Raw genomic sequence first — 56,487 nt, 5'->3', positions numbered from 1 at the left:
GCATGCCGTCTCGCGGTGCTGGTCGACACCGTCGAGGACGCAATGCAGTGGCGGGCCCGCGGGGCTTCCATGCTGCTTTTCAACCACACCACGATCCTGCACAACGGCATGAGGAGCATTGTGGAAGGATTCCGTAAGCTGCAGGGCTGACCGTGAGCCCAAAGAGTGGATGGGGCCGATGTATTGGCGCACAGTTCATCCGCTTCGGATGTAGAGGGGGCCGTCAAGTTCGTCTGCTCCATGGGCAGTCTCCTGGTCACCGGCGAAATCGGTTCCGCCGCCGTGCCTTCACCGGTCCGGCCGGGTCCGCGTCCTGCGGCCGTCTGTTGGCGCAGTGGTCTTCGGGGAGTCCCGCAAGGACGGCGCGGTCTGTTCGGCCCACGGTGCCGATGGCGCTCTCCCGGAGAAGACCGGGGCCGCGGACGACGTGGTGGCGGGCGGCTTCCAGGGCGATGGTGAAGTCGGCGCGATCCGGGTCGGTTTCGGCGACGGACTCCACCGCGTCCACCATGGCGGTCCGCAGTACTTGGTGGAGCGTGAGCTGTGCCCATACTTCCTGTTCAAGACCGGCGGGGTCTGCTGAGCGCAGTACTTGCCCGTCGGCGGAGATTGAGGCGGATGAGCAGTTGGGGGCTGGTGTCGGCCACGGCCTGGAGGAAGTCGTTCGCGTCGAATCCCCGGTCGGCCGGCAGCAGTGTCCGTGGCGCCAGGAGGTGGAGAAGCTGCCGTGCGTAGAAACCCTCCCCGTGTGTAACGGGGCCGAACACGGCCCCCAACAGGCCGCGGGTGCCCGTCTCGCACAGAGCCGTCAGGCGGATCATCGGGCAGCCGGCCCATTTCGGCTTGGTGCGGGACCTGCCGGGCCAGTTGAGGTTCCGCCGGGTCAGGCGCCTTGACCGAGGAACACCCGTCGAAGGCGACTGTCCGCCACTGGCGATAGCACACCCCGGGCGTCCGGGGGTGGCCCAACGGGCCGGCAACGATCTCGAACAGCGTCTTGAGAGGAGTCGGCCCCACCCGTCGGCGAAGATCCCGCAGGGCCTTCTCACGGGGGCGTGCATGACCGCCGTCCGGCAGCCCGGCGGTCAGCTTGCCCCAGACCCGTGCATACGCGAGCGACGGAAACAGGGACAGGGCGAGCAGGAAGCAGACCCCGACACGCGAGGGCAGCAGACGCAGCCGCCGCTGGACGGTCCGGCTCTCGGCCAGGACCTCGTCCACAGCTCGATGGGAAGGTAGCGGCCCAGCTCTCCCAGATGCCCCGGCGCGAAAACGCCCCTCGGGACTTGAGGAGCAGGGGAGCGTAGAACGATGGCAGACTGCTCTCGCAACGGGACCCCGCACAGCAGAGAGATCTTGGTCGACTACCTGCCATACCCGAGGTCCCGTCTCCATGCCTCCACAACACGCCGCCCTCGCAGGCGATTTGGCGGATTGCCTCACACGCCAACTACGCGGCATTGCCCCTATCCTGCTGAGCTTCGTGAGCGCGTGGTGCACATGGTCGCGGAGATCCGCCCCGACTACCCGACCGAGTGGGCCGCGCTGAAGGCGGTCGCCGGGAAACCCGGGATCGGCGCCGCGGAGGCGGTACGGACATGGGTCCGCAAGTCCCGGGCCGACGCCGGCCAGCGGCCCGGTATCACCTCCGAGGGGGCCGCGGAGATCAAGCGTGGCCAAGAGCCGCATTCCCAGCCCCGGGCAGTCCGAGACGCCGAGCCGAGGGCGCAGATCAGCCGGGTCCACAGGGAGGACTTCAGCGTCTGCGGGGTCCGGAAAGTCTGGCGGCAGCTGCGCGGCATACCGGTGGCCCGCTGCACCGTCGCCCGGCTGATGCGTGACCTCGGCCTGCAGGGCGCCCGGCGAGGAAAGAAAATCCGCGCCACCATCCGGGACGACGGCCATGAGCGGGCCGCCGACCTGATCCTCGACGCCCTCGATATGGCGCTGTGGCGCCGGGACCGTGCCGGAACTCCCGCTGGACCGGGGCTGGTTCATCATCCGGATGCGGGCAGTACACGTCATTCGCGTTCACCGCGCACCTGATCGAGGCCGGCATCGACGCCTCGACCGACACCGTTGGCGACGCCCTGGACAACGCGCTCATGGAGTCCCGGATCGGCCTGTACAAACCCGAGTTGATCAAACCCCGCAGGCCCTGGCACGGCCTCGGTGACGTCGAGCTCGCCACTGCCGAATGGGTCGACTGGTTCAACAACCGGCGCATCCACACCACAATCGGCGACATCCCGCCTCACCAGCACGAGACCAACTACTACGCTCAACACCAGCCCCAACCGGCGGCTGGAGTCAACGCATAGGGCCTCCACCGATCCCGGAGCGGTGCAGTCAGCGCGGCCTGGCCGGGGTTTGCATGCTATATCACACATGATGCGTGGGCGGTCCGTGTGCCGCGGTCGACTACTATTGGTGAACCGGTCCGCCAATCGGCTCTTGGAGTCCTCATGACCACACCGCTACCGCGTCCGCAGGCTATTGCCCCTCGGCGTGACGGGCCGGGGGTGGAGCTGACACGCAGGCTGCTCGAGTACCTGTTGTCGGGGGAAGTGACGCCCGGGCAGCGGATCCCGTCGGAGCGGCAGCTGGCGGAGACCTTGGCGACGGGCCGGTCTACCGTGCGTGAGGCGATCAAATCCTTGAGTCTGCTGGGGCTGTTGGAGCAGCGGGTGGGAGATGGCACGTATCTGAGTCGTTCGACCTCGGACTTGCTGCCCCAGGTGATCGAGTGGGGAATGCTGCTGGGCGAGAAGCGACTGGAAGACCTTCTGGAGGCGCGCTACTACCTGGAGATTCAGCTGGCGGGATGGGCTGCGGAGCGCCGCACCGAGCAGCAGTTGGAACGGCTGCGGGAGCTGGCCGGGCGCATGCGGGACGCGGGCGATGATTTCGATGCGTACGTGGCGGCCGACATCGCGTTCCATCTGCAGGTGGCCGAGGCGAGCGGGAACGGCATCCTGACCAGTGTGTTGACCAATATTCAGTCTTTGCTGCAGGCGTGGGCGTCCCGGGTCATCCACGCGGCGGGGGAGACAAAGACATCGCTGGCGATGCACGAGCCGGTCCTGAAGGCCGTGGAGGAGCGCGACGCCGATGCGGCGCGGGAGGCGATGCGCGCGCATATGGACCGCGCGGCGCGGCGGCTGCAGTCAAGCATGCCCGAGCGCGCCGGAGACGAGGTCCGTGTCTGACACCGCTCCGTGTTCCATGCCCGGCGGATCCGCCACTGGAGCGATCCGACTCGATGGCTTCTGTCGGCATGAGACGGCGCCGGCGCCGGCAGCAGAGCGCTGCCGGCGCCGATGCGATCGTGCTTGGGTGAACCTGCGTATGCGGCATCCGGCCGCGTAAGCATCGGTGCGTGGCACTTGCTCTTCGCCTGGCTTGGCACGGTATTACCTGACCTCGGGCAACGCCGCGAGCCGCCACTGCACCGGATCGGTCCGATCCTCAGAGGGAAAGCTCTGTTTCCTCTGGGAGTTCTTCGACGTCGACGCCGCGGACCTGGGCGAGTTCGTGCTTGAGTGCGGCCAGATCGCCGCCGCCCGCCATGTGGTTGGTGAGTTCCTCAAGGGATACCTGGCTGCGGTCGGCGCTCAGTTCGATCTCGCCGAGTCGTAGTACCGCGAAGTGGTCGCCGACCATATAGGCGTGGTGGGGGTTATGGGTGATGAAGATGACGCCCAGTCCCTTGTCGCGGGCGGCCGCGATGTACTTGAGCACGACGCCGGACTGCTTGACGCCCAGGGCCGCAGTCGGCTCATCGAGGATCAGCACTCGGGCGCCGAAGTAGACCGCGCGGGCGATCGCTACGGACTGCCGCTGGCCGCCGGAGAGGGTGCCGATGGGCTGCTCGAGGTCGTCGAGCTCGATGCCCATGGCGCGTAGTTCCTCATCAACGATCTTCTTCATTCTCTCGATGTCGAGACGGCGCAGCGGCCATAGGCCGCGGGTGAGCTCGGAGCCGAGGAAGAAGTTGCGCCACACCGGCATCAGAGGGACGACGGCCAGGTCCTGGTAGACGGTGGCGATGCCCATGTCGAGGGCCTCGCGCGGGGTGGAGAACCGCACCGGTACGCCATCGACGCGGTACTCGCCGTCGGTATGCAGGTGAAGCCCGGATATGATCTTGATGAGGGTGGACTTGCCGGCGCCGTTGTCGCCGAGGACGCAGGTGACCTGGCCCGGCCTGACTGCGAGGTCGACGTCTCCCAGGGCGCGGACGTTGCCGTACTGTTTGCCGACGCCGTGCAGTTCGACGATGGGCTTCGTGCCGGTCGAGGCGGTTCCGTTGACGGTCATGGTGGCGGTCACCTCCGGGATGCCTGGCGTCGGACCCAGGTATTGAGCAGCATGGCGCCGAGCAGCATGACGCCGAGGAAGAACTTGAACCAGTCGGGGTTCCAGTTGGCGTAGACGATGCCCTGGTTGACCATGCCGAAGATGAAGGCGCCGAACGCCGGGCCGATCACCGAGCCATAGCCGCCGGTGAGCAGGCAGCCGCCGATCACCGCGGCGACGATGTAGAGCAGCTCGTTGCCGATGCCCTCGCCGGACTGCACGGTGTTGAACTCGAACAGCTGGTGCATGCCGACGAACCAGGCACCCAGTCCCACCAGCATGAACAGCAGGATCTTGGTGCGGGCCACCGGCACGCCGACCGCACGTGCGCTCTCATTCTGCCCGCCGACGGCGAAGATCCAGTTGCCGAACTTGGTGCGTATCAGCACCCAGGTGGCGATGGCGACGAAGAAGAGCCACCACAGCACCGTGATCTTCACGGCGACGCCGGCGATGGTGATGTCGGAGGCGAAGAGCGCCCGGGCGGAACTGAAGCCCTGCATGTCGGAGATGTCGTTCGTGGCCACGTTGCCGGTGAAGATCTTGGTGACCGCAAGGTTCAGGCCCTGGAGCATCAAGAAGCTGCCCAAAGTGACGAGGAAGCTCGGCAGCTTGGTTTTGACCAGCACGTATCCATTGAAGAATCCCACGGCGAGCGAGACGACCAGTGCGGCGAGGACGCCCATCCAGACGTTCATCGACAGCTGGTAGGCGACCATGCTCGCCGTGAGCGACGAGGTGATCACCGCGACACCGGCCGACAGATCGAACTCGCCGCCGATCATCAGCAAGCACACGGGCACTGCCATCAGTCCAAGCGTGGAGGCTTGGTACAGCACGGTGGACAGAGAGTCGGCCGCCCGGAAGGTGGGGGCCACCGTCCAGAAGAACGCATAGACGGCGACCGCGCCGATCATGGCGCCGACCTCCGGGCGGGCCAGGAACCTGCGCATCAGGGACCGCTGTGCGATCCGGTTCTCCACGCGGATCGCAGACCGGGCCGACGGGGAAGGGGTAGTGGTGTGGGCACCCATCATCGATCACCTGGTGCCGTTCTGTGCGTACTGATACACCTTGGCGATGTTCGACTTGTCGACGAACGCCGGCCCGGTCAACGTGGGCTGGCCACCGCCGATGGTGTCGCCGTTGACCTTGTACAGCCACAGGGCGTCAACGGCCAAGTAGCCTTGGAGGTAGGGCTGGTGGTCCAGGGAGAACGCGATCGATCCGTTCTTGATCTCAGACACGATGTCCTTGTTCAGATCGAAGGTGTTGACCTTCGCCTTGCTGTTGGCGTCCTTGACCGACGACAGCGCGGCCGACCCGATCGTGGCCTGGAGCGTCGTGACCTGATCGATGCTCGGGTCCTGCCGCAGCTTCGCGGTCAGCGTCGACTGCACCGATGACATGTCCTGGCCATTGACGTACAGGATGTCCGTCTTCCCCTTGAACGTCGACTTCACGCCCGCACACCGGGCCTCCAGCGCCACGGTTCCCTGGGCATGGATGAGACACAGGTCGTGCTTGGCGCCCATGCTGTTGAGCCGGTTACCCACCATCTCGCCGGCGAATTTTTCATCCGACCCGAAGTAGCCGATCGCGCCCACCTTCGTCCAGTAGTCCATGCCCTGGTTGAAGGCGGTCACCGGGATGCCCGCGGCCTTGGCCTTGGCGAGGACACCCCGCATGGCGTCGGGCGTGGCCAACGTGACCGCGATCCCGTCGACCTTCTGGTCGATGGCGTTGCGGACCAGGTTGGACTGGTTGGACGCCGTGGGGTCGGAGGAATACACGAGTTTGACGTTGTCCTTGGCGGCTGCGGCCTCGGCCCCCTTGCGCACGACGTCCCAGTAGGGGTCGCCGGCTACCCCGTGCGTGACCATCGCGATCGTCATCCGCGGGGTGTTGGCGCGGCCTGCCGCGATACCGGGCGCGGCCTTCTCGGCGTTCTTTCCGCCGGTGCTGCTGGCGCATCCGGTGACGAGCAGTATGCCTGCTGTGCAGGCGGCGACAAGAGCGGTCGCTTGGGCCTTACGGGCTCTGGGGGATCGGTCCATTGATTCTGCGCCTCACTGCGTAGAAGGAAAAAGGACTGGTGAAACGGGATCTCCGGTCGGAGACCGACCAGGTGATGCGTTCTCTCGGTCGTTCCTGCTGACCGTCAGCAGACCCGGGGCGCTCAGAGGGCCCGGCACTGGGGTGGGCTCACAGTAGGCCGCAGTGGGCGACCGGTCAACCGTTTGGACCACCGGTCGACCATTTGTTTTCGGGTGGGTTCGAGTCCTGTATGAACGCGTCGCGCCGGGACGCTTCCCGCCGCGCTGCGGCATGCCGCCGAGTGGGTCCTGACCGCCCTCATCGCCACCGGTAACGTCTCCTGCGCCACCGAGGCGGCACTTGCTGGGGGGCTGTCGAAGCGCACGCCGAGCAGAGCGCCGATTCGTCCACCGCATCGGCCTCAACCGAACCAGGCTGGTGGGGTTCGAGCCGACCGCCGCCGGATTACACACTGCTCCGGCGACCGCCGACTCCGTGCGGCGATGCGCCGGAGCGGCCTCAAGGCTCTGGGGCTCGACGTCGACGCCCCGCCGGACAGTGCGCGGGCCGGGGCCGCCCGTGCCGACATGGCCATCGCCGCGGAACGCCGCGTGCGCCACGGCTGTACCGTGCTGGTCGCCTGCCGTGCGGTTCGCGCCGCCGGACACGATGGAGAGGAGAGCCTTGCGGCAGCGCGTCGGATCTCCAATGGGGTCGGCGCGGTCGCATCCCGGCTGTCAGCCGCCCTTCCGTCGGCATGCGCTGCCGAGGGATGGCATCACCTCGCATGATGCCGGAGCCGTGGACTCGCTGACGCCAGTCCTGACCACTCCTGGCGGAGCCGCATAAGGTCTGTGCCAGAGTAAAGTGCGCGACCTATGATTGGTACACCGGTCCACCACTCTCGACTCCTGGGGGATTCCACATGGCCATACCACTACCGCGGCCTCAGCAAGCCCCCCGACGGGACGGACCGAGCGTGGAGCTCACCCGCAGGTTGCTCGACTACCTGCTCTCGGGAGAGCTGACGCCCGGCCAGCGCATCCCGTCGGAACGGCAGCTCGCGGAGGCTCTGTCGACGGGCAGGTCGACAGTGCGTGAGGCGATCAAGTCGCTCAGTCTCCTGGGGCTGTTGGAACAGCGCGTTGGTGACGGAACCTATCTGAGTCGCTCGACCTCCGATCTCCTGCCCCAGGTGATCGAGTGGGGAATCCTGCTCGGGGAGAAACGACTGGAGGATCTCCTGGAAGCCCGCCATCACCTCGAGGTGCTGTTGGCGGGATGGGCCGCGGAGCGCCGCAGCGAGGAGCAGCTGCAGCGCCTGCGGGAGCTGGCAGAACGGATGCGGGAAGCCGGCGATGATCTCGACGCCTACGTGGCGGCCGACATCGCGTTCCACCTCCAAGTCGCAGAGGCGAGCGGGAACACCGTCCTGACTAGCGTGCTGACCAATGTCCAGTCTCTGCTTCAAGCATGGGCATCCAGGGTCATCCGCACCGCCGGCGAGACGCACACGTCGCTGGCGATGCACGAACCAATCCTCGAGGCCGTGGAGAACCGGGACGCGGAGGCAGCTCGCGAGGCGATGCGTGCGCACATGGAACGAGCGACGCGGCGCCTGCGGGCCAGCATGCCCGAGAACGGCGGTACCGGGAGGAGCGACTGACGGCTCTCTGCCGGTGTGTGCTGTTTGCCGCCTGACGGCCGGGGCGCAGGTTGAGGATGCGCTGACCATGCCCTGAAGGGTGGGACTTGCGTGCAAGAGATCGATCAACGAGTACGTCGATGAACTACCGTCAGGGCAGGGGTTGTTCGGTCCAGATGGTTTTGCCGTCGGGGTGGTAACGGGTTCCCCAGCGGGAGGTGAGTTGGGCGATCAGGAACAGGCCGCGGCCCCCCTCGTCGGTGGCGCGGGCGCGGCGAAGGTGCGGCGCACTGAGACTGCCGTCGGACACCTCGCAGATCAGGGCGTCGGTGTGGATGAGCCGCAGTGCGATGGGGGCGCGCGCGTATCGGATGGCGTTGGTGACCAGCTCACTTACGACGAGTTCGGTGGTGAAGGCCAGAGATTCCAGGTCCCAGTGGGACAGCTGGTCCGCAGCGAGGGTACGGGCGTGGGCGACGAGCGAAGGGTCGGTGGGCAGATCCCACGAGGCGACCTGCTGCGCTCCCAGGGCGCGAGTGCGAGCCAGGAGCAGTGTGGCGTCCTCGGAGTGAGGCTCGGGCAGCAAGGAGCCCACCGTGGCATCACACAGCTCCTCCAGCGGTCGGCCGGGGTCGGCCAGAGCGCGGGCCAGCCCGGCGAGACCGATGGCGGCATTGGGACCAGAGGCATTGATGAGGCCGTTGGTGTAGAGGGCCAGCAGAGTGCCCTCTGCGAGTTGGAGTTCGGCGACTTCGAAAGGCTGCCCGCCCGTGCCGAGGGGCGGGCCTGCGGGAATGTCGAGGTATACCGCCGTGCCGTCGGGGCTCACCAGGGTGGGTGGGGGATGACCGGCGCGGGCGAAGGCGCAGATACGCGAGATGGGGTCGTAGACGGTGTACAGGCAGGTGGCGCCCTCGCAGCCGGGATCCTCCTCGACAAGGCGGATGACCAGATCGTCGAGTTGAGTGAGGACTTCGGCAGGGGTGAGGTCGAGGTCGGCCAGCGTATGGACGGCGGTGCGCAGCCGTCCCATGACGGCCGCGGCATGCAGGCCATGGCCCGTGACGTCGCCGACGACCAGAGCCATGCGCGCGCCGGACAGGGGCAGGACATCGAACCAGTCCCCGCCCGCTCCGGCATGGGCCACGGCGGGCAGATAGCGGTACGCGGTCTCGGCTGCCGGGTGCCGCGGCAGATCATGTGGCAGCAGACTGTGCTGCAGGGCCAGGACCGTGGTGTGCTCACGCGTGTAGCGGCGGGCATTGTCGATACACACTGCTGCAAGGGAGGCGAACTCTTCGGCCAGGGCCAGGTCCTCCTCGTCGAAGGGCTCGAGTTGCCGATAGCGACTGAAGCTGGCCATGCCCATCGTGATCCCGCGCGCCCGCAGCGGAACCGCCATGATCGAGTGGATCCCGAATGCCCGGATCTTCTCGGCACGTCGCGCATCCCGGATGAGCGGCTCTTCGGCTTCCACAGCCGGTACGAGGACCGGCTGTTCGATGGCCAAGGAACGCACCTGGGGCGTGCCCGGAAGATACGTCACTGTCTCGCCGACCGCGAACGCAGCCTCCGGCGTCTCGTCGGGAGTCGACAGGATCGAGCAGGCGCCGGACCTGTGGGCCAGAACCTTTTCATAGGTCGGCCCCGGGGCTGGTTCCTCGCCGCGGACGGTCGCATCCAGCAGGTCGACGACGACGATGTCCGCCAGTGCGGGAACGGCCGCCTCAGCCAGCTCCTGCGCGGTCCGCCCGACGTCCAGCGTGGTACCGATGCGTGCGCTGGCCTCGTTCAGCAGTGCCAGCCGCCGCTGTGCCCGGTCACCTTCCGTGACGTCGAAGAATGTCTGGCACACGCCGAGCACCCGGCCGGCACGGTCGGTCAGCCGGAACGACGCGGCCGACCACACATGCTCGCGGCGGGGGTCGAACGGAGGGCGGCCACGTACCTGGACGTGAAGATCTGGCTCGCCGCTTTCCCGCACCCGGCGCAGGACCTGCTCGATCTCTGCGGCGTTTGCATACGACTGATCCTCCCCGATGCGACGGCCGACGAGTTGCTCCGCGGGCCCGGTGAGATCACGCATTGCTGCGTTGTTCATCCAGCAATATCGCAGGTCGGCGTCCATGACGGTGATCCCCAGCGGGGACTGGGTGATCAGGCCGTCCAAGATCGCCCTGTCGATTTCCTCTTGCCATACCTGATGTGCTTCGCAAGCCGTGACCGACCAGCCGGCGCCACCCTCCCCGGTCAGGGCCGGATGAACCCGCAGTGCCACCTGCAGCGCGTGGCCATCGCGGTGCCGCAGCCTCAGAACGCCATTCCAGCTGTCCTTGGCCGGGTGCCGTTCTCGGGCGGTCGCGGCTGCTTTACGATCTTCCGCCGAGACCAGCAGGTCCGCCGCAGGCATTCCGCAGACTTCTGAGGCCGCATAGCCCAAAAGAGCCTGCGCCTCCGAGCTCCACAGGCAGACCCTACCTTCCGCGTCCACCACCACGATGGCCGTGCGCGACCCCGCGGACAGGAATCCCGATCTGCTACCGAGTTCCGCACCGCTGATCTTGGGGATCTGTATAGGCCCCTTTCCAGCGCCCGCCGACTCCATCCCTCCATCGTAGTAATCAGCAGGGAGGCAGGCTTCCGGCGAGCACGGGAATTCCCCGAGTACGGAGTGTCCGCCCGCGGCACGCGCCTGGCCACGACGCGCACACACCTGCACCCCATCATGTGCCGAACGTCGGCGTCCGACACGCTGCTGCCCCCCGGGAAGCGCCGACTGCGCTCCTGCGTAGCGTGTGACGCCGAGCGCCGCCTCCTCCTCTTGGCCCGCGTCCGCGGCGTCGCCGAGCCGAGGCGCAGGTGCTCGATGCGGTGGGCGGCCTGGTCCAGGAGTTTCGGCGGCCCAGGTCACTGCATCGGCAGGGGGTGAACCGTCTGCGCCGGTCGACGAATGTGACGACGGCGGACCGGTTGCCGGCGCCCACGACGAGGTCGCCCTCCCAGCCACCTTGCCGGGCCGCGGATTACCAGTCGACGGGTGCGGTCGGCACCGGCGCGGTCCACGCGGTCTGGCACCGCGCGGCCATTTCCCATACCGGTCGCTGCGAAGCGCCCCGGGCCGGTAGAGAGCTCGGTTGCCCAACGAGTTGACACGACACCCGGACGGGACCGAGCCCGTGTCCGGGTGTCGTGGTTGGTCGGTTACTGCCAGATACGGACGTAGTCGACATACATGTCGGAGGTGGCGTCCAGGGGGGCGTTGTGGATGTCGCCTTCGGCGAAGGTGATGATCTCGTTGGAGGCGATCGCGAATTCCTGCACCTGGCTGACGAGTTTCGGGTCGGTGATGGAGCGGACCAGGGTCGTGTCGTAGTAGAAGTTGATGTGTGCGGAGGTCCACTCGGTGGTGAAGGTGTGGAACCGTCCGGCGTCGTGCAGTCCGGGCGCGTTGACCGGCATGCCCGAACTCTGATGGGCGGCTGCGTAGCCGTCCCAGTGCACGGTGATCGCGTATGTGTCGGAGACGCTGTAGCTTTCGATGATGTCGATCTCTTCGCCGTCGCGCGCGGTGCCGTCCGCCACCCCGCCGGGCAGCGTGCTGTTGGTGGCCTGGAGCCAGAGCGCTCCGAGGTGCCCGATGGTGGGCGGCAGGGCAGCGCTGTACTCGATGGTCCCGAAGGTGAAGTCGAACTTGCCCTGGGTGTCGACGCGGCTTCCGGCATAGGACTCGGTCGCGAGCCGGCTGATGCCCAGGGCGAGCCGACCGTTCGCCACGTGCACGTTGGCCGGTTTGTACCAGTAGTCCACGCCGTGGTTGCCGTCGCTGCGCTGCCAGTCGCGCGCGTTCCACCGGTCAGGGTTGAGCGTGCCGCCGAGGAACTCGTCGCTGAAAACCAGCGTCTGGTGAGAGGTGGAGACGGCGGGGCGGGCGCCCGCAGGTGTCGCCGGGTCCACCAGCGTGCTGCTGACCTCCTGGGCCCGGGCGGACTTGGCTGCCGCGGGCGTGGCGGCCGCAAGCGTGAGGGCGGCGGCCGACCCGGTGGCAGCACGGAGCAGGGAGCGACGCGACGGTCGTTGAGAGGACATCGGCTTTCCTTTCGGATACATGGGCAGGAAGGGCGTGCTTGTGCGTGGTCTCGGGCCAGGTGTCGATCCAGCCACCTCGTTCAGGGTTGGGGGTAAGGCTGATGTCGTCGCACCAGCCGGTGCCGGTGCGGACGTAGCAGTAGACGGTGGCAGAGGTGTTGGTGGCGCCGGTGGTGATCGTGGCGCTGCCGCCACGCCAGTCAGATGTGACGAAGGCGGGAGCGCGGGTCTCGGCACCGCCGTAGTTCATGATGCCGACGACGAGCTGAGTGTCGTTGGCGTTGACGCGTCCCCAGCCGGAGATCACATAAGTGGTGCTGGGTTTGACGGTGACGGTCTGTAGCCTGTGTCGGGGCGGCAAACGGTGGGGGCGGCGTTACCGAAGTAGTCCTGCTTCCCTGAATCGGTGGTGACCTGGCCCGCGCCGAGAGCCGGGGAGCCGGCCTGCAACTGGTAGCCGGTAGGGGTGGTTGAGCCCGGTGAGGTCAGCAGCGGGTTCGCGGTGACCTTTCCCGGGTCGGTGGGCTCATTGGCGGGATGGTTGCCGTAGAGGACATTGCCGCGCCAGACGTAGTTGCCGGGGACGTAGTTGGTTCCGCCGTAGCCGCCACTGCCCTGGTTGTCGATGACGTTGTTGCTCCAGAAGGCATGGGTGGTGCCCTGGACGTCCTCGACGATCAGGGTGGTGGACCCGGAAGGGAGGTAGAGGGTGTTGTTGTAGATGTGCGCATCGTCTTCGCCCGAGCCGAAGAGCAGTCGGGAGCCGTCGTTGACGGAGCGGTTGTAGCGCACGACAGTGCCGGAGGTGCTGCTGCCGGTGTTGCAGGTGCCGTACAACAGCAGGAAGCCGCCCTGGTTGTCGTGGCTGTGGTTGTACTGGATGACGGTGCCGCGATTGCCGAGGTCGGAGTCGAAGGCCATGCCGTCGTTGAGTGCAGGCCGGTGGACCCGATAGACCTCGTTGTGCCGGATGACTGTGTCGTCGGGGTTGACGGTCCACACGCCGGCGTTGTTGTCGGCAGAGCGCATCCATATGTCGTACACGGTGTTGTGCTCGACCAGGGCGCCGCTCGCGGCCCTGCCGGTTCCAAAGTCGTGCAGCTCTACTTGGATTCCGTCGTAGACGCCGGTACTGGCGCCGGTGTTGGTGATTTCGAGGTCGTTGATCTCCCATTGCTCTACGTTGTACAGGTGTACCGCGGTGCTGACCCCACCGCCCGCGATGACAGGGCGGGCGGTGTCGGTCCCGTACGCGGCAACGGTGATCGGTGCGCCGGCGGTGCCCGAGCTGAACTGGCCCGTGCAGGTGGCGCCGCGCTTGAAGTGGATATGGTCCCCCGAGCCGAAGGTCAGGGCGTCGACCGCGGCGAGCGAGTTGTACGGGGAGGCGCTTCTCCCGTCGCCGCCCGCAGCCGCTGAGCGGTCGACGTAGGTGACGGTCGCTGCGGCGTGTGCGGCTGTGGGGAGAAAGAACAAGCTCGCGGCAATCAGCAGAATTGAAGCGCTCATGACAGAGACGCTTGCGGAAAGCTGTCTCACTCGGACTCCTCATTCTTGTCGTTCGATGCGGTCCTCTACTGCGGTCGCTCCTCTTCGAGGGTGAAGGCGAAGACCGCGCGCTCGGGGCATGCGGTGGAAGTGAGGCGGAGCCGGTGGACGAGGTCGGGTGCGCCGAGGTGGTTCGTGGCCTGGAGGTGTTCGACGTGCGGGTGCCAGCGGCTTGCGTCGAAGCGCAGCACCGCGCGTGCCTTGGCACCGCGCCAGATCACGTGGCCGGTGCCGACCTCGGGAGCCAGTCTGCTGATGAAGAGTTCGTCGACGTCGGCCGGGGTGTCGAAGGTGTCGGTGATCTCAAGGGTGCCGTCGGGTTTCCAGGCGAACGCTCGGCATACTCCTGTTCCCGTGTCGTATGCGGCGGTCAGGTCGAGTTCGAGGTAACTGCCGTCGTCCCGGCGGTGCGCGCGCAGGACGCGGGCGGCACTGTCTCGTCCCGGCCGCTGGGGACGTCCATGGACGAGCGGCACGGAGTGCCCCTGGGCCGACGGGTGAAGTTGTTCATAGCGGCCCGGGCCGAAGTACTCCTCGGTGTACTCGCCGGCGCCGAGGTCCGCGAGCAGCTCCTCACCATGTGCTTCGAGGATGAAGTGCCCGAGGTCGTTGTGGTTGTGGGACTCGTCGTTGTGCCCGCCTTTGGCGGCGAAAGCCACCGGCATGCCGTTGACGGTGGCCCGCTCCACGAGCCACTGCGCCCGCTCGAGCCATGCCCCCTGCGCGTGCACGTCCGGCCCCTCGAACAGGCTCCCATCGGTCCAGGAGAGTGTGCGTGACAGGTGCGCCCAGCGGTAGCAGTGATCGAAGTCGAAGGGAGACACCTGGTCGAGGACGGGGACATCGACGCCGAGCCGTGCCTTGATACGGCTGAACAGGCCGGTCGGCAGGATCTGCACCGCGCTGGAGTCGGAGAACGCCGGATAGCGGTTCACGCTGAGTTGCACCGCGGCCGGAAACGCCGCGGTGGCGCGCGCGGCAGCGAGTAGATCCTCCCCGGTGCGCTCGCGCAGAGCCTCCGCGAAGTAGGCGAAGTAGCCGAAGCCGTACGACCAGTAGCCCACCCCTTCGACGACGGCTCCACCGTCCTCCTCGACCACTGTCAGGTAGTGATGCATGGCACGGCGGCAGCGTTCGACCGCGGCATCGAGCTGCTGCCCTGTCCACAGGGACATGGCGGCCATACCCGCCGCGCCTGCACACACCGCGACCCAGTTGTTGCGGGCGGTCTCCCAGGGCCATGGCCGCGGGTCGCCGACATAGGGTTCGAGAACGCGCCGCTCGACCTCCGCCCGGACGCGCTCTGCGACATCCGGGGGCAGAACGCCGACGAGTTCCGTCACGATCTCGGACAGTGCCTGCGCGGTCTCGCAGGCGAACAGATCGACGCAGCGTGCCATGTCCCGCCCGGACGCATCGATCAGGAATGCATGGGCCGGCACTGCCCAGGTGTACTCGTCGCAGATCGACCAGAGCAGGTCGGCGAGTGCTGCCACTTCGGCCTTGGCACCGTCGATCATGGCCGTGACGGCAAGTGCGTTGAGGGCCCGTCGGCGGCGGAAGTAGAGCCGTTCATACTCCAACCGGTCGCCGGTGTCCGCGAACAGGCGGAAGAGCGACCAGGTGGGTTGTGGAGGAACACCGCCGGTCACCGCGTCGGCGGCAACCTGGCGGATCTCCTTCAGAAGCGGCGCGAGCTGCGGCGCGTTCGAGATCTTCATGGCTCGGTCCTGTCAGGGTCAGGCGATGCGCGTGAGGTGCTCGGCGTGCACTGGTGTCAACAGGGGCTCCCCGCGTACCAGGCGTTCGAGTTCGTCCAGTGCGTGGACGCCGATCCTGCGCAGTTCCCCGCCGTGGGAGCCGGCGATGTGCGGGGTGAGTACGAGGTTCGGCAGGTCGTACAGCTCCGAGTCGACGGGCGGCAGTTCGGGGTCGGTCACGTCCACGACGGCGAACAGCCGGCCGGACCGCAGCTCGTCCACCAGTGCGCCCTGGTCGACAAGCGCCCCCCCGCGCGGTGTTGACCAGGGTGGCACCGTCCGGCATGAGAGCGAGCCGGCGCCGGTCGATCATGTGCCGGGTCTCAGGGGCCGCCGGGGCGTGCAGGGTCACCACATCGCTGGTCGCCACCAAGTCGTCCAGCCCGGTCCTGCGTACCTTCGCGGCTGCCGCCTCGGCCTCGGTCAGGTACGGATCGTGGACCTGGACCGAGACGTCCAGTGCGCGCAGCAGGTCGACGATGCGGCGGCCGGTGCGTGAGTAGCCGACGACTCCGACGGTCTTGCGGTAGTTGCCCATCTGCGGGTGCAGGGTCGACCAGTCCATCCAGTCGGCTGCCGTGCGGGCGCGGCGGTAGTGGTGCTCGATGAACGGGACACGTTTGTTGGCCATGATGATCGCGGCCAGCGTGTACTCGGCGACCGGCACGGCGTTGGGCTCGGCGGCCGAGGAGACGGTGAGCCCGCGTTTCCACGCGGCATCGGTGATGTGGTGTTTGACCGAGCCCGCGGCGTGCACGACCGCACGCAGGCGCGGCGCGAGATCGAGCATGGCGGCTTCCAGCGGCGGGCAGTCCCAGCTGGTGATGAGGATGTCGGCCTGGGCCAGGGCGGATTGCGCGGCCGGGACGGTGAAGTCGGTCACGGTGAAGTCGGTGTCGATGTCCACCAGGTGCCGCAGCCGGCGCATGGCGGGGGCGTCGAAGAGGAGTCGGGGAAGTCCGGGGCGCATGGCGAAAAGGGCGCTGGGGCGAAAGTCCATGGCTTCTTTCGTGGTCCGGGGATGTGTGCTCACTTCAGGCCCGACGTTGCGGATCCGGCGCGGTAGTGGCGCTGGACCAGCAGGAACAGCGCCATGACCGGCAGGACGTAGAGGGTGGCGCCGGCGGCCATGAGGTTGTTGATGGGAGCGCCATGCGGGTCGGTGTAGTCGGTGGCCAGGGCCACGGCAAGGGTGGTGCGGTCATGGCTGAGCAGCAGCATGGGCGTGAGGAAGTCGTTCCAGGCCCAGGTGAAGGACAGGATGAGTCCGGTTGCGAGCATGGGCTTGGCTTGCGGGAGGAAGATCAGGAAGAAGATCCGGAAGTAGCCGACGCCGTCGAGCAGCGCGGCCTCCTCGATCTCGATCGGCAGGCCGGCGAAGAACTGCCGGAACATGAAGATCAGGAAAGCCGAGCCCGACAACCCCCACAGCACCCAGGGCACATAGGAGTTGAGCAGGTGCACCTTGGTGAAAATGATGTACGTGGGGATGAGGGTGGTGATGTGCGGCAGCATCATGGTGGCCATCACCACGGCGAACATGACCTTCTTGCCCGGACCGCGAAGCCTGGCGAACCCGAAGCCCACGTATGCCGAGGTGAGCGTCATCAGTACGGACTGGATGGCCGCGATGGTCAGGGAGTTCTGGAGATAGCCGAAGTACGGCAGGAAGTGCACCGAGCGGCTGAAGTTGCCGAGTGCCATGGGGTGCGGCACCCACTGGATGGGGAACGAGCCCAGTGACCTGTCGGTCTTCAGCGCTGTGACCAGCAGCCACAGGAAGGGACTGGTGAGCACAGCGGCGATGAGGATCATCAGTGCGTACAGGCCCGAACGGCGGGTAGTGGCGCCCATGCCGGGGGAGTGCCGACGGGAACGGCGGGTAGTGGCGTCCATGCCCAGGGAGTGCCGACGGGAGGCCGGTTGCGGCGCGCTGCGCCTGACCCTGGTTGTCGACGAGCTCATCACCGGCCGCCTTCCTGCCCCTGGGCGTCGGGGTCGACGTTGTAGAACACGAAGCGCTTGGACAGCCACAGCAGCATCGCCGTGACCGCAAGCACGATCACGAACAACAGCCACAGCAGAGCCGAGCCGTACCCCCAGCGTCCGTAGGAGAAGTACTGGGCGTAGATGTGCACCATGATCAGGTTGTTGTCGGGGCTGACCTGGGTGGCTGAGACGGTGCCGCCGGCCGCGGGCGCCAGCAGCATCGGCTGGACCACGGTCTGCAGGGCGTTGATGACGCCGGTGACGGCCTGGAAGAGCAGCACCGGTGACATGAGGGGCAGGGTCACACTGAGGAAGCTGCGGATGGGGCCGGCACCGTCGACCTTCGCCGCCTCGTACAGTTCCTTGGGGACGTCCTGCAGTCCCGCCAGACTGACCAGCATGCCGGACCCGATCGGCCACAGCATCAGCATGAGCAGCACATAGGTGACCGCCGGGTCCAGAAGCCAGTTGACCGGATCGATGTGGAGCAGGTGCAGCAAGCCGTTGGCCGGCCCCGCATCGTGGTCGAAGACCAGCTTCCAGGTGAGCGCGGCGGCGACCGGGGGTACCACCGCCGGCAGGTAGAACAGCGTGCGGAAGAAGCCCCGGCCGCGCACCGGCTGGTTGACCAGGATGGCCAACAGCAGGCTGCCGATCACCGTGAGCGGCACGACCGTGGCGGTGAACAGCCCGGTGCGGTAGAGACTGTGCAGGGCATCCGAGTCGTGCAGAGCCTGCGTGTAGTTGCGCAGACCGACGTAGGAGGTGTGCGGGGACTGCCCGTCGGAGTTGGTGAAGCTCAGCCGCAGGGCGTACAGCATCGGTGCCAGAGTGAGGGCAAGGAATCCCACCGCCCAGGGCGCGACGAATGCATAGAAGGTTCTGCTGCGGTAGCGGCTCCACCCGCGGCGCGGGGACGCGGTCGGCAGGTCGGGGCGCATGCGGGCCCTCGTCGCGGTCAGCACGGACATCTCGCGTCTTTCTCTCGGGACGTGCACCAGTAGCTGCGGCTCACCGGCCGCTGAGCCCCTTGCCCTGCTTGAGCAAGTCGTTGAGCTTGGCGTTGAGGGCATCGGCCACCGCGCCGGCGCTCGCGCCGCCCTTGACGGATTCGGTGAGCTGCTGGACGACGGCCGCCTCGGCGGCGTCGATCTGCACATACGGCGAGAAGGTGATGGCAGAGAAGAACCGCTGCTCGGCGCGCTGCACCGCCAGCGCCTGCTGCTGCGCGGGTTGCGCACGGGGCATGAACGCCTGCAAGGACTTGAGCGCCGGCACGCCCCAACCGGTGGAGGCACGGGACTTGGCCTGGTCACCACCGAGGTACCACTCGAAGAACTGCCACGCCTCGTCCTTGTGGCGGGACTTGGCGGATATCCAGTAACCGGTGGCGGAGTAGCAGGGGCTGACCCGCTTGGCCCCGAACTGCGGTGCGGGCGCCAGCCCGACGTGGTCGGCAACCTTGTCGCCGTACAGAGAACCGCCGAACCAGTAGCCCAGGCACAGCATGCCGTAGCGGTCGGCCATGAACAGCGGGTTGAGGCCGCTGGCGGGCGGCGGCTCCAGGACACTGCTGCCGACCCGGGCGTTGGCGTAGTCGATGTAGAACGACAGCACCCGGCGGGCCTCGGGCGTGGAGAAGTCCACGGTCGTCAGGTCGTCGCTGAAGAGCTTGCCGCCGGCGGACTCCACCATGCCGATGAAGTGCGACAGCGTCGAGGACGGGAAGGCGCCCAGGCCGTAGGTGCGGGTCTGGCCACCACTGCGCCGGGTCAGGCGCTTGCCGAGGTCGAGCCACTCGTCGTAACTGAGCGGCGACCGGGTCGTCGGCACCTTCACGCCCGAGTCCTCGAACGCTTTGGCGTTGTACCAGTACATCTGGTCCTGGGAGTAGTCCTTTGCCACGCCATAGCGGGGCCCGCGTCCCTGGACAGCGCCGTCGAAACGCCACAGGTCGTTCACCGGGTCGAGGTCGTCGACCTTCAGGACGCTGCTGTTGGCGAAGTACGAGTCGAGCTCCGCGGCGAGTCCCCGCTGGGCGAGGTACGGCGTCGCCGTCGCACCGGCGGTACGCACGAGGTCCGGTGTGTTGCCCGAGGTGATCATGGCATTGAGCTTCGTCTGGTCGTACGTCAGGATCTCAAGAGCGATCCCGGGGTGCGCGGTCTCGAATGCCTTGACGACGTCAGCACCGACCTCGCCGGGAACGGTCATCACGGTCAACTTGACCTTCTTGCCACCGCCGGAACTGCTGCTCTTGTCGACCGATGCAGCACATGCGGTCAGTGAACCGCCCGCGCCCACTGCGGCGGCGGCTGCGGCGCCACGCAGGAAGGTGCGTCTGGAGGTGGCACGTGCGGGTGCGGTGGACATAGGTCTCCTCGGATCCTTGGGGAACGGCTTTGCTTGCAGAGGGTGTTGGCCGGTAGCCGGAGGCCGGGTTCACCGCCTGTTCCGGAGGCTCCGGCTGCTGTGGAGCGAGTGTTGAGTCGGACCCGACGCATGTCAATGCCTTCGGACGAAACAGAGCAGAAAAAGAGATTTTCGAAATGATTCGTGCGCGCCACTGGCGCCCGGCCGTGGACCCTGTTGGCTTTCGACCCGGATTGGCCTGCTACCTGCACAGATGCAGGTCCCTTGCTCGCCGCCCGCGGGAGGGCCTGCCTACGGCCCCGTAGCAATACCGAACGCGCCGACGCCTCCCGTCTTCCTGCACGCCTGTACCTCCCCATCGCTGTCGTGCCGCACCGGGAGGTCGGCCACTCACCACCCGCGTCGACGACCCTGCGGTCACCGCGTCCCGAAGAATAAGCACGAAGACAGACAAATAAATAAGAAATCCGACACGAACTCTGGCGTCCAGCAGCGTGGTCCTGCTAGCTTCTGACTCGATCAAGCCCTGCGACCGGGGTCCCAGGCCGCGACACAGTCGGGACATGAGGCAACACCCGGACCCCTGCCTTTGATGAGGAGAAGCGGATGCTCGCTGCGGAGAGGCGTGCCGCCATACTCGCCGCTGCCCGCCGTGACGGAGTTGCCCGTGTGGCTGATATGGCGGCTTTACTGGGGGTTTCGGACGTCACCATCCGACGGGACATGGAGGCTCTGACCAGTGAGGGGTTCCTGGAGAAGGTGCACGGTGGCGCCGTGCTCACCTCCGCCCCGAACCCCGGTGCTGCCGACGAGCCCACGCAGACGCACGCAGACGCACGTCGGCGCGCGTTGTATACGGGCCACCGAGGTGAAGAGTCCGACGAGGGGCCCGTCGTGGGCATCCTGATCCCGGAGTCGCTCTACTACTTCAAGGACATCGTCGACGGCATCCGCAGCACCGTGACCGCGGTCGGCGGGCGCATTCTGATCGCAGTCTCCCAGTACACACCCGAACGCGAAGCCGATCTGGTGCGAGGGCTGCTCGACTCCGGCGCCCAGGGCCTGCTGCTCGCGCCGACCGTTCCCGACTCCCTCCTGGACGAACTCAGCGGTTCCCAGGGCGCATTCCCCGCGCCGAGCGTCCTGGTGGAGCGGCAGTGCATGACCACGGTGCTCACGCCTGCGGTGTCGTGGGTGCGATCAGCGCACGAGGCGGGTGTCCTGCGCGCGGTCGGCTATCTGCGCGACCTCGGGCACGAGCGCATCGCACTGTTCGCCCGCGGCGATTCCCCTACGTCCCAGGTCGTTCGGACAGGCTGGCAGCAGGCGGTCCAGAGCCTCGACCTGCCCGCCGACCTGCCGGCGATCCAGGGGCCGGACGTGGACGGCTGGCCCCGGTGGACCGCCGAGGACGTACGCAAGTTCTCCGGGACACTGCGCGACGCGGAGGTCACCGCGCTGATCTGCCACTCCGACACAGACGCGCTGGCGTTGCTGCAGAACGGCCTGACCGACGAACTCCCCGTCCCTCAAAGGCTTTCGATCATCGCGTACGACAACGAGCTGTCGGAGTTCACCAACCCGGCCCTCACCGCTGTCTCACCTTTCAAACAGCACGTCGGTCGCCTTGCCGCCCAGACACTCCTTGAACTTCTGGCCGAGCCTGATGAGGCACCCACGCGGCAGATCGATGTGCAGCCGGCTCTGGTCCTCCGCGGCTCCTGTGCCGCGCCGCCGTCCGCCTGAGCAGACGCGGGTTGTCACGAAGAGGTTTGTCACGAAGCAGTCGGCTTCGGCGCAGGCATGGTCGAGCTGGCGGACCTGCAGACTGCCGCTGCCGGTCTGCATGTCTGTCCGGTGCTGGCTCAGCGGGCGGCCGTCAGCTCATCCTCGAGCGTGGCGACCTTGATGCCCCGCCCGGCCAGGACCTCGTCCAGCGGGGTGTCCAGGTCCTGGCCGTAGAAGTCCAGCGCAAGCCGCAGGTGTTCGGCCATCGCCCCCTCCGGGCCCCCGTCGGCCACGGCCTGGTTCGCGTCTCCGAGGAGATTCTGCGGGGCGGTTTCGAGTAGGAGGCGAGCATGGAGCTGCGGCCTACGTGGGTTCCCAGGCACACCTGGCTGAGCTTGCCGTGGGCGGCGGTGGTTTCCAGCAGGTCCAACACGACCGAGTCCGGGCGGTACTTGATCCGCCCGATGGTGTCGTGGACGAGGTTTGCACCATGGTCGATGAGGTCGAGGTGGAGATAGGGGTCGGGATTGCGGTCGGTGTGCGCGAGCACGACACGCTCCACGGGGATGCCGTGGCCCGCGAGCAGGTCCAGTATCGCGAACGCCGCTGTTCCCACTTCGGTGTGCACTGCGATGGGTACCCCGGTCTGCGCCGCAGCGGCGGCCCCGGCGGCGAACCAGTGCCGTTCCAGGCCGTTGGCCTTCTGATAGGAGGCCCCGAGCTTGATGATGCCGGCCTTGTGTAGTGGCTCTCCGCGTAGTGCGCCGCACGGTGATAGCCGGTCGCGGCCACCACGCGGACACCGGTCCGCCGCGAGATCTCGGCCAGTCTCAGCGGCTGCCGTCCGAGTCCGACAGGGGTGAGGTCCACCACGGTGTGGATGCCGGACGCGGAAACAAGGGAGAGTTCGGCGGCCGCCCGCTCAGGGTCAAGGAAGTCGTCCCCAGGGTTGACGGGGGTACGCAAGAACACATGCTCGTGGGCGTCGACGGCGCCGAGTTCACTGGGCTGGATCGGGCCGAGGATGGTTTCGACGGGCACGGGCTTCTCCTTGCTGGTGCCTGTGTCAGACCGCGGTGCAGCCATGCACGCACCTGATGGCGCGTGGGGTGGCCCGGCTGGCGCAGAGTCAGGACAGTTCGAAGTGGAAGACGAATCGTGAGCCTGCATACGGTCACTGATGCTGCTTCGGTGCCGCTGGACTGGCGGTTGTTCCTGTCTGCCGAGTGGGCGGATCCGGACGATGGGCGTCGCGCGAAGGCTGGAGTGCCTGACGGTTTGGGGCACCGGGAGAAGTGGCGCCTGGCCCTGGGCGCGATCGATGAGGCGCTCGGGTGGGGCTGGCCGGCCGGGTCGTGGTGGCCGATGCCGGATACGGCCGGATGCACGGCTTGGCCGCCGGACGGCGCCGACTGCGGCGTTGCACCTGGCGCCAGGGCAGCAAAGGAGCGATGACCGGCCGGTTCATCGTGCTGGAGGTCCGCCCTGCCGGTGTTGCGGCGACGAAGGCCGCACGGGACAGGGCCGGTGGGCGTGGCGGGTGGAACGGCGTCCTGCCTGCCGCATGGCGAAGTCGCTGGCGGATCGAATACGACCACCGCGAACTCAAGCACCGCCTGGGCTTGGACCACTTCGAAGGCCGCACCTGGCGCGGCTGGCACCACCGCGTCCCCCTCGTCACCGCAGCTCATGCCTTCCTCACCCTCCGGCGCCCGGACCCCAAAGCCCCAGCGCCGGCCTGACCTTCTACCAAATCCTTCAAACCCCGCAGGACCTGCTGCTGTGCTGGACCGGCGCCTGCCCCACATGCCACCGAGAGTTACCGGCCCCGGCCCGGACAGACACCCACCCACCGGACTCAACCTAACGAAGCACTACTGGGATCCCTGGAGGCCAGCCCTCATCCGCGGCGGCGGTTCTCTTTGCGTCCGTCGAGCGGTCGCCTCGACGCGACCGCCCGCACGTTCGACTCCCGGCATGCAGGCGGCGAGAAAACTGCGCGCACCCGTCTTGACGCACCCCGAAGGGTGAGCCTAGCGTTCATGATAACGCATTATTAGAGAGTGATAACGCGATCGGGAGGCGTTCCCACCACACTTCCGTTGGAGGAGAGGGGGGTTTCATGGAATCCATGGGGATTTCCGTCCACGACATCATCATGAGATTCGCAGGGCACAGCAGAAAGCAGACAGTTCTCGAAGACCTCGACGTCGACATCGCTCCCGGCAGTTTCGTCACTCTGCTGGGCCCTTCCGGGTGCGGAAAGAGCACCCTGCTCAAAATCATCGGCGGAATTCTCGCGCCGACAGCCGGGGACGTATCCATCGGCGGCATGCCCGCCGCGGAGGCCGTGAAGGGCAGGCGCATCGGTCTCGTACCACAGCGCCCAGCCCTGCTGCCGTGGAAGTCGGCACTGCAGAACACAAGCATGCTCCGCCAGATCGCCACGCGTGAGAGCCGACAGGAGACGACGGACGCAGCACAGCGCGCGCTCGAACTCGTCGGTCTCGCCGGCTCCGGCGACAAGCTGCCGCACGAGCTATCCGGCGGCATGGCGCAGCGCGTCTCCATCGCCCGCGCCCTGGCCATGGACCCGGCAATTCTGCTGATGGACGAGCCGTTCGGAGCCCTGGACGCCATTACGCGGGACGAGATGAACGAAAAGCTCGCGGAGATCTGGGCGACCACCGGAAAAACGGTCGTCTTCGTCACCCACTCCCTCTCGGAAGCGGTATTCCTCTCCGACACCGTGCACGTGATGGGCCGTACTCCGGGTCCGTTTCTCGAGACGCTCGAGATCAATCTTCCACGGCCCCGCACACGGGGCGTACTCGACGAGCCCGCATTCGGCGAATACGCCTCCCGGCTGCGCGCGCACCTCGAGCCGAAAGTGGCGGTCTGACATGACGCTCACTCAGCAGAACGTGAAGAGGACGACCGACGCCGGGGCCGGCCGAGAAGGCGGCGCGTGGCGGTCGTGGCTCTCCAGGGCATGGCCCAGCATGGCGGTGTTCGCAGGCACCTTCGTCCTGTGGGAGCTCGCCGTCGGCATCTTCGGGATCTCGAGCTTTGAACTGGCGAAGCCCAGCGAGTTCCTCGGCGAGATGGGTCGCTCGAGCGACCTGCTGCTGGAGGCGACCTGGGTGACGACCCAGGAGATCCTCTACGGCTTCCTGCTCAGCCTCGCCGTCGGCGTGCTGATCGCTGTGCTGATCGTCCGCTTCGCCTGGCTGGAGCGCGCCCTCTACCCGCTGATCGTCCTCTTCCAGGTCGTGCCCAAGGTGGCACTCGCCCCCATCTTCATCCTGTGGTTCGGCTACGGCCTCGCGCCCAAGCTCCTGCTCATCGTGGTCATCGCCTTCTTCCCGGTCACACTCAACATGATCGTCGGACTGAAGGCAGTCGACCAGGATCTGATCCTGCTCATGCGGTCCGTGGGCTCCAACCGGAACCAGATCCTCGCCCGTATCCAGATCCCGACCTCGCTGCCGTACCTCTTCGCCGGCATGCGCATCGCGATCACACTCGCCGTCATCGGCGCCGTGGTCGCTGAGTTCGCGGGAGCCGAGAACGGCCTCGGCTACCTCATCCAGTTCGCCTCCACGCAGCTGGACACACCACTCATGTTCGCGGCCCTGACTCTCGTGTCCCTGCTCGGCCTGATCCTCTACTACGGGCTGTCACTCATCGAGTTCGGCCTGCGGAAGTGGTTCCCGCACATCGCGGCCTGATGCGCACTGACCACGGCTCTCGCACCTCCTCATCCGCCAGGAGCCACTATGTTCACACCCACCAAACCCCTGGCCACTCCCCGGGGGAAGCCCGCCAGGACATATACGAAGAAGGCGGCCACTGCCGCCGCGGCCGCCGCGGCACTCCTTCTCTCCGCCTGCGGCGGGGAGGCGGGCGGTGGCGCCGGCTCCGCCGACGGCCTCGACACCGTCACGGTGCAGCTCGACTACCAGCTGCGCGGCGACCACGGCATATTCCACGTCGCCGACAAGCTCGGCTACTTCAAGCAGCAGGGTATCGATGTCGAGGCCATCAAGACCGGCACAGGCTCGTCGAACGCCCTGCGACTCGTCGGCACCGGCCGCGCGGACTTCGGCTTCGCCGACCTGCCCTCGCTCGTCATCGCCCGCTCCCAGAACATCCCGGTGAAGGCGCTGGCGGTCGTCAACCAGCACTCGCCGCTGGCCATGTGCTCCGTGAAGAAGGACGTGGAACTGAAGTCGATCGATGACCTGAAGGGTCTGACGGCGGGCATTCACCCCGCCGGCTCGACCTTCGTCTTCTACCAGGCGCTCCTCTCCGCCAACGGCATGGAGCGCAAGGACCTCCGAGAGGTCACCGTCACCCCGCCGTACGAGAACTACCTCATCAAGGGCAAGGTCGACACCGTTCCCTGCTACATCGACGCCGAGGTGCCGCAGCTGGAGGACGCCGCGGGCGGCGAGGGCTCGCTCGACGTGATGCTCGGCTCGGATCACGGCTACAAGGTCTACGGATCCGGCCTGTTCACCAGTGACGAGATGGTCAAGGATCACCCCGACCTCGTCCAGCGCTTCACCAACGCTTATCTCAGGGCGTTCAGGTACGTCATCGACAATCCCGAGAAGACCGCGAAGATCCTCGCCGACTCCTCCCCGGAGTACCGCGACCAGGCCGACCTCTTCCAGCGGCAGCTGCAGGCGGACGTCGACCACACCTTCACCAGCGACGCCACCGAGAAGAACGGGCTCGGCGCCATGGACGCACAGGTGTGGCAGGCCACCATCGACACCCTCGCCGACCAGCAGGTGCTCAAGGGCAGCCCGCCCGCCGTCGAGGACATCTACACCCCGGCGTTCGTCGAGAAGTCCTCGAAGTGACCCAGGGCCGTCCGGCCTGACCAACGAGGGGAAGCGGAGCAATGGAAACCACGATCAACGGGCGAGGACGCCACGCGGAGGTGTCCGGCGCGGGCTTCGCCGGCCTCACGGCCGCGACCGCGCTCGCACAGCGCGGATGGACGGTGCGGATACACGAGATGGGCGCCGAGCTGCGCGAGCAGGGTGCGGGCATCGTCCTGTGGCACAACAGCCTCAAGGTCCTCAAGGCCATCGGCGCCTACGACGAGGTGATGGCCGACTCGATGACACCGCCCTGGTACGAGACGCGGTTCCAGCACGACAGTCTGTCGCACGAGGACTTCGGCGGACTGCCCTGGCGCACGCTGACCAGGCCACACCTGCACAAGTCCCTGCTCAATGCCGCCCTGCGGGCCGGAGTGGAGATCTGCACCGGCTCCGAGGTGGTCTCCGCCGACCCGCGCGGCCGGATCACCCTCGCCTCCGGCGAGACCCTGGACGCCGACCTCGTGGTGGGTGCCGACGGGGTGAAGTCGAAGGTGCGCGACTCGATCGGGTTCGCACAGGAGCGGTGGAAGTCGGGCGATGGCATCATCCGGCTCCTGGTCCCCCGCCATCGGGCCGAACTCGGCCCCGGCGAATGGGACAACGTCATCGACTTCTGGAACCTCGACCCGCGCTATCTGCGCGTGCTCTACGTGCCCTGCAACGAGCGCGAGCTCTACATCGCCCTCGGCGCCCGCCGGGACGATGAGCAAGGCAGCCGGACGCCGATCGACCTTGACCTGTGGACATCGGCCTACCCCGAGCTCACCCCCGTGCTGCGGTCCGCGGCACGGGCCCGGGACCCCCGCTACTACGGATACGAGACCACCCACGTTGCAGAGTGGCGCCGCGGTGTGGTCGCCCTGGTGGGCGATGCCGCGCACGCCATGCCGCCCGCGCTCGCCCAGGGCGCCGGCTGCGCCATGGCGAACGCCTACACCCTGGCCGTGGCCGCCAGCGAGGCCGCGGACGGCGAGCTGGAGGAGGCGATGGAGCGCTGGGAGCAGCTGGAGCGGCCCTTCACCGATCGCTGCCAGCAGCGCTCGGCCGACTTCGCCGCGACCCGGCGCATGTCCGAGGGCAGCCAGTTCACGCTGGAGAACCTCGAGACCGCGATCTACGACCCGACCAACCCCAATCGCCACGCACCGTCGGTGTCCGTGGCGCGGCCCTGATGAGGAGATGAACACGATGACGGCAGAGAAAGCGGTGACCGGCAACTACCAGGTGCGGCGCTGGGTCGGCCTGGTCGAGGAGACCCTGCACGAGAACGGCCCCGTCGTCGGGAAGCCGCTGGTCAAGGCGGTCTGCGGCGTCGTGATCAAGAATCCGTTCGCCGGGCGCTACGTCGACGACCTGACCGCGCTCACCGAGCCGAGCGCCGCGCTGGGGACGGCACTCGGCCGGCGGGCCGTCGCCCTGCTCGGCGGGGCCGAGGTGGAGAGCTACGGCAAGGGCGGGCTAGCGGGCCTGGACGGCGAGCAGGAGCACGTCGTCGCCTGCGTCACCACCGTCTTCGGCGACGCACTGCGCGAAGCCGTGGGCGGCGGAGCGGCGTGGATCTCCTCGGCGACCAAGACGGCCGCCGCGGGCGCGAGCATCGACATACCCCTCGCTTACAAGGACGAACTCTACGTCCGCTCGCACTACGACGCGGCGACGGTGTCGATACCCGACGTACCGCGCCCGGACGAGCTGTTCATCTGCGTGGCCGTCGCCGGCGGCGGTCGCGTACACGAGCGGGTCGGCGGGCTGACCGCGGCCGAGGCCCTCGCCGCGGCACACCGCTGACCACGCCCGCAGGCTTCCTTACCGAACGAAAGGTCACGCATGTCTCCCAGCGATGCCCTCCACTCGCAGGACGACTCGATCGCCAACGTCCTGGACAACCTCGCCCGGGCCCACCGGATCCTGGAGATGGAGGGACACGGCGACATGTCCATGGGCCATCTCTCCTACCGGGACCCGCACGGCCGCGGCCTGTGGCTGAAGCGGGGCAACCTCGGTCTGGAGGAGGTCCGCGCCGAGGACTACATCCTCATCGACTTCGACGGCAACGTCCTCGAAGGGCAGGGGCTGCGCCATCTCGAATGGCCGCTGCACGCGGAGATCATGCGCGCCCGCCCCGACGTCCAAGTGGTCGGCCACTCCCACCCGTTCCACGCCACGGTCTTCGGTGCCTCCACCGCCGAGCTGCAGCCGGTCAACAACCACGGAGTGTGGTTCGCCGAGCATGGCGTCCCGCGCTTCGACGCGACAAGCCACATCATCACCACCCCGGACCTGGGCAAGGCGCTCGCCCAGGTCCTCGGCGACGCCGAGGCCGTTCTGATGGCCAACCACGGAGCCTCTTTCGTCGGCCGCAACGTCAAGGACGCCACCCTGGCGGGGATCTTCCTGGAGTGGGCCGCCAAGTTCCAGCTCTCCCTGGCCGCCTCCGGGCTGCCGTACGAGGCACCGGACGCAAAGGAGACCAGCGAGAAGCACCGCCGCATCTACCCCGAGCGGGCCAGGGACAACTACTGGATGTACTTCAACCGCAAGCTCGACCGCCTCGAGGCGGGAGTCGCCGGCTGACCGTCCGCCCACCCGCCATCCGCAAGGAGGATTCACCACCATGAGCATTCCCAAGACCAGCACCGTCATCGGCGCAGGCAGCATGGGGCCCGGCATCGCGGCGCTGCTCGCCCGCTACGGATCGTATGTGCGCCTCAACGACGTCAGCGAAGAGGCCCTGGCGCGGGCGGAGGGGATCTGTGCCGCCGCCGTCACCCACCTCGACCAGCTCGACGTGCCCGTCACACCGGGCGGATCGGTCACCGTCGAAGTGGATCAGGCGAAGGCGCTCGACGGCGCCGACCTCGTCATCGAGGCGGTCCCGGAGCAGCTCGGGCTGAAGAAGACGGTGCTCGGCCGGATCGAGGCCGCAGTCGGCCACGATGTGATCATCGCGACCAACACCTCCGGTATCCCGATCTCGGACATGTCCGTGGACATGGCCCACCCCGAGCGCCTGATCGGTATGCACTGGTCCAACCCGCCGCACCTCATCCCCATGATCGAGGTGGTGAAGGGTGAGCGCACCGACCCGGCGGTCCAGGAGCGGCTCGTAGGCATCGTCAAGGCATTCGGCTACGAGGCGGTCGTCGAGAAGGAGGTGCCGGGCTTCGTCGAGAACCGCGTGCTGTATGCCGTCCTGCGCGAATGCATGGCCCTCGTCGAGGAAGGCGTTGTCTCCCAGCAGGACATGGACACCTGCGTGAAGTGGGGCATCGGCTACAAGCTCGCGGTCATCGGCCCGATGCGTCTGGTCGACATGGCCGGGCTCGACATCTACCAGGCCGTGGCCACCTACCTCAACCAGGACCTGTCGAACGAGACCGGCGTCTCCTCCCTCGTCACCGATCTGACCGGCCAGGGCAAGCTCGGCATGAAGACCGGAGGCGGACTGTACGAGTACACCGAGGGCGAGGTCGCCACCAAGCGCGCCGAGATCGTCGCCGGACTGGTCGGCGTACGCAAGGCGCTCTCGGCCATCAAGCCGGTGTGAGCGGCCGGGTGAGTGCGATGACATTCGACCCGCAACAGTCCGGGCCGAGGGTAGGGGATGTCCACCGCGTGTCCGCCGGGGAGATCGAGCTGTGCATCCGCGACCTGGGGCCGCGCGACGGGCCCACGGTCGTCCTGCTGCACGGCACCACCGCCAGCCTCGGCATCTGGGACGGCGTCGTGGCACGACTGGGCGGATCGATCCGTACGATCGCCGTCGATCAGCGCGGACACGGCCGCAGCGACAAGCCCGCCACCGGGTACGGTGCAGCCGAGTACTGCGCCGACGTCCTCGCGCTGCTGCAGCGGCACGCGCGCGGCCCGGTGGTTCTGGCCGGCCACTCACTCGGCGCCCGCAACGCCGTGGTACTCGGCGCGGCACACCCTCACGCCGTGGCGGGCGTCGTGGCCGTCGACTACACGCCGTTCGTGGAATCCGGGGTGCTCGACGACCTCGACACCCGGGTCCGCGGCGGCGACCGCACCTTCACCTCGCCGGCCGAGATCGAGGCGTACCTCCGCGAGCGCTACCCACTGCTGCCGGCCGACGCCGTACGCCGCCGCAGGCAATACGGCTACGCCGCTGCCGACGCCGGCCTCCGGCCGCTCGCCGACCCTGGTGCGATGGTCCGTACCGTCGCCGGCCTGCGGCAGGCTTTCACCGCCGAGACCCGGAACATCCCGGTGCCCGTGACCTTGATACGCGGCGAGCACAGCAGGATCGTCTCGCCCCGCGCTTTCGCCGCCACCAGGGAGCTGCGCCCGGACTTCCGCGCCGTGCAGCTCCCCGGGCTCGACCACTACGTGCCGGAGGAGGACCCCCAGTCAGTCGCAGACGAGATCGTTCGCATGCTCGACCGGACGGGCTGAGCCGCCCGCCCCACCGCCGAAGGAAAACACCGACATGCCCTTGAACATCAAGGACCTCGCCGTCACCGCCCTGGACTTCGGACCTGGCGAGCGCATCCCCGACAGGTTCGCCGCCGACCACGGCAACGCTGCCCCCCGGCTGGAGATCACCGGCGTCCCGGCCGGAACGGTCGAACTCGCCCTGATCGTCCACGACCCCGACGCGCCACTGCCGCAAGGCTTCACGCACTGGGTTGTCTACGGAATCGACCCGGCGGCCCCCGTCGTCCCCGCACAGGGCGGCACGGCCGTCTACCGCGAAGGCCCCACATCCCTTGGCACACACGCCTATACGGGCCCTCAGCCACCTCCGGAGCACGGCACACACCATTACTATTTCTGGGTGTACGCCCTCGATACTGCCGTCAACGGTGAACCGACAAGAGAGGAGTTTCTCAGCGCGTATGGCAACCACGTTATCGAGCAGAACCGGCTCGTCGGCACATACTCGGCTTGAGGCGTCCACGGTGACCACGAACATGAAGGGGCAGGCGCACAGTGTCTGAAGGGCGGGAGAGGACCCCCGGCGTGGACAGCGCCCGGCGGGTGCTGAAGGTCCTTCTCCTCTTCACCGAGAAGGGGCCGGAGCTCAGCGTGGAGGAGATCGCCCACTCCGTGGGTATCTCCGTCCCCTCGGCCTACCGGTTCATCTCACTGCTGCGGGAGATGGATCTGGCGGAGGACAACGGCAAGGGGACCTATGTACTCTCCCCGCGCGTCTTCCTTCTGTCCCGCAGCGCCGAACAGGCCTTCCCCTTGTCGAAGGTCCTGCACCCGTTCGTCGAGCGGCTGTCGAAGGCCACGGGTGAGGCCGCACTGGTCATCCGGCGCGTGGGAGACTTCGCGACCTGCGTGGAGATGAGCCATCCGGAGCACACGATCCGGCTGTCGTTCGAGCCCGGGCAGATCATGAGCCTGCACCGCGGCGCCGGCCCCAAGGTTCTGCTCGCCTCCATGGGAGAAGCGTGGGCACAGCGCTATTTCGACCGGCTCCGTCCGCCGCCGCCGGCTGCGGAGCGCGACCATGCCTTGGCCAGTCTGCCCGGCATCGTGGAGCGAGGCTGGTCGAAGAGCGAGGCGGAGGTGGACGAGGGCGTCTGGGCCGTGGCCGCGCCGATCAAGGCAGCCGACAAGGTGGTGGCCGCGGTGACCGTCGCCGGCCCGCAGTTCCGTATCAACGAGGACCAGGCCGAACACATCACGGAACAGGTGATGTCAAGCGCGGCCGAGCTCTCGGAGTCCCTCAGCACCTGGCAGCGGTGAACCGCCTCCTGGGCATTGCCAAGTTGCCGGTGCGACTGGCGGGTTGGGGTGTGCGGAGGTGCGGCTGGCCCGAGGGGGCGTCCGGGTCCGCCGGTCGTGGCCATGCCGGTGACGGCCCTTCAGGAGGAATCGTCCGGTCATCTCGGCGCGGTGGTCACTGAACCGTTCTCATCCTGTCCCGTAGGGGTGAAAGTGCAGGTCAGCGGGGTGGTGTGACGAGGCGAGGCTCCTGGTCGTCGCGGTGGCACGCATCGTCCGAGGAGCCTCGCTTGGTCCCGTCGTGCCATGGTCGACGTCCCTTTTGAGCTGGTCGAGCACGTCTCGTGGCTCGTCTGTGCCCGAAGGTGTGAGAGGGCGGTATGTAAGTACATAGATGATCTGTTGTCACCTGAACGTGTGGCAGTGCGGCATCCCGGCTGGTCGGCGGCCGTGCGCGTGCTGGGCTGGTCGCCGTGAGCGAGCGCAAGCCCTACAAGACCGACCTGTCCGACGAGCAGTGGTCGCTGGCCGAGCCGGTGATCACTGCGTGGAAGGCCGCGCATCCCTCGGTCAGCGGCCACCAGGGCCGGTACGCGATGCGGGAGATCGTCAACGCGCTGCTCTACCAGGGCCGCACCGGCTGCCAGTGGGACTGCTCCCGCACGACTTCCCGCCGCCCGGCGCAGTGAAGTACTACTTCTACACCTGGCGCGACGACGGCACCGACCAGACCATCCACGACCTGCTGCGCCGGCAGGTGGGGGAGAAGGCGCGCCGCAAGGCGGACCCGAGCCTGGTGGTGCTCGACACCCAGAGCGTGTACGCGGCAGCCGGGGTGCCCGCGCAGTCGACGGGACGTGATGCGGCAAAAAGTACCGGGCCGCAAGCGCGGCCTGGCCGTTGACGTCCTGGGGCTGGTGATCGCGGTGGTCGTGGTGGCCGCGTCGGCGCACGAGAATGCCATCGGCATCACGCTGCTGGACAAGGTCGTTGGCGACACCGACACCGTCGAGAAGGCCCTGGTCGACCAGGGCTTCAAGAACGCCGTCGTCGCGCACGGGCAGAAGGTGGGCATCGAGGTGGGCATCGAGGTGGAGATCGTGGAGCGCAACCCCGCGCAGACCGGGTTCGTGCCGATCCCCAAGCGGTGGATCGTGGAGCGCGCCTACGGGACCTTGATGCTGCACCGCAGGCTGGGGCGCGACTACAAGCACCCGCCCCGCAGTTCGGAGCCGCGGGTGTACTGGGCGATGACCGCGGTGATACGGCGCCGACTGGGAGTTGCGTCGGCAGCGCCTGGTGGAGGAGATCGAGGAGATCTTCCGTGGCTCCGGGGGCACTTACGGCTGGCCGAGCAGCGAGACCTCCGCGCCCTCCGCGATGCCGAGCGCGGCCGCGACGTCGACGGTCGCGGGGACGCGCTCGTTGCGGACGACCTGCGTGGTCGGGCCCTGCCCGGCCGCCTCCAGGTCGTCGTAGAGGCTGCTGAGTTCCAGGGGGCGCTTGACCTGGCTGTGCACCACCTGGCTGCCCACCCCGCGTCGGCGCACCAGCAGCCCCTTGTCGACGAGCGACTGGATGGCCTGCCGGACGGTGGGCCGGGACAGGCCCAGCCGTACCGACAGGCCCACCTCGTTGCCCAGGAGGTTGCCCGGGGCGAGCGCCCCGTGCTCGATCGCCGCCTCCAGCTGCTGCGCGAGCCGGTAGTACAGCGGCACGGGGCTGCCCCGGCCCAGGGCGAAGTCCAGCGAGTCCAGCGCGGAGGTGGACGTGGTGTGTGCGGAGCCGCGGGTCTTCGCCATGGGCGCCGTCCCTGTCGGGGTGTCAGGAATTGCTGGGGAAACCGAGGTTGATGCCGACGTCGGACGGGTCCGGCCAGCGGGTGGTGATCACCTTCCGCTGGGTGTAGAAGGCGATGCCGTCGTTGCCGTAGATGTGCAGGTCGCCGAAGAGCGAGTCCTTCCAGCCACCGAAGGAGTGGTAACCGACCGGCACCGGGATCGGCACGTTCACGCCGACCATGCCCGCCTTCACCTCCAGCTGGAAGCGGCGGGCTGCGCCGCCGTCCCGGGTGAAGATCGCGGTGCCGTTGCCCCAGCGCGAGTCGTTGATGAGCTTGATGGCCTCGTTGTAGGTCTCCGCACGCACCACCGCCAGCACCGGGCCGAAGATCTCGTCCCGGTAGGCGTCCGCCGTCAGCGGCACCCGGTCCAGCAGCGAGACGCCCAGGAAGAAGCCGTCCTCGTGGCCGTCCACGCTGTACCCGGTGCCGTCCACGACGACCTCGGCGCCCTGCTCGGCGGCCGACGCCACATACGAGGCGACCTTGCCGCGGTGCTCGCGCGTGATCAGCGGGCCCATCTCGGAGGCCGGGTCGTTGCCGGGGCCGATGCGCAGGTTCTTCGCCCGCTCGGCGATCTTGCCGACCAGCTCGTCGCCCGTGTCACCGACCGCGACGACGACCGAGACGGCCATGCAGCGCTCGCCCGCCGAGCCGTACGCGGCGTTGATCGCCTGGTCGGCGGCGAAGTCCAGGTCGGCGTCCGGCAGGACCAGCATGTGGTTCTTGGCACCGCCGAGCGCCTGGACGCGCTTGCCGTGCTCGACTGCCTTGAGCTGGATGTACTTCGCGATCGGCGTGGAGCCGACGAAGGAGACCGCCTCGATGTCCGGGTGCTCCAGGAGCCGGTCCACGGCGACCTTGTCGCCCTGCACGACGTTCAGCACACCTTCCGGCAGCCCCGCCTCGGAGGCCAGCTCGGCGAGCCGGTACGACGCCGACGGGTCCTTCTCGGACGGCTTCAGCACGAAGGTGTTGCCGCACGCGATGGCCAGCGGGAACATCCACATCGGCACCATGGCCGGGAAGTTGAACGGCGTGATGCCGGCGACCACACCCAGCGGCTGCCGGATCGAGGCCACGTCCACCCGGGTCGACACCTGCGTCGACAGCTCGCCCTTCAGCTGCACGGAGATCCCGCAGGCCGGCTCCACGATCTCCAGGCCGCGTGCGACCTCCCCGAGCGCGTCGGAGTGCACCTTGCCGTGCTCGGCGGTGATCAGCTCGGCGATCTCGTCGCGGTGGGCGTCCAGCAGCTCGCGGTACTTGAACAGGATCGCGGTGCGCTTGGCCAGGGACGACTGGCCCCAGCTCTCGAACGCGGCCTTGGCGGAGGCGACGGCGGCGTCCACCTCGTCGACGGTCGCGAAGGCGACCTGTTTCTCCTGGGCGCCGGTGGCCGGATTGTAGACGGGGCTGAAGCGGCCGGAGGTGCCCTCGACCGGCTTGCCGTCGATCCAGTGGGTGATGGTCCGCATGGTGCGAAAGTGCCTTTCGTAAGGGGGAGTTCAGAGGTGACGACGGCGTCCGGCGACGTGCTGGTCATAGCGTTCGCGGGCCTCGACGGCGGCCTCGCGTGAGGCGACCTCGGCCACGGGCACGTCCCACCATGCCTCGGGGCCCGGCGAGGTCGGGTTCAGGATGTCCGTCTCGACGTACACACAGGTGGGCTGGTCGGAGGCGCGGGCCGCGGCCAGCGCCTCGCGCAGTTCGCCCACCGTTTTGGCGCGCAGCACGTCCATGCCGAGGCTGGCCGCGTTGGCGGCCAGGTCGACCGGGAGCGGGGCGCCGCTGAAGGTGCCGTCGGCGGCCCGGTAGCGGTAGTCGGTGCCGAAGCGCTCGGCGCCGACCTCGTTCGACAGCCCGCCGATGGAGGCGTAGCCGTGGTTCTGGATCAGGACGATGTTGACCGGCAGGCCCTCCTGGACCGCGGTGACGATCTCCGTCGGCATCATCAGATAGGTGCCGTCGCCGACCAGCGACCACACGACCGTGTCCGGGGCGGCCTGCTGGATGCCGATCCCGGCCGGGATCTCGTAACCCATGCAGGAGTAGCCGTACTCCAGGTGGTACTGGCGCGGCGAACGCGACCGCCACAGCTTGTGCAGGTCACCCGGGAGCGAACCGGCCGCGTTGATCACCACGTCGTCGCCGACGACCGCGTCCAGCGCGCCGAGGACCTGCGTCTGCGTCGGTACGGCCGTCTCGTCGTCGGCCCGGTAGGCGGTCTCGACGACCGCGTCCCAACGCTCCTTGCCGGCGCGGTACTCGGCCTCGTACGCGGCATCGACGCGCTGGCCGGAAAGCGCCTCCGTCAGCGCCGTGAGCCCCGCCCGCGCGTCGCAGACCAGCGTCCGCGCGGCCAGCTTGTGCGCGTCGAAGCCGGTGATGTTGAGGTTCAGGAAGCGCACGTCCGGGTTCTGGAAGAGCGTGCCCGAGGCGGTGGTGAAGTCCGTGTACCTCGTCCCCACGCCGATCACCAGGTCCGCGGCGCGGGCGATGTCGTCGCTCACCGAGGTGCCGGTGTGGCCGATGCCGCCGAGGTCGGCGGGGTGGTCGTAACGCAGGGAGCCCTTGCCGGCCTGGGTGGAGGAGACCGGGATGCCGGTGGCCTCGACGAACGCCTTCAGCGCCGCCTCGGCCTCGCTGTGGTGGACACCGCCGCCCGCCACGATCAGCGGGCGCTCGGCGGAGCGGATCGCCTCGACGGCCGCCGCCAGCTCGACCGGATCGGGCGCGGGGCGCCGTACGTACCAGACGCGGTCGGCGAAGAACTCCTGCGGCCAGTCGTACGCCTCCGCCTGCACGTCCTGGGGGAGGGCCAGCGTCACCGCGCCGGTCTCGGCCGGGTCGGCGAGCACGCGCATGGCGTTCAGCGCGGACGGGATCAGTGCCTCGGGGCGGGTGATCCGGTCGAAGCAGCGGGAGACCGGACGCAGGGTGTCGTTCACCGAGACGTCCGTCTCGGTGGGGTGCTCCAGCTGCTGGAGCAGCGGGTCCGGGGCGTGCGAGGCGAAGTAGTCGCCGGGGAGGAGAAGGACCGGGAGACGGTTGATGGTGGCGAGTGCGGCGCCCGTGACGAGGTTTGTCGCGCCGGGGCCGATCGACGTCGTCACCGCCTGCGCGGAGAGGCGGTTGAGCTGGCGGGCGTGGCCGACGGCCGCGTGCACCATGGACTGCTCGTTGCGGCCCTGGTGATAGGGCATGACGTCCTCGCCCGCCTGGAGGAGGGCCTGTCCGAGGCCGGCCACGTTGCCATGGCCGAAAATCCCCCAGGTGCCGGCGATCAGCCGGTGCCGTACGCCGTCGCGCTCGGTGTACTGGGCGGACAGGAACCGCACCAGCGCCTGGGCGACGGTCAGACGGACGGTGGATGGGCTCATCGGGGACCTCACTGGGGCGGAGCGGTGTAGAGGGGCAGACGGGGGTCGACGGGCTGGTCCGGCCAGGTTCCGCGGACCCAGGCGTGATCGGGGTGGTCGCAGATCAGCCAGGCGCGCTCGGCCTCGGGACCCGCCATGACGTTGAGGTAGTACATGTGGTGGCCGGGCACGGCCATCGAGGGCCCGTGCCAGCCGTCGGGGATCAGCACGACGTCGCCGCCGCGCACCTCTGCCAGGACGTCGGTGTTCCGGCCGTGGCCGGAGGGGGAGACCCGCTGGTAGCCGAGGCCGGGTGTGCCCTCGTGGTCGGCGAACTCGAAGTAGTAGATCTCCTCGAGCACCGACTCCTCGCCGGGCCGGTGCTCGTCGTGCTTGTGCGGCGGGAAGGAGGACCAGTTGCCGCCCGGCGTGATGACCTCGACCGCGATGAGCTTGTCGCACTCGAAGACGCCGGCCGCGCCGAAGTTGTTGACCTGACGGCTGCTGTTGCCGGTGCCGCGCAGTTCCACCTGCACCGAGGAGGCCGGTCCGTAGCGGGCGGGCAGCCGCCGCGAGCAGCGCGCGCCGGTCAGCGCGAACCGTCCGCCCTCGGTGGACGAGATGGTCGTACGGGCGTCCCGCGGCACATAGGCGAAGTCGCTGACCCCGCTGAACACGCCCTCTCTGCCGGACAGCCGGAAGGTGTCGTGGCCCAGATCGTCGGTCGCCTCGACCGTGCAGCCGCCGTTCAGCGGCAGCACGATCCACTCGCTGTCGCCGGTCTCGAAGGTGTGCGAGCCGCCGGGCGGCAGCTCGAGGACCTTCAGGCTGGAGTAGCCCCAGCCGGCCTGCTCGGGCGTGACGTCCACGATGTACGGGCCGCCGAGCGCCTTTCCCGCGGGAAGGTGATACGTCATTGTGTTCCTCCGCGTCACAGTCCGTGTCACAACAGGCCGACGGCCGTGTCCACCGCCGTCTCCACACTGCCCTCGGCCGGGTAGAGCAGCGAGCGGCCGACGACCATGCCCTGGACGGTGGGCAGCCGGAGCGCCTTGCGCCAGCGCTCGTAGGCGCCGTCCTGGTCGCCCCCGACCTCGCCGCCCAGCAGGACGACGGGAAGCGTGGACGTCTCCAGGACCTCGGCCATGTCGTCGGGGTCGTCGGTGACGGGCAGTTTCAGCCAGGTGTGGGCCGAGGTGCCGCCGAGGCCGGACGCGATGGCTATCGACCTGGTGACGGCCTCGGCGGACAGGTCGTTGCGCACCCTGCCGTCGACGCGCCGGGAGATGAACGGCTCGACGAACAGCGGCAGCCGCAGCGCCGCCATGGCGTCGATGGCACGGGCGGTGGACTCCAGGGTGGTCAGCGACCCGGGGTCGTCGTAGTCGATACGGACCAGCAGCTTGCCCGCGTCGAAACGCAGCCGGGCGATGTCCTCGGCGCGGTGGCCGGTGAAGCGGTCGTCCATCTCGAAGGACGCACCTGCCAGACCTCCGCGGTTCATGGAACCCATGACGACCTTGTCGTCGAGGACGCCGAGCAGCAGCAGGTCCTCCAGGACGTCCGCGGTGGCCAGGACTCCGTCGACGCCGGGCCGGGAGAGCGCGATGCAGAGACGTTCCAGCAGATCGGCCCGGTTGGCCATCGCAAGGCGCCGGTCGCCGACGCCGAGGGCGCCGCGGGCCGGGTGGTCGGCGGCCACGATCATCAGGCGGCCGCTGTCGCCGATCAGCGGGCGGCGCACCCGGTGGGCTGCGGCCTCCGCGATCGCCTCGGGGCGCCGGGCTCTGATCGCAGTGAGGTCGGGGATGCTGATGCTCAAGGAAAGCTCCGTTCAGGGATGGCTGGGACGGCCCTCACGACGCCTGTGCGAGAAGGCCCTCGACCTCGGACTCGGTGGGCATCGCGGAGGAGCAGGCGAGGCGGGAGGCGACGAGCGCGCCGGCGGCGTTGGCGTACCGCATGACCTTCTCAAGCTCCCAGCCGGACAGCAGCCCGTGGACCAGCGAGCCGCCGAAGGCGTCGCCCGCGCCAAGTCCGTTGGCGACCTCGACCGGCACAGGCGGCACCTCGGCCTGAGTGCCGTCCCGGTGCACCGCCAGGACACCCTTGGGGCCCTGCTTGACGACCGCGAGATCCACACTGGCTGCCAGCAGCGCCTCGGCGCACGCGCGGGGCTCACGGACCCCGGTGGCGACCTCGCACTCGTCGAGATTGCCGACGGCGACCGTGGCATGCCGCAGTGCCTCGGCGTAGTACGGGCGGGCCTGGTCGGGATCGCGCCAGAACATGGGGCGCCAGTCGAGGTCGAAGACCGTGGTGCCCGCCTTGTCGCGCGCCTTGAGGGCGGCGAGCGTCGCGGAGCGGCTCGGTTCCTCGCTCAGGCCGGTGCCGGTGATCCAGAAGACACGGGCCGAACGCACCGCCCGGTAGTCGAGCTCTTCGGAGCGTATCTCCAGGTCAGGCGCTTTAGGCTGTCGGTAGAAGTACAGCGGGAAGTCGTCCGGCGGGAAGATCTCGCAGAACGTCACCGGCGTGGGAAAGGCCCCCACCGGGGTCACCCAGCGGTCGTCGACACCGAAGTCCTTCAGAGCCTCGTGCAGATAGGTGCCGAACGGATCGTCGCCGGTGCGCGTGATCACGGCGGTGCTGCGGCCGAGCCGGGCAGCGGCCACCGCGACATTCGCGGCGGAGCCTCCGAGGAATTTGCCGAACGTCTCCACCCGCGCCAGAGGGAGGCCGGACTGCAAGGGGTAGAGGTCGACTCCCATTCTTCCCATGGTGATCAAGTCGAAGGACTTGGCTGAGTCGGCCATGCGTGACGCTCCTAGAGCTGGACAGGGGTTGCGGGTCCCAAGGTGCCTGCCGCCTCCCAGGTGTAGGACGTGGAGGCCGATGCTGTCAATGCTTTGTACTTACATTCGGACCTGAGCGTGAAGTGATGTCTTAACAAAGTATTGACAGCGGGCGTATCTAGGGATTGGATCCCGTCCCAGCGAAACCGCCGTGTTCCACGGCACAGAGGACGCGGACCGCGAGGTCCGGGTCATGGATCCCAGTGATCAATCCCTTTCCCCCGTCACACACCCTGTCGCACAGTGAGGTGCTGGAAAGATGGACCGCTCTTACCCCCGCTCCCGCAAGCTGGTCCCCATGGCGGCCATGGCCGCCGCGGCCGCGTTGACTCTCGCAGGCTGCTCCAGCAGCTCCGGTGGAAAGAGGTCCGAGGAGGGCGGAGCGAACGCCTCCGCGGGCAAGGCCGACACGCCCCGGATGACGGTCGCCCTGGTGACGCATCAGTCGCCCGGCGATACGTTCTGGGACATCGCCCGCAAGGGCGCCGAGGCCGCCGCCGCCAAGGACAACATCAAGCTCATCTACTCCGCCGACCCGAACGCGGGCAACCAGGCCAACCTGGTGCAGAACGCGATCGACCAGAAGGTCGACGGCATCGCGATCACCCTCGCCAAGCCGGACGCGATGAAGGACGTCGTCGGCAAGGCGAGGGCGGCGAACATCCCGGTCGTCGGCCTCAATTCCGGTGTCAGCGAGTGGCAGAAGCTCGGTCTGAGGGAGTTTTTCGGCCAGGACGAGACGGTGGCCGGCGAGGCGCTCGGCAAGCGGCTGAACGAGGCCGGCGCCAAGAAGGCCGTCTGTGTCATCCATGAGCAGGGCAACGTCGGCCTCACTCAGCGCTGTGACGGGGTGAAGAAGACGTTCAAGGGCACGACCGAGACCCTGAACGTCAATGGCACGGACATGCCGTCCGTGCATTCCACGATCACCGCCAAACTCAAGGCGGACAGCCACATCGACTATGTCGTCGCCCTCGGCGCCCCGTTCGCGCTGACGGCCGCTCAGTCCGTTGATGAGGCGGGCAGCAAGGCGAAGGTCGCCACCTTCGACCTCAACAAGCAACTGACCAAAGCGATCAGCAGGGGCGACATCGAGTTCGCCGTCGACCAGCAGCCCTACCTCCAGGGCTACCTGGCGATCGACTCCCTGTGGCTCTACAAGAACAACGGCAACTACATGGGCGGCGGCGAGGCACCGGTACTGACCGGTCCGGCCTTCGTCGACAAGACGAACGTCGAGAAGATTGACGCGTTCGCCGCGAAGGGCACTCGGTGATGAGTATGAGCCAACAGGCTGAGCCTGCGGTGACCACACCGCCGGCCTCCGGCCCCGGCAAGGAATCCGACGGGCGGACCCGGCAGCGGCCCCTGGTCCTGCGCCTCCTCGCCCGTCCCGAGGTGGGTGTCTTCCTCGGTGCTGCAGCGGTACTGATCTTCTTCCTCATCATGGCCCCGGCCATGCGTGACGGCAGCTCGATGGCGAACATCCTGTACCAGTCGTCGACGATCGGCATCATGGCCCTCCCGGTCGCGCTGCTGATGATCGGCGGCGAGTTCGACCTGTCCGCCGGTGTCGCCGTGATCACCTCGGCCCTGACCGCGAGCATGGTCAGCTACCAGCTGACGATGAACGTCTGGGTCGGCGTGATCGTCGCCCTGATCGTGTCCCTCGCGATCGGTCTGCTCAACGGCTGGCTGCTGGTCAAGACCGGGCTGCCGAGCTTCCTGGTCACCCTCGGTACATTCCTGATCCTCCAAGGCGTGAACCTGGCGGTGACCAAGCTGATCACCGGCAATGTCGCCACCGACGACATCAGCGACATGGACGGCTTCGAGCAGGCCAAGGCGATCTTCGCCTCCTCCTTCGACGTCGGCGGCGTCCAAGTCAAGATCACCGTGGTGTGGTGGCTGGTCTTCGCGGCGCTGGCCACGTGGGTGCTGTTGCGTACCAAGTACGGCAACTGGATCTTCGCGGTCGGCGGCAACGAGCAGAGCGCACGCGCCGTCGGTGTGCCGGTGACGTTCACGAAGATCTCGCTGTTCATACTGGTCGCCTTCGGCGCCTGGTTCGTCGGTATGCACCAGCTGTTCTCGTTCAACACCGTGCAGTCGGGCGAGGGCGTCGGCCAGGAGCTGATCTACATCGCCGCGGCCGTGATCGGCGGCTGTCTGCTGACCGGTGGTGCCGGTTCCGCGATCGGTCCGGTCTTCGGTGCCTTCATGTTCGGCATGGTCCAGCAGGGCATCGTCTACGCCGGCTGGAACCCGGACTGGTTCAAGGCATTCCTCGGCGTGATGCTCCTCGGCGCCGTTCTCATCAATCTGTGGGTCCAGCGCACGGCGACCCGGAGGTGACCCGAATGACCAGCAAAGAAACCGGCACCCACGGCGCTGTCCTCCAGGACGAGGCCCCCGACAAGGACGCCCCGATCGTCGAACTGCGCGGCGCGGGCAAGACCTACGGCAACATCCACGCCCTGCACGGCGTCGACCTGAAGGTCTTCCCCAGCCAGGTCACCTGCGTCCTCGGCGACAACGGCGCCGGCAAGTCGACCCTTATCAAGATCATCTCGGGTCTGCATCAGCACACCGAGGGCGACTTCCTCGTCGACAACGCGCCGGTACGCTTCTCCACCCCGCGCGAGGCCCTCGACAAGGGCATCGCGACGGTCTACCAGGACCTCGCGGTGGTCCCCCTCATGCCGGTGTGGCGGAACTTCTTCCTCGGCTCCGAGATGACGAAGGGTCCCTGGCCCGTGCGCCGTCTCGACATCGAGAGGATGAAGAAGACCGCCGACGAAGAACTGCGCAACATGGGCATCGTCCTGGACAACCTCGAGCAGCCCATCGGCACCCTCTCCGGCGGCCAGCGCCAGTGCGTGGCCATCGCCCGCGCCGTCTACTTCGGCGCCCGCGTCCTCATCCTGGACGAGCCCACCGCCGCCCTCGGCGTCAAGCAGTCCGGCGTGGTCCTGAAATACATCGCCGCCGCCCGCGACCGCGGCCTCGGCGTCATCTTCATCACCCACAACCCCCACCACGCCTATATGGTCGGCGACCACTTCAGCGTCCTGTGCCTGGGCGCCATGGAACTGAACGCCTCCCGCGACGAGGTGAGCCTGGAAGAACTCACCAACCACATGGCCGGCGGCGCCGAACTCACCGCACTCAAGCACGAGTTGTCCCAGGTACGCGGCGTCGACGTCGAGGAACTCCCCGAGGAGTCCGACCTCACCGCACCCGTGGCCTCTTCGGAAGGGAAGTCCTGACATGGCCTCTGCGCTCGACCGTATCCGAGTCGGCTCGGCCCCCGACTCCTGGGGTGTCTGGTTCCCCGACGACCCCGTCCAGGTGCCCTGGCAACGGTTCCTCAACGAGGTCGCCGAGGCCGGCTACGACTGGATCGAACTGGGCCCGTACGGCTATCTGCCGACCGACCCGGCGCGCCTGACCGAAGAGATCGACAAGCGCCACCTCAAGGTCTCGGCCGGCACCGTCTTCACCGGCCTGCACCGCGGCCCCGCCGTCTGGGAGTCGACCTGGCAGCACGTCAGCGAGGTCGCCGCGCTCACCCAGGCCATGGGCGCCGAGCACCTGGTCGTCATCCCGTCCTTCTGGCGGGACGACAAGACCGCCGAGATCCTGGAGCCGCCGGAGCTCACCGCCGAGCAGTGGGCCCATCTGACCAAGGGCATGGAGCGGCTCGGGCACGAGGTGAAGGAGACGTTCGGCCTCGACATCGTCGTGCACCCGCACGCCGACACGCACATCGACACCGAGGCCCACGTCGAGCGCTTCCTCGACTCGACCGACTCCAACCTGGTCAGCCTCTGCCTGGACACCGGTCACTACACCTACTGCGGCGGTGACAGCGTCAAGCTGATCGAGACCTACGGCGAGCGCATCGGCTATCTGCACCTCAAGCAGGTGGACCCGGAGATCCTCGCGGACGTGGTGAAGAACGAGATCCCGTTCGGACCCGCGGTCCAGCGCGGCGTGATGTGCGAACCTCCGTCCGGTGTACCGGCGTTGGGGCCGATCCTGGAAGCCGTGCAGAAGCTGAACGTGGACCTGTTCGCCATCGTCGAGCAGGACATGTACCCCTGCGAGCCGGACAAGCCCATGCCCATCGCGGTCCGTACCCGCAAGTTCCTGAGGTCCTGCGGCGCCTGACGGCCCCGAAAGGAGTCGGTGACTGTGCGAGAAGCCGCTCACCCTGGACGCGGCCTCCGCGCTACGGGTCCTGGAGGCCGAGCAGAAGCTCGGCCGGCGCCGGGTCCAGGTGGGCTTCATGCGGCGCTACGACGCCGAGTACGTGTGGCTCAAGTCCCTTCTGGAGACGGGCCGGCTGGGCCGTCCCCTGATGCTGCACAACCGGCACCAATGTCGCCGGCCCGCCCGTCACGCACGAGATGGACGTGACCTGTCGGCTGCTCGGCCACGGGCTCACGGCCGTCACCGTGCTCGCCCCGACGCCGCCCGGGAACGCCCCGGACGGCCTCCGCGACCCGCGGTTCGTGGTCTTCGAGACGGACGGTGGCGCCATCGTCGACGTCGAGATCCACGTCAACTGCGGCGTCGGCGACCAGGTCCAGGCCGAGGTCGTCTGCGAATGCGGCACCCGCGTCGGCGACGGCCACGCCATGGTCACCAGCGCGGTCGGCCGCTGGGGCGGCATCATCGCCCAGGACTGCATCGAACGCTTCGCCGACGCCTGCGACCGCGAGGTCCGGGCATGGGTGGACGCCATCCGACGCGGCGAGGTCACCGGCCCCAGCGTCTGGGATGGCTACGCCGTGGCCGCGGTGTGCGAGGCGGGCGTACGGGCACTGTCGCGGCCGCATCCCTCACCTCGGCCGCCTCCTCGGCGTTGCTCGCCGACAGCTTCTCCGACAGGACGTGCTTGCCGACCGCGAGCGCGGCGAGGTTCCACGGCCCGTGCAGACCGTTGGCGAGCGGGTTGTGGACGGCCTCGACCTCGCAGTCGGCGAGCAGGTAGGCGTAGGAGCCCACCACCCGTTCCGCGTCGTGCTCGTCGGTGAACACCGCGGCGCGGGACCGGTCGCGGGCGGCCACCGCCACGAGGCGGTGGCCGGTCGTCCGGACCCGACCCCCGGGCGAGAACTCGGTGATGCGTGCCGCGCCCAGCACGCCGACGCAGCGGTTCCCGGCCCGAGTCGTTCATCCCTGCCGTACCTCCTCGATCGTCACCGGACGATGCTCGTGCAGCGACAGTGTGCACGCCTCCGCGATCCAGCCCGCCTCCAGAGCGTCCTCGATGGTGCACGGGGAGGGCCGGATGCCGGCCACGACCTCGGTGAACGCGGTGAGTTCGGCGCGGTAGGCCGCGGTGAAGCGGTCCATGAAGAAGTCGTGCGGGGTGCCCGCCGGGAATGTCACACCGGGCTCGACCGAACGCAGCGGCAGCTTGTCCTCGAGGCCGACCGCGATGGAGTCCGTGAAGCCGTGGATCTCCATGCGGACGTCGTAACCCCGGGCGTTGTGGCGGGAGTTGGACACCACCGCGATGGTTGCGTCGTCCAGGGTGAGGATCGCGCCGGTGGTGTCGGCGTCGCCCGCCTCCTTGATGAAGTCGGCACCCTTGTTGCCGCCGACGGCGTACACCTCGCTCACCTCGCGCCCGGTCACCCAGCGGATGATGTCGAAGTCGTGCACCGAGCAGTCCCGGAAGATGCCCCCGGAGGCGGCGATGTACGCGGCCGGCGGCGGCGCCGGGTCCAGCGTGGTCGAGCGCACGGTGTGCAGCTTGCCCAGTTCGCCGCCCTGCACGGCGGCGCGGGCGTTGACGAACCCGGTGTCGAAGCGGCGGTTGTAGCCGATCTGGATCGGCACGGCCGAGCCCCGGACGGCCTTCAGCACCTCGACGCCTTCGCTCATGGTCCTGGCGACAGGCTTCTCGCAGAAGAGGGGGATGCCGGCCTCGACGCCGGCCAGGATCAGCGTGGGGTGGGCGTCGGTCGCGGCGGCGACGACGATGCCGTCCACGCCGGCCGACAGCAGGGCCTCCGGCGAGTCCACGACCTCCGCGCCGAACCGCTCCGCGGCAGTCCTGGCGGCGTCCGCGAACGGGTCGGTGAGGACGAGGGAGTCGACCGCGTCGAGTCCGGAGAGGGTCTCGGCGTGGAAGGCGCCGATGCGGCCGAGGCCGAGGATTCCGATACGCATGGGGTGTTGCTCCTTGAGATGGGGTACTGCCGCGCCCCTGGGGCGCGGGGAACTGCGCGACCAGCCACACCGCTGCCGCAGACGACGACCGACACAGCGTGGCACATCCCTGGCCGAGTCCTCCGAGTACGTTCTGGTCCCAGTCGGTCACGGAACCCGCGACCACCCCGGATCGCTCCGACAACAGGAACACCACGCAGTCGGCGATCTCATCGGGCCGGCCGAGCTTGCCCATCGGCGGTTTCGCGGCGGCCTCCTCCCGCCAGTCGTCCCCGGCGCCGTGGCAGGTCTTCCGCGTCGCGTCCTCGCCCTCGGTGGCCGTCCAGCCGAACCCGGGCGCCCGGCTCGGGATGCGTCTGCATCCCGAGAAGTCCGGGTTCACCTGCCTCAGTTGGGCGGGCGAGGTTTCGATTTCCTCGGTTTCCACCATCGGAAAGTCGAGTCGTGGAGATGGCGGGGCAAGTTCTACTTGCAGCGCCGGCCCTCGGTCAGAGCGATGCGGGTGCTGCGGGACAAAGTCCGCGCGGCCACCGGACGCTCCAAGACGAACGGCCAGTATCCGCCGTGGTCGCCGACCTCAACCCCGTGCTGCGGGGCTGGGGTGCTTACTTCCGCAACGGGAACTCCGGGCGGAAGTTCAACGCGGTCGACGGCTACGTCTGCGAGCGGCTGGCAATCCTCGCCAGCCGGAAACACGGACTGCGGGGCCGGAACTGGACCACCCGGTTCACCTACGGATGGATCACCCGGCTCGGGGTCTACCGACTCACCGGAACCGTACGCAGGGCGGCAGCGCATGCAAGTCGGTGAACGATGTCGAAAGCCGTATGCGGGAGAACGGCACGTACGGTTTGAAGCGGCGGGGACTGGAAACGGAGCGACAGCCACCGCGCCAGTCCCCGACCCTGCTCAGCCCGCCGGCACCGCGCAGCATGTGCACTTCACACGACGATGCAGGTCATGGCCGCCCACAGCAGGGGTGAGTGCTCGGTCCGGCCGTCGGCGCGCCAGCGGTCGAGCTGCTTGCGCTGCCAGCGGCCGAGCCGCTGCACGGGGTCAGGGTCCTCGTGGGCGGTGTCGACGGCGATGATCGCCTCCGACAGCGGGCGCACGGACTCGGCCAGGCCGGCCAGCCGGTGGAACGCGAAGCTGGTCGGCAGCACCCAGCGGGTGGCGGTGACCAGTTCGGCACCGTTGTGGATCATTGCCGTGGCCAGGCCGAACGACTCGGCGAACCGCAGATCGCCACCGCTCTCGCAGCCGATCAGGGCGACCCGCGGCGGTGCGGGCCAGATCCGCGCCCCCGGCTCACCGTCAGCCCGCAGGGGCAGCGTGCCCAGCAGGAGGTCCTTGGCCGACAGCGGCCGATGTGTGCGGACCGCCTCGGCCAGGCCGAGGGTCTCCGGACCGCAGGACAGATGCAGCGTGCCGTCCTCGCTCTGCCCGCCCTCGACCGGTGTGCCGCTCACATGCCCGACGTACATCAGTCGGCGTGCCCCCTTGCGGAGCACGCCGCTGAGCCAGTCCCGGTCCAGGTCGGTGCGGCGGAACGCCTCCGCCGGGGTGGTGGGGGACGGCTCTACGGCGCCTGCGTCGAGGTGGCGCTGGACCAGTGAGAGCAGTTCCGGATCCGAGCCGGGCGGCCCCAGGACCGAGCCGAGCGGGGAGTCGGCGCGGAATCCGGGCACCCGGGGGTCGAGGACGAGCACGACCGGGCCGGTGTCCCGCGCCGGACCTTCAGGAGTGCGCTGCACCGCGCTCTGCCGTCGCAACGACGTCGGCGCGGTGGTCACCACGTCCGCCAGCTCGATGAGCCGGGTGCCGGCGTCGTCGACGGCCAGCAGCTCCCAGGGGACTTGAGCGACCCGCGGCGACGGCTGGATGCGGACCAGCGGGCGACCCGCGCGCTCCGACACCTGGCGGATCTGCGCGGTCAGCCCATCCGGCCATAGCGCCTCGGCCAGCGTCCGCGCGAGCTGCCGCTCGGTGCGGAGATCGGCCAGCGCGCCCGACTCGAACGCCCGCCGCATCCCCGCCGTTCCCTCGCCCGAGCCGGGGAGCGCCTCGGTCAACTCACCTACCGCACGGTCGACGTCGGCGGCGGGGCCGTGTCCGGTGCCGAACCCCTGGGCGCCGCCGGCCCACGTCCAGGTCATGAACAGGTCGCCCGCGTCGGCCAGCCGGATCTGGACCACGGGGCGGGCGGTCAGCTCGTCGGTGATCCAGAACGGCACCTCCTCCTCGTCCACGATCCGCCGGCGATAGCGGAACTCGGCCGCCGCGATGAACTCCTGGAGCGCGACCCGGCCGGACTCCGCCGACATCCGCACCTTCGGCGGCGGCGCGACCCGCAGCCCGGCGGAGGCGGCGGCCTCGGCGGCCACACCCCCGAGGGCCACCGGCCCGCCGTCGCCGTACGCCTTCATGCCCGCGTCCGGGAAGACCGACGGCCCGTCGTGCCCGTCGTCGGAGCCCGGCCCTGGACCCAGTGCCAGCGCGGCGCCCGCGCACCGGTGTTCCACCAGCTCGAACAGAAGCCCCTGGTCCTGGCGGCGCACGGCGAGACGGAACGCCAACTGCATGGCCCTGTCCGCCAGTCGCAGCCACTGGGTGCGGGCGTGGGCGGTGACGAAGTCGTGGCGTGCCGCGGCCAGCGCCAGGGCGGCGGGCAGGGCGAGGGAGAGCGCCGTGTCGATGGACCGTGTCTCGTGCGGGCCGTGGTTCGTCCGGTTCAGGTTGTCCTCAAGGGTGCCCGCGAGCATGAGGTCGACCTGGGCGCACCGCTCGTGGATGTCCCGTGCCTGGTAGACGTCACGGGCCTCCTGGGCCAGCCGTTTCATCTCCTCGATGTCGCCCCGCTCGTACGCATGCTGGGCGCTCAGCAGCATGGTGTCGGCGGCGGCCACCGACGCGCCGAGCCGCTCGAACCGGCCCAGGCTCGCCGCCGCGAGGTCGTGCGCCCCGGCGGTGTCGCCGCGCAGACCGGCTAGATGGCTACGGGCCTGCTCGCAGACCGCCAGATCACCGAACCGCCGCTGCTCCTCGAAGTGCGCGGACGCTTCGGTGAACAGCCGCTCCGCGAGGACGAGTTCACCGCGTTCCATGGCCAGGGACGCCCGGTGTGCGAGCAGCGTTTGCTGCTCTCCGGTGTCGCCCAGCGCCCGGAAGCCGTCGTCGGCGCGGGCGAAGTGGTCCTCGGCCAGGTCGTACCGCCCGGTCGTGGCGCAGATCGTGCCGAGCGCGGTCAGCAGCCGCGGTATGGTCTCCGCCGCCGTCGCCGCGGTGATGGACAGCAGGAGCGTGGCCTGTTCCTCGGCCGCTCCCCACTCGCCCCGGTTCATCAGCAACAGGACCCGGTTCAGGCCGAGTTCGGCGGCGCGCAGCCCGTCGGGGTCGGTGAACTCGGGGAACAGGGCCGCCGCTTCGTCCAGGCAGGCCATCGACTCGTCCAGCCGCCCCGTCCTGCTCAGCAGGTCGGACCTGGCGATGAGTGTCTTCAGTACGGTTTCCAGCCACAGTTGACGGCCCCGCGGACCCATCTGCGCCGACGCGACGCCGTCGAGCAGGGCCCGGGACCGCTCGACCGCGTCCTCCGCTGCGGGCAGGTCCGAGGCGGTGAGGAAGACACTGGCGAGGTCGCACAGCAGGTGCGCGCGCAGGAACTGTACGTCGGGCGAGTCCTCGATGGACTCGGCCAGGGCGAGCATCTCGCCGTAGACGGCGCACGCGGCCGCGAAGTCGGCGGCCATGTGGTGCTCGTGGGCCAGGGCGAAGCCCCTGTCGAACGGTTCCCCGTACAGTTGCGCCGCCCCCTGGACCGCTGACTCGTTCTCGTCCGGCATCCCTCAGTAGTCCTCACTCGTGGCGGTGGCGGCGAGGGTCTCGGCGAGGAAGGGCGCTGAGACGGTGTGGTACGCGTCGTCGGATGTCAGGGGCTGCGCCGCGGCGGCCAGCCGGCGTCGGGCCAGGGCGCGGATCGCGTCACGGTCGGCGCGGCCCCCGGGACCGGCGCCCGGGTCGAAACCGGGCAGCAGGACTCCGACTTCGACATGGGGCGGTGTCGTCGCCGGCAGATCGAGATGAGGGCTCAGGTCGAGATCCGCCCGGCCGGTCCACACGTCGTCCCGTCTGGCGAGGGGCACCCGGCTCGGCGGGCCGCCGTTCACCTGGACCTCCGCGACGAGCCGCGCACCCGCGACGCAGGCCGTGACGTGCGCGACGACCTCGACCTCGATCTGACGGCGCGCACCGAGCGCGCGGGCGGTCCAGGAGACCGAGTCCTCGGCGGCGTCGACGAACCCCGGCGGGTAGCGGCGCCAGTCGTTCGTCCCCGAGCCCCGGGCGACGATCCGACCGCCGGACACGGGTGCGTCGCCTGCCGTGAGGGCGTAGCCGTCCCGCCGAGCGAACAGCGCGCCCACGTCGACGGGCGTACGTACGGGGCCCCGCTCCAGGGCCGAGCGGAGTTCGCGCAGGGCCGGCCCGTCCAGCCCGGCGCCGTCCGCCGCGTCGTCGATCAGCCGCAGGACGTTCTCCAAGTGGCGTCCCGTGTCCGCCGGTTGTGGTGCCGAGAGCCACCACTGGATCAGCGGGCCGAGTCCGGCCCGGTGCTCTTCGATGAGTTCGGGCACGCAGTCGTCGGGCTGGTCACCGAAGTCGTCGAACAACTGCTGGCACCAGTGGGTGAGCGCCGCCGACTCCAGGCCGAGCACATCCGGTTCGAGCACCGGAATGCCGTCGGTGTACGACGTCGGCCACCACCGGGCCGCCCAGTGCGCGAACCCGAGCCGGGCGGCAGCGCCCGCGAGAGCGCCGAGGTCCGCCGGCACGGGGCTCACCTCGCCTCCCCCTGCCGCGCACGCGTGGACCGCGGCAGCGGTAGGCTCGCCGTAGACCGCCCACAGCCATTGCAGCGCCCGTTCCACGTCCTGGACTTCCGCCATCGGCGGCCTCGGCTCCCCGAGGACGGGCCAGACCAGCACGGCGCCCGCGACGTCGAGAACGGAGCGCGCGAAGTCGGGGCCCGCGGCGTCCACGTCGTCATGGGTGAAGACAGGGCTGCCGGCGGCGACCCGGATCGTGCCGTCCGCGCCTTGCGCGACGTGGATGAGCGACCCGTTCCCTGCCATCACGCCCTCCTCGGCTCGGCCGTGTCCACGGCGGTCGCTGCCGACAGGGTGCGCAGCGCCGATCGGACCCTGGCACGGTGGTCCATCATCACCGAGCGGGCGACCCCGTCGAGCACCGCCCAGAGCGAGGCGAGGTCCCCCAGGGGCGCGTCGCGGACGTCCCGCCCGTGCAGCCGTACCCACAGCCGCCGCATATAGGCGGCCCATGGGGTGCGCAGATCCTGGGCGAGGGCGTCCAGGACGCCGCCGCTGTCGCCGTCCGGGCCGGGGCGGGGAGAAACGGTCATCCTGCGGGCGCGCAGGACCGATGCCTCGCGTCGCCAGCGGCTGTTGACGGCCCGGTGCGCCGCGGTGCGCCCCAGCGCGGATTCCCCGGTGCCCAGCGGATCGAGGCCGACCGCGAGCCGCCCGCCGAGGACGACGGCGACGCGTAGGCTCTCGTCGCGCAGGCCGAGCGGAGCGCAACTGCGGCCGACCTCCCGCTGAACGAGATCCGGCACGGTCGGCAGCTCCTCGCGCCGGGACGACGACTGCAGCACGACGAAGAGCCGCTCGAAGATCGTGCGGTCGAGCGGCGCGGGAAGCGTGGCGGTGGAGGCGGCGCGCCCGACCTCCGGACGCGGCGGCGCCAGACGCGCGGTCAGCCCCAGATGCGCCAGCAGCTCCGCGGCGCCCCAGACCTCGCCGGCATGCGCCCACAGCGCCCGGCCGAACAGCCCTCCGTGCCCCGCCTCGACCATGGCCGTGTACTCCGGCGAGTTCCCCGCCGACCCCATAGGCCCCGCCGCACCGCACGATTCGAGCACCTCGCCCGCCAGCGCGACCGCCACACCGACGTCGGCGGCGACCGGATGCCGGCCCGCCCACGCGACGGCCAGCTCCCCGTCGAGCCTGGCCCGCCGCGCGGCGTCCGCCAGATGGCCTTTCAGCGCTTCGACGGTACGTCCGCCGCCCGCGTCCGCCACGCCCTCCACCACGCCCCTCGCCACGGCGTCCGCACCGACGGAAGGCGCCCCGTACTCGGTCGCCAGCTCGAAACACCGCTGGAAGTACAGATCCTGGGGGTGACCCGCCACGATCCCCAGCGCCCGGCGGGTCTTCTTGAGCAGTGTGAACCACTGAGCCGTCGCCCGAAGACGCGCACCGGACTCCTGGATCAGCGCGTCGAGGCGCGCGGCCTGCGCCGGTTCGAGGAAATCCGCCGCCAGTTCGGGACACAGCGACGGCCTGACGATCAACGGCAGCACGATCAGCTTGACCGTCCGGGTCAACGGCGCCCCGCCGGGCCCGCTCAGCGACTCCAGCCCCGGCCCGAGTCCACGCCAGGCACGGTCGATGACCAGGGCACGAGATCGGCATGCATCGGTCGGCTGGCTCGGCGGCGGCATGCGGCGAGCGTACGTCGTCCGGGAACGGGCGGGCGAACCTGGGATCGGTAGGAGGTTCGGGCCGCCTAGCGTCCGCACCGTGCACCGCACATGACATCACCACAAGGAGAAGCGGTCATGGGAATCTTCAGCAAGCGCGGCAAGAACCGCGAGGTGCGGGCCGCCGAGATCGCCGACCAGGTGGCCGACGGCAAGGGGTTCTACGGGCGTGCCACGCGCGCGTTCCTCGGCAAGGAGGACTTCGCCAAGGTCCAGCAGACGATCGGCGCGTACAGGTCCGGCCAGGACGTCCAGCAACTGCTCGCCACGGGAGCGCCCACCGTACCCGCCGTCGTCGTGTCGATCGGCAACACCGGCCGGCTGGTCAACTTCGACCCGGTCGTCGACCTGGTTCTCCAGCCGTCCGGAGCGACCGACCGGATCACCCTCCGGACCGTCGTCTCCAAACTGCGCATCCCCCGCACCGGCGACCAGGTCCTGCTGATCGCCGACCCCTCGCGGCCGGGCGGCTACCTCTACGCCGGGGACGGCGTCGCCCCGTGACGTCGCCGATCTTCCACGAAGCGCCGGCGAGCGACTCCGTCCTGCTCTCCTTCGACGGCCGGGTGCTGGAGGTGTTCGGTTACGTCGACGACGCCCGCTATCACCTCTGGGAGCGGCCTCGGCTCGAGTTCCGCCCCGGCCGAAGCCGCAGAGCGTCGATCGTCACCAGGCACGGCAGACGCCACACCATCCCGTACGACGCACACCTGCTCCCCGGCCTGCAAGCCCTCGCGGCCCGGCTGGCGAAGAGCGTGGCCGAGGCTCCGGAATCCTGACATGGCGGACGACGGGGACGGGCTCCGGTGGACGCAGGTGTCGCGGGTCGGCCCGTGGGGCGCCGCCTCCGCGTACGGCAGCGCGGCGGTGATGTGCCTGTGCGGCCCGGTCATGCTCGGCTCGGCCGTCCTCGGCGCCGCGGACCTCATGGTCATGGGCGTCGTCTTCACGGTGGTCTTCCTTCCCCTGGGCCTGGCGTTCTGGGGCAACACGACCGTCGAGCGGGCGCACACCCGACGGCTCGACGCCGTGGGGATTCCCGCCACCGCGGAGATCACCGAGCTGAGCCGTTGGGACGACGGAGACGACGTCGGCGTCACCGTGGGCCTGCGGGTCAGCGGGCCGGGAATCGCGACCTTCGAGACGACCTGGCGGCGTTCCTACCACGCCGCCCTGCACGTGGGTCTGCGCCTCTCGGCCGTCGTGGACCCGCACAACGGCAGCTTCCGCGTGGAGATCTGATGAGGGGTCACGAGATGCTGGAGTTCTGGTGGGCGATACCCGCCGGGCTGGCGCTGCTCGGCTACGGGCGCTCGCTCGCCGGGGTGACCCGGGCCCAGCGAGCGGTACGGGTGAAGGCGCGGGTCGTGGCAGTGGAGCAGCCGGCCCACGGCGCTTCCAGGAAGCCCGGGATACCGGTGAAGCTCACGTTCCAGGACCCGGGCACGGGCCGGGAGTTCACCTTGTCGAACGCCGGCAGGCACGGCGACGCGATCGAGGAGGCATGGGTGGGCCGGGAGGTCGAGGTGCGCTACCCGCCCGGGCAGCCTCTACGGTTCGCCGTTGTGCTGGGCGGCGCGGGGGAGCGGACCGGGCGCGAGGGGCCCGACTGCGCGGTCATGCTGCTCCTCATCGGGCTGGTGATCCACGCGACCGTCCGCTGGGGCTGGCCATGGGCGCTGCTCGGCTTCGGCACGCTGCTGGCGGCTGCCGCGGTGAGGAGCCCCGACATCCGCATGGTGCGTGCCCGCAACGCCCTGCTGGCCTCGGCCGTAGCCGTCCCGGCCCGGGTGGTGGCGGTCACCCGGGACGTCTACAGCGACGACGAGTCCGGCGGCGACATCGTCGTCCATGCCCCGGTCGTCGCCTTCACCACCCACGAGGGCGCCCGGGTCACCGTTCTGTCCGGCGGGGGTATCCCCGATCCGGGCCGGTCCCTCCACCGTGCCCTCACCATCCACTACGCCCCCGCCGACCCGGCCGTCTACACCCCCGACCCCGCGGCCGACCGCCGTTCGGGAGCGATGAACATCGCCTTCGTCGTCGCCCTCCTGCTGGCCGGGACAGCGGGGGCAGTGGTCGGCGCGGTCATGTTGTGACACCCCGGAAGGGGATAAGGAGCGGAAGAGGAGCAATGCGCAGCCATATAGGTGTGTTCATCGAGAATCTCGTGTTCACGGCGCTCTGCTTGTCGACGGGCCTGGTCTTCCTCGTCCTCGGGGGCGCCGCCTGGCATGACGGCGCGAGCTGGGGCTGGGCAGTGTCCGCATTCGGCGCGGCCGTCACCGTCATGATCCCTGTCCTGGCTCTCCGCTCGACGCGCGCCGAGTTCCCTCGGATCACGGGCGGGGACCGCGTGCGGGCCGGGAGCGGCTCGTTAGGGGACGACACCTTCGTGATGTGGGCGCCACGGTCCGAACCGGGCCCGGTGGGCGCGCGGTTGGTGCGGGCCGACGTCCTGGAGGCGTCCTCGGTGCGGTACGACCCGGACGGGGAGGCGACGTTCACGACGTACGTGGGCGACTACACGCCCGCCGAGTTCACGCCGCTGGTCAGGCTGAGGCTGCGGGTGCACGCCGCGGAGGAGGCAGAAGGGGCTGTGGGGCTCTCCGGGTTCGAGATCACGGACGAGTGGCGGGTCCCGGCCCTGTGCCTGTCGGCGATCACGGCGGGCCGACTGGCCGTCCTCACAGACGGCCTTGGCAAGGTCACCGTCCTGTGGCCGGGCAGCGTCCTGCTCGCGGGTACGAGGACCTGCCGGTTGATCGACCACGACGGTCGGCTGATCGACGTGACGCTGCGCACCGGGCATCTGCTGGAACAGATGCGGCTCTCGCTTGCGGTCGGCGGCGTCGAGATGGCGGGGGACACGATCGACCTCCGGCGCCTGGACGCGGAGACAGCAGCACGGTTCCGCGTACTGGCCGACCGGGCCCGCGCCTTCCCCGAGGACCGGGCCCCGGTGACCGAGCCGGGCGAGGAGGCCCGTCTGCTGCAGGCTCAACTCCCGGGTGATGAGGGAGGGTTCGGCTCGGCCGGCCGACGGTGGTCGCAGCGCGGTGGGCATCTGGTGTGTGCCCGGTTCCTGGAGATGCGCGGCAGGACCACGTTCCAGTACTGCGGTCCGGTGCTGGACACGGTACTGCGCGTCCAACCGGCGGACGGTACAGCCCCGTTCGACGCCACCCGGCGGCTGACGGTGCCGATGAACTATCTGGCGGTCCTGCACCACACCAGGGAGGCGGTCCTCCGCGTCAGCCCGAACGGCAGGTCCCTCGTCGTCGACTGGAACCGCACCAACCTCCTCGCGGGCGTCAGCACGGCCAAGGTCATCGCCCCCGACGGCCGGGAGATCCCGGTGCCGCGCCGCTCCGACGCTCTCTGGCCCCTGATGAACCTGCTGGCATCCCACGCCGTCTCGAACCCGACCCCCGTCCTGGACCTCCGCGCACACCGGATGCGGGCGGTGGCGGGGGCGGTCATGGAAGTGGTGCGCGACAGGGGCCTGGCACCGACTGATCACCGTGCATAGGGTTCCCCCATGAACGACGAGATCACGGCCACGGTC

Annotated in this window: 47 protein-coding genes and 10 pseudogenes (2 of these 57 cut by a window edge); 30 read left to right on the top strand and 27 right to left on the bottom strand. The window is 68.9% G+C overall.

Features of this window, described 5'->3' with window-relative positions; all coding sequences use genetic code 11:
- Both ACWEKM_RS04680 and ACWEKM_RS04675 read left to right on the top strand, forming a co-directional pair.
- Window positions 1-150, top strand: partial view of an HpcH/HpaI aldolase family protein gene (locus ACWEKM_RS04680; RefSeq protein ID WP_451619687.1) — the end only. Its footprint begins 630 nt before the window's first position; only the last 150 of its 780 coding nucleotides appear in the window; the start codon falls outside the window, past its left edge; it ends in the stop codon at window positions 148-150.
- Window positions 151-334: 184 nt separating this feature from the next.
- Window positions 335-583, top strand: coding sequence for a hypothetical protein (locus ACWEKM_RS04675; RefSeq protein WP_451619711.1), 249 nt, complete (start codon window positions 335-337; stop codon window positions 581-583).
- Window positions 584-1,044: 461 nt separating this feature from the next.
- Here ACWEKM_RS04675 and ACWEKM_RS04670 read toward each other — a convergent pair.
- A pseudogene (locus tag ACWEKM_RS04670) lies at window positions 1,045-1,395 on the bottom strand (transposase domain-containing protein); the annotation flags it as partial.
- A 105-nt stretch (window positions 1,396-1,500) separates the two neighbouring features.
- On the opposite strand from ACWEKM_RS04670, the pseudogene ACWEKM_RS04665 reads away from it, so the two are divergent.
- Window positions 1,501-2,321: pseudogene (locus tag ACWEKM_RS04665) on the top strand (IS3 family transposase).
- A 144-nt stretch (window positions 2,322-2,465) separates the two neighbouring features.
- On the top strand, window positions 2,466-3,209 hold the full coding sequence (locus ACWEKM_RS04660) for a FadR/GntR family transcriptional regulator (RefSeq protein ID WP_451619686.1): 744 nt from the start codon (window positions 2,466-2,468) through the stop codon (window positions 3,207-3,209).
- Window positions 3,210-3,468: 259 nt separating this feature from the next.
- On the opposite strand, the gene ACWEKM_RS04655 is transcribed toward ACWEKM_RS04660, so the two are convergent.
- Genes ACWEKM_RS04655 through ACWEKM_RS04645 form a run of 3 tightly spaced genes read right to left on the bottom strand, consistent with a single transcriptional unit; the run spans window position 3,469 to window position 6,416 of the window.
- A complete protein-coding gene (locus tag ACWEKM_RS04655) occupies window positions 3,469-4,320 on the bottom strand; it encodes an ATP-binding cassette domain-containing protein (RefSeq protein WP_451619685.1) in 852 nt (283 codons plus the stop codon).
- A gap of 8 nt (window positions 4,321-4,328) precedes the next feature.
- Window positions 4,329-5,393 carry an ABC transporter permease gene (locus ACWEKM_RS04650; protein ID WP_451619684.1) on the bottom strand — a complete coding sequence of 355 codons (1,065 nt, stop codon included), beginning with the start codon at window positions 5,391-5,393 and terminating at the stop codon, window positions 4,329-4,331.
- Between the two features lie 6 nt (window positions 5,394-5,399).
- Entirely contained in the window at window positions 5,400-6,416 is a 1,017-nt protein-coding gene (locus ACWEKM_RS04645; RefSeq protein WP_451619683.1) for a substrate-binding domain-containing protein, read from the bottom strand.
- 959 nt (window positions 6,417-7,375) lie between these two features.
- On the opposite strand from ACWEKM_RS04645, the gene ACWEKM_RS04640 reads away from it, so the two are divergent.
- A complete protein-coding gene (locus ACWEKM_RS04640; protein ID WP_451619682.1) occupies window positions 7,376-8,062 on the top strand; it encodes a FadR/GntR family transcriptional regulator in 687 nt (228 codons plus the stop codon).
- A gap of 130 nt (window positions 8,063-8,192) precedes the next feature.
- Here ACWEKM_RS04640 and ACWEKM_RS04635 read toward each other — a convergent pair whose 3' ends face one another.
- The 8 genes and pseudogenes from ACWEKM_RS04635 to ACWEKM_RS04600 form a co-directional block, all read right to left on the bottom strand.
- Entirely contained in the window at window positions 8,193-10,565 is a 2,373-nt protein-coding gene (locus tag ACWEKM_RS04635; RefSeq protein WP_451619710.1) for a SpoIIE family protein phosphatase, read from the bottom strand.
- Window positions 10,566-11,242: 677 nt separating this feature from the next.
- Complete coding sequence (locus tag ACWEKM_RS04630) at window positions 11,243-12,127, bottom strand: glycoside hydrolase family 16 protein (protein ID WP_451619681.1); 885 nt, start codon at window positions 12,125-12,127, stop codon at window positions 11,243-11,245.
- A gap of 303 nt (window positions 12,128-12,430) precedes the next feature.
- Entirely contained in the window at window positions 12,431-13,636 is a 1,206-nt protein-coding gene (locus ACWEKM_RS04625) for a hypothetical protein (RefSeq protein WP_451619680.1), read from the bottom strand.
- Between the two features lie 65 nt (window positions 13,637-13,701).
- Window positions 13,702-15,396 carry a heparinase II/III domain-containing protein gene (locus tag ACWEKM_RS04620; RefSeq protein WP_451619679.1) on the bottom strand — a complete coding sequence of 565 codons (1,695 nt, stop codon included), beginning with the start codon at window positions 15,394-15,396 and terminating at the stop codon, window positions 13,702-13,704.
- Between the two features lie 18 nt (window positions 15,397-15,414).
- Window positions 15,415-16,435: pseudogene (locus ACWEKM_RS04615) on the bottom strand (hydroxyacid dehydrogenase).
- 29 nt (window positions 16,436-16,464) lie between these two features.
- Window positions 16,465-17,289: a carbohydrate ABC transporter permease gene (locus ACWEKM_RS04610; RefSeq protein ID WP_451619678.1), complete on the bottom strand. Its 825-nt coding sequence runs from the start codon at window positions 17,287-17,289 to the stop codon at window positions 16,465-16,467.
- A 110-nt stretch (window positions 17,290-17,399) separates the two neighbouring features.
- Entirely contained in the window at window positions 17,400-18,395 is a 996-nt protein-coding gene (locus ACWEKM_RS04605; protein ID WP_451619677.1) for a carbohydrate ABC transporter permease, read from the bottom strand.
- 40 nt (window positions 18,396-18,435) lie between these two features.
- A complete protein-coding gene (locus ACWEKM_RS04600; protein WP_451619676.1) occupies window positions 18,436-19,797 on the bottom strand; it encodes an extracellular solute-binding protein in 1,362 nt (453 codons plus the stop codon).
- 606 nt (window positions 19,798-20,403) lie between these two features.
- Here ACWEKM_RS04600 and ACWEKM_RS04595 point away from each other — a divergent pair.
- Window positions 20,404-21,543: a substrate-binding domain-containing protein gene (locus ACWEKM_RS04595; protein WP_451619675.1), complete on the top strand. Its 1,140-nt coding sequence runs from the start codon at window positions 20,404-20,406 to the stop codon at window positions 21,541-21,543.
- A gap of 119 nt (window positions 21,544-21,662) precedes the next feature.
- Here the strand turns inward: ACWEKM_RS04595 and ACWEKM_RS04590 are convergent, their stop codons facing one another.
- The 3 genes and pseudogenes from ACWEKM_RS04590 to ACWEKM_RS04580 all read right to left on the bottom strand — a co-directional run.
- Window positions 21,663-21,791, bottom strand: coding sequence for a hypothetical protein (locus tag ACWEKM_RS04590; RefSeq protein WP_451619674.1), 129 nt, complete (start codon window positions 21,789-21,791; stop codon window positions 21,663-21,665).
- 152 nt (window positions 21,792-21,943) lie between these two features.
- Window positions 21,944-22,216: pseudogene (locus ACWEKM_RS04585) on the bottom strand (phosphotriesterase family protein); the annotation flags it as partial.
- A gap of 110 nt (window positions 22,217-22,326) precedes the next feature.
- Window positions 22,327-22,611, bottom strand: a pseudogene (locus ACWEKM_RS04580) (phosphotriesterase family protein); the annotation flags it as partial.
- 72 nt (window positions 22,612-22,683) lie between these two features.
- Between ACWEKM_RS04580 and ACWEKM_RS04575 the strand changes: the two are divergent.
- From ACWEKM_RS04575 to ACWEKM_RS04520, 12 genes and pseudogenes are all read left to right on the top strand, one after another.
- Window positions 22,684-23,267: pseudogene (locus ACWEKM_RS04575) on the top strand (transposase); the annotation flags it as partial.
- A 380-nt stretch (window positions 23,268-23,647) separates the two neighbouring features.
- On the top strand, window positions 23,648-24,427 hold the full coding sequence (locus ACWEKM_RS04570) for an ABC transporter ATP-binding protein (protein ID WP_451619673.1): 780 nt from the start codon (window positions 23,648-23,650) through the stop codon (window positions 24,425-24,427).
- Window position 24,428: 1 nt separating this feature from the next.
- On the top strand, window positions 24,429-25,256 hold the full coding sequence (locus ACWEKM_RS04565; RefSeq protein ID WP_451619672.1) for an ABC transporter permease: 828 nt from the start codon (window positions 24,429-24,431) through the stop codon (window positions 25,254-25,256).
- 48 nt (window positions 25,257-25,304) lie between these two features.
- Window positions 25,305-26,396, top strand: coding sequence for an ABC transporter substrate-binding protein (locus ACWEKM_RS04560; protein WP_451619671.1), 1,092 nt, complete (start codon window positions 25,305-25,307; stop codon window positions 26,394-26,396).
- Window positions 26,397-26,437: 41 nt separating this feature from the next.
- Complete coding sequence (locus ACWEKM_RS04555) at window positions 26,438-27,595, top strand: FAD-dependent oxidoreductase (protein ID WP_451619670.1); 1,158 nt, start codon at window positions 26,438-26,440, stop codon at window positions 27,593-27,595.
- Between the two features lie 16 nt (window positions 27,596-27,611).
- Window positions 27,612-28,211: an amino acid synthesis family protein gene (locus ACWEKM_RS04550; protein ID WP_451619669.1), complete on the top strand. Its 600-nt coding sequence runs from the start codon at window positions 27,612-27,614 to the stop codon at window positions 28,209-28,211.
- 39 nt (window positions 28,212-28,250) lie between these two features.
- Window positions 28,251-28,997 carry a class II aldolase/adducin family protein gene (locus ACWEKM_RS04545; protein ID WP_451619668.1) on the top strand — a complete coding sequence of 249 codons (747 nt, stop codon included), beginning with the start codon at window positions 28,251-28,253 and terminating at the stop codon, window positions 28,995-28,997.
- 40 nt (window positions 28,998-29,037) lie between these two features.
- Complete coding sequence (locus ACWEKM_RS04540; protein WP_451619667.1) at window positions 29,038-29,970, top strand: 3-hydroxyacyl-CoA dehydrogenase NAD-binding domain-containing protein; 933 nt, start codon at window positions 29,038-29,040, stop codon at window positions 29,968-29,970.
- A gap of 68 nt (window positions 29,971-30,038) precedes the next feature.
- Window positions 30,039-30,839: an alpha/beta fold hydrolase gene (locus ACWEKM_RS04535; protein ID WP_451619666.1), complete on the top strand. Its 801-nt coding sequence runs from the start codon at window positions 30,039-30,041 to the stop codon at window positions 30,837-30,839.
- 34 nt (window positions 30,840-30,873) lie between these two features.
- Window positions 30,874-31,335 (top strand): YbhB/YbcL family Raf kinase inhibitor-like protein, encoded by a 462-nt coding sequence (locus ACWEKM_RS04530; protein WP_451619665.1) that lies wholly within the window; start codon window positions 30,874-30,876, stop codon window positions 31,333-31,335.
- Window positions 31,336-31,406: 71 nt separating this feature from the next.
- Complete coding sequence (locus tag ACWEKM_RS04525) at window positions 31,407-32,141, top strand: IclR family transcriptional regulator (RefSeq protein WP_451619664.1); 735 nt, start codon at window positions 31,407-31,409, stop codon at window positions 32,139-32,141.
- A gap of 452 nt (window positions 32,142-32,593) precedes the next feature.
- Window positions 32,594-33,412 (top strand): annotated as a pseudogene (locus ACWEKM_RS04520) (IS5 family transposase); the annotation flags it as partial.
- A 60-nt stretch (window positions 33,413-33,472) separates the two neighbouring features.
- Here the strand turns inward: ACWEKM_RS04520 and ACWEKM_RS04515 are convergent.
- The 6 genes and pseudogenes from ACWEKM_RS04515 to iolC form a co-directional block, all read right to left on the bottom strand.
- Window positions 33,473-33,922, bottom strand: a pseudogene (locus ACWEKM_RS04515) (GntR family transcriptional regulator); the annotation flags it as partial.
- Window positions 33,923-33,944: 22 nt separating this feature from the next.
- Complete coding sequence (locus ACWEKM_RS04510; RefSeq protein WP_451619663.1) at window positions 33,945-35,438, bottom strand: CoA-acylating methylmalonate-semialdehyde dehydrogenase; 1,494 nt, start codon at window positions 35,436-35,438, stop codon at window positions 33,945-33,947.
- Between the two features lie 30 nt (window positions 35,439-35,468).
- The gene (iolD, locus tag ACWEKM_RS04505; RefSeq protein WP_451619662.1) at window positions 35,469-37,343 is read right to left on the bottom strand and encodes a 3D-(3,5/4)-trihydroxycyclohexane-1,2-dione acylhydrolase (decyclizing); all 1,875 of its coding nucleotides are present in this window, start codon (window positions 37,341-37,343) and stop codon (window positions 35,469-35,471) included.
- An 8-nt stretch (window positions 37,344-37,351) separates the two neighbouring features.
- Window positions 37,352-38,239: a 5-deoxy-glucuronate isomerase gene (gene iolB, locus ACWEKM_RS04500; protein ID WP_451619661.1), complete on the bottom strand. Its 888-nt coding sequence runs from the start codon at window positions 38,237-38,239 to the stop codon at window positions 37,352-37,354.
- Between the two features lie 26 nt (window positions 38,240-38,265).
- Window positions 38,266-39,144, bottom strand: a complete 879-nt coding sequence (locus tag ACWEKM_RS04495) for a Cgl0159 family (beta/alpha)8-fold protein (RefSeq protein WP_451619660.1) — start codon at window positions 39,142-39,144, stop codon at window positions 38,266-38,268.
- A 34-nt stretch (window positions 39,145-39,178) separates the two neighbouring features.
- Complete coding sequence (gene iolC, locus ACWEKM_RS04490) at window positions 39,179-40,138, bottom strand: 5-dehydro-2-deoxygluconokinase (RefSeq protein WP_451619659.1); 960 nt, start codon at window positions 40,136-40,138, stop codon at window positions 39,179-39,181.
- A 298-nt stretch (window positions 40,139-40,436) separates the two neighbouring features.
- Here iolC and ACWEKM_RS04485 point away from each other — a divergent pair, with 298 nt between their 5' ends.
- From ACWEKM_RS04485 to ACWEKM_RS04465, 5 genes and pseudogenes are all read left to right on the top strand, one after another.
- Window positions 40,437-41,453 carry a substrate-binding domain-containing protein gene (locus ACWEKM_RS04485; protein WP_451619658.1) on the top strand — a complete coding sequence of 339 codons (1,017 nt, stop codon included), beginning with the start codon at window positions 40,437-40,439 and terminating at the stop codon, window positions 41,451-41,453.
- Complete coding sequence (locus ACWEKM_RS04480) at window positions 41,453-42,532, top strand: ABC transporter permease (protein WP_451619657.1); 1,080 nt, start codon at window positions 41,453-41,455, stop codon at window positions 42,530-42,532. Before ACWEKM_RS04485 ends, ACWEKM_RS04480 begins: the two co-directional genes overlap by 1 nt.
- A 5-nt stretch (window positions 42,533-42,537) precedes the next feature.
- A complete protein-coding gene (locus tag ACWEKM_RS04475; protein WP_451619656.1) occupies window positions 42,538-43,446 on the top strand; it encodes an ATP-binding cassette domain-containing protein in 909 nt (302 codons plus the stop codon).
- Between the two features lies 1 nt (window position 43,447).
- A complete protein-coding gene (locus tag ACWEKM_RS04470; RefSeq protein WP_451619655.1) occupies window positions 43,448-44,350 on the top strand; it encodes a sugar phosphate isomerase/epimerase family protein in 903 nt (300 codons plus the stop codon).
- 22 nt (window positions 44,351-44,372) lie between these two features.
- Window positions 44,373-45,009: pseudogene (locus ACWEKM_RS04465) on the top strand (Gfo/Idh/MocA family protein); the annotation flags it as partial.
- On the opposite strand, the gene ACWEKM_RS04460 reads toward ACWEKM_RS04465, so the two are convergent.
- The 3 genes and pseudogenes from ACWEKM_RS04460 to ACWEKM_RS04450 all read right to left on the bottom strand — a co-directional run.
- Window positions 44,942-45,328: a Gfo/Idh/MocA family oxidoreductase gene (locus ACWEKM_RS04460; RefSeq protein WP_451619654.1), complete on the bottom strand. Its 387-nt coding sequence runs from the start codon at window positions 45,326-45,328 to the stop codon at window positions 44,942-44,944. The pseudogene ACWEKM_RS04465 and the gene ACWEKM_RS04460 overlap by 68 nt on opposite strands.
- Window positions 45,329-45,358: 30 nt before the next feature.
- A complete protein-coding gene (locus ACWEKM_RS04455) occupies window positions 45,359-46,363 on the bottom strand; it encodes a Gfo/Idh/MocA family protein (protein ID WP_451619653.1) in 1,005 nt (334 codons plus the stop codon).
- Between the two features lie 115 nt (window positions 46,364-46,478).
- Window positions 46,479-46,694: pseudogene (locus tag ACWEKM_RS04450) on the bottom strand (SDR family oxidoreductase); the annotation flags it as partial.
- A 119-nt stretch (window positions 46,695-46,813) separates the two neighbouring features.
- On the opposite strand from ACWEKM_RS04450, the gene ACWEKM_RS04445 reads away from it, so the two are divergent.
- The gene (locus ACWEKM_RS04445) at window positions 46,814-47,173 is read left to right on the top strand and encodes a group II intron maturase-specific domain-containing protein (RefSeq protein WP_451619652.1); all 360 of its coding nucleotides are present in this window, start codon (window positions 46,814-46,816) and stop codon (window positions 47,171-47,173) included.
- 131 nt (window positions 47,174-47,304) lie between these two features.
- Here ACWEKM_RS04445 and ACWEKM_RS04440 read toward each other — a convergent pair whose 3' ends face one another.
- The 3 genes from ACWEKM_RS04440 to ACWEKM_RS04430 are packed head-to-tail and all read right to left on the bottom strand — an operon-like array spanning window position 47,305 to window position 52,880.
- Window positions 47,305-50,205, bottom strand: a complete 2,901-nt coding sequence (locus ACWEKM_RS04440; protein ID WP_451619651.1) for a hypothetical protein — start codon at window positions 50,203-50,205, stop codon at window positions 47,305-47,307.
- Between the two features lie 3 nt (window positions 50,206-50,208).
- Window positions 50,209-51,492, bottom strand: a complete 1,284-nt coding sequence (locus ACWEKM_RS04435) for a hypothetical protein (RefSeq protein WP_451619650.1) — start codon at window positions 51,490-51,492, stop codon at window positions 50,209-50,211.
- Entirely contained in the window at window positions 51,492-52,880 is a 1,389-nt protein-coding gene (locus tag ACWEKM_RS04430; protein WP_451619649.1) for a hypothetical protein, read from the bottom strand. Before ACWEKM_RS04430 ends, ACWEKM_RS04435 begins: the two co-directional genes overlap by 1 nt.
- 117 nt (window positions 52,881-52,997) lie before the next feature.
- On the opposite strand from ACWEKM_RS04430, the gene ACWEKM_RS04425 reads away from it, so the two are divergent.
- The 6 genes in view from ACWEKM_RS04425 to ACWEKM_RS04400 are tightly spaced (at most 35 nt apart) and all read left to right on the top strand, a layout consistent with a single transcriptional unit that may run on beyond the window.
- The gene (locus tag ACWEKM_RS04425) at window positions 52,998-53,423 is read left to right on the top strand and encodes a hypothetical protein (protein WP_451619648.1); all 426 of its coding nucleotides are present in this window, start codon (window positions 52,998-53,000) and stop codon (window positions 53,421-53,423) included.
- Window positions 53,420-53,698: a hypothetical protein gene (locus ACWEKM_RS04420; RefSeq protein ID WP_451619647.1), complete on the top strand. Its 279-nt coding sequence runs from the start codon at window positions 53,420-53,422 to the stop codon at window positions 53,696-53,698. Before ACWEKM_RS04425 ends, ACWEKM_RS04420 begins: the two co-directional genes overlap by 4 nt.
- Window position 53,699: 1 nt before the next feature.
- Window positions 53,700-54,161, top strand: a complete 462-nt coding sequence (locus tag ACWEKM_RS04415; RefSeq protein WP_451619646.1) for a hypothetical protein — start codon at window positions 53,700-53,702, stop codon at window positions 54,159-54,161.
- Window positions 54,161-55,018, top strand: a complete 858-nt coding sequence (locus ACWEKM_RS04410) for a DUF3592 domain-containing protein (protein ID WP_451619645.1) — start codon at window positions 54,161-54,163, stop codon at window positions 55,016-55,018. Before ACWEKM_RS04415 ends, ACWEKM_RS04410 begins: the two co-directional genes overlap by 1 nt.
- Before the next feature lie 35 nt (window positions 55,019-55,053).
- Entirely contained in the window at window positions 55,054-56,451 is a 1,398-nt protein-coding gene (locus tag ACWEKM_RS04405; protein ID WP_451619644.1) for a hypothetical protein, read from the top strand.
- A 9-nt stretch (window positions 56,452-56,460) separates the two neighbouring features.
- Window positions 56,461-56,487 carry the start of a hypothetical protein gene (locus ACWEKM_RS04400; protein WP_451619643.1) on the top strand. The gene runs 261 nt beyond the window's last position, so 27 of the gene's 288 nt are visible here — the first part of the coding sequence; its start codon is at window positions 56,461-56,463; the stop codon falls past the right edge of the window.

The organism is Streptomyces sp. NPDC004752, assembly GCF_053601275.1.
The sequence above is the reverse complement of the archived record's forward strand: the minus strand, read 5'-3'. Positions and strand labels throughout refer to the sequence as shown.

Excerpts from the sequence above, each read along its gene's own strand:
- ACWEKM_RS04660 (WP_451619686.1), top strand. The coding sequence starts at position 2,466 with ATGACCACACCGCTACCGCGTCCGCAGGCTATTGCCCCTCGGCGTGAC.
- ACWEKM_RS04655 (WP_451619685.1), bottom strand. The coding sequence starts at position 4,320 with ATGACCGTCAACGGAACCGCCTCGACCGGCACGAAGCCCATCGTCGAA.
- ACWEKM_RS04650 (WP_451619684.1), bottom strand. The coding sequence starts at position 5,393 with ATGGGTGCCCACACCACTACCCCTTCCCCGTCGGCCCGGTCTGCGATC.
- ACWEKM_RS04645 (WP_451619683.1), bottom strand. The coding sequence starts at position 6,416 with ATGGACCGATCCCCCAGAGCCCGTAAGGCCCAAGCGACCGCTCTTGTC.
- ACWEKM_RS04630 (WP_451619681.1), bottom strand. The coding sequence starts at position 12,127 with ATGTCCTCTCAACGACCGTCGCGTCGCTCCCTGCTCCGTGCTGCCACC.
- ACWEKM_RS04625 (WP_451619680.1), bottom strand. The coding sequence starts at position 13,636 with ATGAGCGCTTCAATTCTGCTGATTGCCGCGAGCTTGTTCTTTCTCCCC.
- ACWEKM_RS04620 (WP_451619679.1), bottom strand. The coding sequence starts at position 15,396 with ATGAAGATCTCGAACGCGCCGCAGCTCGCGCCGCTTCTGAAGGAGATC.
- ACWEKM_RS04610 (WP_451619678.1), bottom strand. The coding sequence starts at position 17,289 with ATGGGCGCCACTACCCGCCGTTCGGGCCTGTACGCACTGATGATCCTC.
- ACWEKM_RS04605 (WP_451619677.1), bottom strand. The coding sequence starts at position 18,395 with ATGTCCGTGCTGACCGCGACGAGGGCCCGCATGCGCCCCGACCTGCCG.
- ACWEKM_RS04600 (WP_451619676.1), bottom strand. The coding sequence starts at position 19,797 with ATGTCCACCGCACCCGCACGTGCCACCTCCAGACGCACCTTCCTGCGT.
- ACWEKM_RS04595 (WP_451619675.1), top strand. The coding sequence starts at position 20,404 with ATGCTCGCTGCGGAGAGGCGTGCCGCCATACTCGCCGCTGCCCGCCGT.
- ACWEKM_RS04590 (WP_451619674.1), bottom strand. The coding sequence starts at position 21,791 with ATGGCCGAACACCTGCGGCTTGCGCTGGACTTCTACGGCCAGGACCTG.
- ACWEKM_RS04570 (WP_451619673.1), top strand. The coding sequence starts at position 23,648 with ATGGAATCCATGGGGATTTCCGTCCACGACATCATCATGAGATTCGCA.
- ACWEKM_RS04565 (WP_451619672.1), top strand. The coding sequence starts at position 24,429 with ATGACGCTCACTCAGCAGAACGTGAAGAGGACGACCGACGCCGGGGCC.
- ACWEKM_RS04560 (WP_451619671.1), top strand. The coding sequence starts at position 25,305 with ATGTTCACACCCACCAAACCCCTGGCCACTCCCCGGGGGAAGCCCGCC.
- ACWEKM_RS04555 (WP_451619670.1), top strand. The coding sequence starts at position 26,438 with ATGGAAACCACGATCAACGGGCGAGGACGCCACGCGGAGGTGTCCGGC.
- ACWEKM_RS04550 (WP_451619669.1), top strand. The coding sequence starts at position 27,612 with ATGACGGCAGAGAAAGCGGTGACCGGCAACTACCAGGTGCGGCGCTGG.
- ACWEKM_RS04545 (WP_451619668.1), top strand. The coding sequence starts at position 28,251 with ATGTCTCCCAGCGATGCCCTCCACTCGCAGGACGACTCGATCGCCAAC.
- ACWEKM_RS04540 (WP_451619667.1), top strand. The coding sequence starts at position 29,038 with ATGAGCATTCCCAAGACCAGCACCGTCATCGGCGCAGGCAGCATGGGG.
- ACWEKM_RS04530 (WP_451619665.1), top strand. The coding sequence starts at position 30,874 with ATGCCCTTGAACATCAAGGACCTCGCCGTCACCGCCCTGGACTTCGGA.
- ACWEKM_RS04510 (WP_451619663.1), bottom strand. The coding sequence starts at position 35,438 with ATGCGGACCATCACCCACTGGATCGACGGCAAGCCGGTCGAGGGCACC.
- iolD (WP_451619662.1), bottom strand. The coding sequence starts at position 37,343 with ATGAGCCCATCCACCGTCCGTCTGACCGTCGCCCAGGCGCTGGTGCGG.
- iolB (WP_451619661.1), bottom strand. The coding sequence starts at position 38,239 with ATGACGTATCACCTTCCCGCGGGAAAGGCGCTCGGCGGCCCGTACATC.
- iolC (WP_451619659.1), bottom strand. The coding sequence starts at position 40,138 with ATGGCCGACTCAGCCAAGTCCTTCGACTTGATCACCATGGGAAGAATG.
- ACWEKM_RS04485 (WP_451619658.1), top strand. The coding sequence starts at position 40,437 with ATGGACCGCTCTTACCCCCGCTCCCGCAAGCTGGTCCCCATGGCGGCC.
- ACWEKM_RS04480 (WP_451619657.1), top strand. The coding sequence starts at position 41,453 with ATGAGTATGAGCCAACAGGCTGAGCCTGCGGTGACCACACCGCCGGCC.
- ACWEKM_RS04475 (WP_451619656.1), top strand. The coding sequence starts at position 42,538 with ATGACCAGCAAAGAAACCGGCACCCACGGCGCTGTCCTCCAGGACGAG.
- ACWEKM_RS04470 (WP_451619655.1), top strand. The coding sequence starts at position 43,448 with ATGGCCTCTGCGCTCGACCGTATCCGAGTCGGCTCGGCCCCCGACTCC.
- ACWEKM_RS04455 (WP_451619653.1), bottom strand. The coding sequence starts at position 46,363 with ATGCGTATCGGAATCCTCGGCCTCGGCCGCATCGGCGCCTTCCACGCC.
- ACWEKM_RS04445 (WP_451619652.1), top strand. The coding sequence starts at position 46,814 with ATGGCGGGGCAAGTTCTACTTGCAGCGCCGGCCCTCGGTCAGAGCGAT.
- ACWEKM_RS04440 (WP_451619651.1), bottom strand. The coding sequence starts at position 50,205 with ATGCCGGACGAGAACGAGTCAGCGGTCCAGGGGGCGGCGCAACTGTAC.
- ACWEKM_RS04435 (WP_451619650.1), bottom strand. The coding sequence starts at position 51,492 with ATGGCAGGGAACGGGTCGCTCATCCACGTCGCGCAAGGCGCGGACGGC.
- ACWEKM_RS04430 (WP_451619649.1), bottom strand. The coding sequence starts at position 52,880 with ATGCCGCCGCCGAGCCAGCCGACCGATGCATGCCGATCTCGTGCCCTG.
- ACWEKM_RS04425 (WP_451619648.1), top strand. The coding sequence starts at position 52,998 with ATGGGAATCTTCAGCAAGCGCGGCAAGAACCGCGAGGTGCGGGCCGCC.
- ACWEKM_RS04415 (WP_451619646.1), top strand. The coding sequence starts at position 53,700 with ATGGCGGACGACGGGGACGGGCTCCGGTGGACGCAGGTGTCGCGGGTC.
- ACWEKM_RS04410 (WP_451619645.1), top strand. The coding sequence starts at position 54,161 with ATGAGGGGTCACGAGATGCTGGAGTTCTGGTGGGCGATACCCGCCGGG.
- ACWEKM_RS04405 (WP_451619644.1), top strand. The coding sequence starts at position 55,054 with ATGCGCAGCCATATAGGTGTGTTCATCGAGAATCTCGTGTTCACGGCG.